This is a genomic window from uncultured Psychrobacillus sp., assembly GCF_938022135.1.
Classification (GTDB): domain Bacteria; phylum Bacillota; class Bacilli; order Bacillales_A; family Planococcaceae; genus Psychrobacillus.
In genome coordinates this window covers 1-57,168 of record NZ_CALIED010000055.1, presented here as the reverse complement: position 1 = coordinate 57,168, position 57,168 = coordinate 1, and the positions used below count along the sequence as shown (strand labels likewise).

The 57,168-nt window shown below is 37.2% G+C and carries 59 protein-coding genes; 48 read left to right on the top strand and 11 right to left on the bottom strand.

All coding sequences use genetic code 11. The features are described 5' to 3' along the window. The first annotated feature begins 135 nt into the window (after positions 1–135). The gene (gene yhbH, locus Q0371_RS11220; RefSeq protein WP_298471114.1) at positions 136–1,290 is read left to right on the top strand and encodes a sporulation protein YhbH; all 1,155 of its coding nucleotides are present in this window, start codon (positions 136–138) and stop codon (positions 1,288–1,290) included. Continuing rightward, on the top strand, positions 1,290–2,684 hold the full coding sequence (locus Q0371_RS11215) for a SpoVR family protein (RefSeq protein ID WP_169359104.1): 1,395 nt from the start codon (positions 1,290–1,292) through the stop codon (positions 2,682–2,684). Before yhbH ends, Q0371_RS11215 begins: the two co-directional genes overlap by 1 nt. A 68-nt stretch (positions 2,685–2,752) precedes the next feature. On the opposite strand, the gene Q0371_RS11210 is transcribed toward Q0371_RS11215, so the two are convergent. After that, the gene (locus Q0371_RS11210) at positions 2,753–3,628 is read right to left on the bottom strand and encodes an SDR family oxidoreductase (RefSeq protein ID WP_169359103.1); all 876 of its coding nucleotides are present in this window, start codon (positions 3,626–3,628) and stop codon (positions 2,753–2,755) included. A 147-nt stretch (positions 3,629–3,775) separates the two neighbouring features. Between Q0371_RS11210 and Q0371_RS11205 the strand changes: the two genes are divergently transcribed. The 8 genes from Q0371_RS11205 (at position 3,776) to Q0371_RS11170 (ending at position 10,265) form a co-directional block, all read left to right on the top strand. Then, complete coding sequence (locus Q0371_RS11205) at positions 3,776–4,495, top strand: gamma-glutamyl-gamma-aminobutyrate hydrolase family protein (protein WP_298471110.1); 720 nt, start codon at positions 3,776–3,778, stop codon at positions 4,493–4,495. A gap of 30 nt (positions 4,496–4,525) precedes the next feature. Next, entirely contained in the window at positions 4,526–4,669 is a 144-nt protein-coding gene (locus Q0371_RS11200) for a hypothetical protein (RefSeq protein ID WP_298471108.1), read from the top strand. A gap of 148 nt (positions 4,670–4,817) precedes the next feature. Then, on the top strand, positions 4,818–4,982 hold the full coding sequence (locus tag Q0371_RS11195; protein ID WP_169359100.1) for a hypothetical protein: 165 nt from the start codon (positions 4,818–4,820) through the stop codon (positions 4,980–4,982). A gap of 142 nt (positions 4,983–5,124) precedes the next feature. After that, entirely contained in the window at positions 5,125–5,997 is an 873-nt protein-coding gene (locus tag Q0371_RS11190) for a patatin-like phospholipase family protein (protein WP_298471106.1), read from the top strand. A 71-nt stretch (positions 5,998–6,068) separates the two neighbouring features. After that, on the top strand, positions 6,069–6,485 hold the full coding sequence (locus tag Q0371_RS11185) for a pyridoxamine 5'-phosphate oxidase family protein (RefSeq protein ID WP_298471104.1): 417 nt from the start codon (positions 6,069–6,071) through the stop codon (positions 6,483–6,485). 123 nt (positions 6,486–6,608) lie between these two features. After that, positions 6,609–8,081 (top strand): spore germination protein, encoded by a 1,473-nt coding sequence (locus Q0371_RS11180; RefSeq protein ID WP_298471102.1) that lies wholly within the window; start codon positions 6,609–6,611, stop codon positions 8,079–8,081. 14 nt (positions 8,082–8,095) lie between these two features. Continuing rightward, positions 8,096–9,175 carry a GerAB/ArcD/ProY family transporter gene (locus Q0371_RS11175; RefSeq protein WP_298471122.1) on the top strand — a complete coding sequence of 360 codons (1,080 nt, stop codon included), beginning with the start codon at positions 8,096–8,098 and terminating at the stop codon, positions 9,173–9,175. Further along, entirely contained in the window at positions 9,168–10,265 is a 1,098-nt protein-coding gene (locus Q0371_RS11170) for a Ger(x)C family spore germination protein (RefSeq protein ID WP_298471100.1), read from the top strand. Before Q0371_RS11175 ends, Q0371_RS11170 begins: the two co-directional genes overlap by 8 nt. 48 nt (positions 10,266–10,313) lie before the next feature. On the opposite strand, the gene Q0371_RS11165 is transcribed toward Q0371_RS11170, so the two are convergent. The 4 genes from Q0371_RS11165 to Q0371_RS11150 all read right to left on the bottom strand — a co-directional run bounded on the left by Q0371_RS11165 (position 10,314) and on the right by Q0371_RS11150 (position 13,659). After that, positions 10,314–10,463 (bottom strand): YfhD family protein, encoded by a 150-nt coding sequence (locus Q0371_RS11165; protein WP_169359095.1) that lies wholly within the window; start codon positions 10,461–10,463, stop codon positions 10,314–10,316. Positions 10,464–10,540: 77 nt separating this feature from the next. Next, positions 10,541–11,824: a HAMP domain-containing sensor histidine kinase gene (locus tag Q0371_RS11160; RefSeq protein WP_298471098.1), complete on the bottom strand. Its 1,284-nt coding sequence runs from the start codon at positions 11,822–11,824 to the stop codon at positions 10,541–10,543. A gap of 42 nt (positions 11,825–11,866) precedes the next feature. Continuing rightward, a complete protein-coding gene (locus tag Q0371_RS11155) occupies positions 11,867–12,844 on the bottom strand; it encodes a HAMP domain-containing sensor histidine kinase (protein ID WP_298471096.1) in 978 nt (325 codons plus the stop codon). 377 nt (positions 12,845–13,221) lie between these two features. Next, positions 13,222–13,659 (bottom strand): hypothetical protein, encoded by a 438-nt coding sequence (locus Q0371_RS11150; protein WP_298471094.1) that lies wholly within the window; start codon positions 13,657–13,659, stop codon positions 13,222–13,224. 329 nt (positions 13,660–13,988) lie between these two features. On the opposite strand from Q0371_RS11150, the gene Q0371_RS11145 reads away from it, so the two are divergent. Both Q0371_RS11145 and Q0371_RS11140 read left to right on the top strand, forming a co-directional pair. Beyond that, on the top strand, positions 13,989–14,513 hold the full coding sequence (locus Q0371_RS11145; protein ID WP_240949658.1) for a sigma-70 family RNA polymerase sigma factor: 525 nt from the start codon (positions 13,989–13,991) through the stop codon (positions 14,511–14,513). Continuing rightward, on the top strand, positions 14,506–15,891 hold the full coding sequence (locus tag Q0371_RS11140) for a DUF4179 domain-containing protein (RefSeq protein ID WP_298471091.1): 1,386 nt from the start codon (positions 14,506–14,508) through the stop codon (positions 15,889–15,891). Before Q0371_RS11145 ends, Q0371_RS11140 begins: the two co-directional genes overlap by 8 nt. Before the next feature lie 126 nt (positions 15,892–16,017). On the opposite strand, the gene Q0371_RS11135 is transcribed toward Q0371_RS11140, so the two are convergent. Continuing rightward, on the bottom strand, positions 16,018–16,923 hold the full coding sequence (locus Q0371_RS11135) for a DL-endopeptidase inhibitor IseA family protein (RefSeq protein WP_298471089.1): 906 nt from the start codon (positions 16,921–16,923) through the stop codon (positions 16,018–16,020). 111 nt (positions 16,924–17,034) lie between these two features. On the opposite strand from Q0371_RS11135, the gene Q0371_RS11130 reads away from it, so the two are divergent. Then, positions 17,035–17,835: a hypothetical protein gene (locus tag Q0371_RS11130; protein ID WP_298471087.1), complete on the top strand. Its 801-nt coding sequence runs from the start codon at positions 17,035–17,037 to the stop codon at positions 17,833–17,835. A gap of 307 nt (positions 17,836–18,142) precedes the next feature. On the opposite strand, the gene Q0371_RS11125 is transcribed toward Q0371_RS11130, so the two are convergent. After that, positions 18,143–18,472, bottom strand: a complete 330-nt coding sequence (locus Q0371_RS11125; RefSeq protein WP_298471120.1) for a MazG-like family protein — start codon at positions 18,470–18,472, stop codon at positions 18,143–18,145. Positions 18,473–18,604: 132 nt separating this feature from the next. Between Q0371_RS11125 and Q0371_RS11120 the strand changes: the two genes are divergently transcribed. The 7 genes from Q0371_RS11120 to Q0371_RS11090 all read left to right on the top strand — a co-directional run bounded on the left by Q0371_RS11120 (position 18,605) and on the right by Q0371_RS11090 (position 26,148). Next, positions 18,605–19,741: an MFS transporter gene (locus tag Q0371_RS11120; protein ID WP_298471085.1), complete on the top strand. Its 1,137-nt coding sequence runs from the start codon at positions 18,605–18,607 to the stop codon at positions 19,739–19,741. A 112-nt stretch (positions 19,742–19,853) separates the two neighbouring features. Beyond that, on the top strand, positions 19,854–20,846 hold the full coding sequence (locus tag Q0371_RS11115; RefSeq protein WP_298471083.1) for a LacI family DNA-binding transcriptional regulator: 993 nt from the start codon (positions 19,854–19,856) through the stop codon (positions 20,844–20,846). Between the two features lie 113 nt (positions 20,847–20,959). Then, positions 20,960–22,234 (top strand): histidinol dehydrogenase, encoded by a 1,275-nt coding sequence (hisD, locus tag Q0371_RS11110; protein ID WP_298471081.1) that lies wholly within the window; start codon positions 20,960–20,962, stop codon positions 22,232–22,234. A 30-nt stretch (positions 22,235–22,264) separates the two neighbouring features. Continuing rightward, positions 22,265–23,587 carry an SLC13 family permease gene (locus Q0371_RS11105; protein WP_298471079.1) on the top strand — a complete coding sequence of 441 codons (1,323 nt, stop codon included), beginning with the start codon at positions 22,265–22,267 and terminating at the stop codon, positions 23,585–23,587. Between the two features lie 75 nt (positions 23,588–23,662). Further along, positions 23,663–24,610: a 3-hydroxyacyl-CoA dehydrogenase NAD-binding domain-containing protein gene (locus tag Q0371_RS11100; protein WP_298471077.1), complete on the top strand. Its 948-nt coding sequence runs from the start codon at positions 23,663–23,665 to the stop codon at positions 24,608–24,610. Beyond that, positions 24,603–25,367 (top strand): 3-oxoacyl-ACP reductase family protein, encoded by a 765-nt coding sequence (locus tag Q0371_RS11095; RefSeq protein ID WP_298471076.1) that lies wholly within the window; start codon positions 24,603–24,605, stop codon positions 25,365–25,367. Before Q0371_RS11100 ends, Q0371_RS11095 begins: the two co-directional genes overlap by 8 nt. A 16-nt stretch (positions 25,368–25,383) precedes the next feature. Further along, positions 25,384–26,148, top strand: a complete 765-nt coding sequence (locus Q0371_RS11090) for a 3-hydroxybutyrate dehydrogenase (protein ID WP_298471074.1) — start codon at positions 25,384–25,386, stop codon at positions 26,146–26,148. A 47-nt stretch (positions 26,149–26,195) separates the two neighbouring features. On the opposite strand, the gene Q0371_RS11085 is transcribed toward Q0371_RS11090, so the two are convergent. Beyond that, positions 26,196–26,594 (bottom strand): hypothetical protein, encoded by a 399-nt coding sequence (locus tag Q0371_RS11085; RefSeq protein WP_169359081.1) that lies wholly within the window; start codon positions 26,592–26,594, stop codon positions 26,196–26,198. A 192-nt stretch (positions 26,595–26,786) separates the two neighbouring features. Between Q0371_RS11085 and Q0371_RS11080 the strand changes: the two genes are divergently transcribed. The 4 genes from Q0371_RS11080 to Q0371_RS11065 all read left to right on the top strand — a co-directional run bounded on the left by Q0371_RS11080 (position 26,787) and on the right by Q0371_RS11065 (position 32,443). Next, positions 26,787–28,889 carry an MMPL family transporter gene (locus Q0371_RS11080; protein WP_298471072.1) on the top strand — a complete coding sequence of 701 codons (2,103 nt, stop codon included), beginning with the start codon at positions 26,787–26,789 and terminating at the stop codon, positions 28,887–28,889. Between the two features lie 396 nt (positions 28,890–29,285). Next, complete coding sequence (locus tag Q0371_RS11075; RefSeq protein ID WP_298471070.1) at positions 29,286–29,960, top strand: response regulator transcription factor; 675 nt, start codon at positions 29,286–29,288, stop codon at positions 29,958–29,960. After that, positions 29,957–31,339, top strand: coding sequence for a HAMP domain-containing sensor histidine kinase (locus Q0371_RS11070; RefSeq protein ID WP_298471068.1), 1,383 nt, complete (start codon positions 29,957–29,959; stop codon positions 31,337–31,339). The genes Q0371_RS11075 and Q0371_RS11070 overlap by 4 nt, the downstream gene beginning before the upstream one ends. 114 nt (positions 31,340–31,453) lie before the next feature. Next, positions 31,454–32,443 carry an SEC-C metal-binding domain-containing protein gene (locus Q0371_RS11065; protein ID WP_298471066.1) on the top strand — a complete coding sequence of 330 codons (990 nt, stop codon included), beginning with the start codon at positions 31,454–31,456 and terminating at the stop codon, positions 32,441–32,443. Positions 32,444–32,942: 499 nt separating this feature from the next. Here the strand turns inward: Q0371_RS11065 and Q0371_RS11060 are convergent, their stop codons facing one another. Next, positions 32,943–33,482: a gamma carbonic anhydrase family protein gene (locus Q0371_RS11060; RefSeq protein WP_298471064.1), complete on the bottom strand. Its 540-nt coding sequence runs from the start codon at positions 33,480–33,482 to the stop codon at positions 32,943–32,945. An 81-nt stretch (positions 33,483–33,563) separates the two neighbouring features. Here Q0371_RS11060 and Q0371_RS11055 point away from each other — a divergent pair, with 81 nt between their 5' ends. After that, positions 33,564–34,532, top strand: a complete 969-nt coding sequence (locus Q0371_RS11055; protein WP_298471062.1) for a nitronate monooxygenase — start codon at positions 33,564–33,566, stop codon at positions 34,530–34,532. 28 nt (positions 34,533–34,560) lie between these two features. Here the strand turns inward: Q0371_RS11055 and Q0371_RS11050 are convergent, their stop codons facing one another. Then, on the bottom strand, positions 34,561–35,193 hold the full coding sequence (locus tag Q0371_RS11050) for a GntR family transcriptional regulator (protein WP_298471061.1): 633 nt from the start codon (positions 35,191–35,193) through the stop codon (positions 34,561–34,563). 379 nt (positions 35,194–35,572) lie between these two features. Between Q0371_RS11050 and Q0371_RS11045 the strand changes: the two genes are divergently transcribed. The 20 genes from Q0371_RS11045 to Q0371_RS10950 all read left to right on the top strand — a co-directional run bounded on the left by Q0371_RS11045 (position 35,573) and on the right by Q0371_RS10950 (position 55,496). Continuing rightward, positions 35,573–35,968 carry a thioesterase gene (locus Q0371_RS11045; protein ID WP_169358255.1) on the top strand — a complete coding sequence of 132 codons (396 nt, stop codon included), beginning with the start codon at positions 35,573–35,575 and terminating at the stop codon, positions 35,966–35,968. Positions 35,969–36,006: 38 nt separating this feature from the next. Next, positions 36,007–37,146 carry a Glu/Leu/Phe/Val dehydrogenase gene (locus Q0371_RS11040; protein ID WP_298471060.1) on the top strand — a complete coding sequence of 380 codons (1,140 nt, stop codon included), beginning with the start codon at positions 36,007–36,009 and terminating at the stop codon, positions 37,144–37,146. 20 nt (positions 37,147–37,166) lie between these two features. Then, positions 37,167–38,222, top strand: a complete 1,056-nt coding sequence (gene pdhA / locus Q0371_RS11035; protein ID WP_298471059.1) for a pyruvate dehydrogenase (acetyl-transferring) E1 component subunit alpha — start codon at positions 37,167–37,169, stop codon at positions 38,220–38,222. Positions 38,223–38,225: 3 nt separating this feature from the next. Continuing rightward, positions 38,226–39,242 carry an alpha-ketoacid dehydrogenase subunit beta gene (locus tag Q0371_RS11030; RefSeq protein ID WP_298471058.1) on the top strand — a complete coding sequence of 339 codons (1,017 nt, stop codon included), beginning with the start codon at positions 38,226–38,228 and terminating at the stop codon, positions 39,240–39,242. 12 nt (positions 39,243–39,254) lie between these two features. Then, positions 39,255–40,457 carry a dihydrolipoamide acetyltransferase family protein gene (locus tag Q0371_RS11025; protein ID WP_298471057.1) on the top strand — a complete coding sequence of 401 codons (1,203 nt, stop codon included), beginning with the start codon at positions 39,255–39,257 and terminating at the stop codon, positions 40,455–40,457. Next, positions 40,458–41,894 carry an FAD-dependent oxidoreductase gene (locus Q0371_RS11020; RefSeq protein WP_298471056.1) on the top strand — a complete coding sequence of 479 codons (1,437 nt, stop codon included), beginning with the start codon at positions 40,458–40,460 and terminating at the stop codon, positions 41,892–41,894. 68 nt (positions 41,895–41,962) lie between these two features. After that, a complete protein-coding gene (locus Q0371_RS11015) occupies positions 41,963–42,937 on the top strand; it encodes an ABC transporter substrate-binding protein (protein ID WP_298471055.1) in 975 nt (324 codons plus the stop codon). Positions 42,938–42,954: 17 nt separating this feature from the next. Continuing rightward, positions 42,955–44,004, top strand: a complete 1,050-nt coding sequence (locus Q0371_RS11010; protein ID WP_298471054.1) for an ABC transporter permease — start codon at positions 42,955–42,957, stop codon at positions 44,002–44,004. Further along, positions 43,982–44,779, top strand: coding sequence for an ABC transporter ATP-binding protein (locus Q0371_RS11005; protein WP_298471053.1), 798 nt, complete (start codon positions 43,982–43,984; stop codon positions 44,777–44,779). Before Q0371_RS11010 ends, Q0371_RS11005 begins: the two co-directional genes overlap by 23 nt. 12 nt (positions 44,780–44,791) lie before the next feature. Beyond that, positions 44,792–45,574 (top strand): fumarylacetoacetate hydrolase family protein, encoded by a 783-nt coding sequence (locus tag Q0371_RS11000; RefSeq protein ID WP_298471052.1) that lies wholly within the window; start codon positions 44,792–44,794, stop codon positions 45,572–45,574. Next, positions 45,571–46,329: a fumarylacetoacetate hydrolase family protein gene (locus Q0371_RS10995; protein WP_298471118.1), complete on the top strand. Its 759-nt coding sequence runs from the start codon at positions 45,571–45,573 to the stop codon at positions 46,327–46,329. The genes Q0371_RS11000 and Q0371_RS10995 overlap by 4 nt, the downstream gene beginning before the upstream one ends. A gap of 18 nt (positions 46,330–46,347) precedes the next feature. Further along, a complete protein-coding gene (locus tag Q0371_RS10990; RefSeq protein ID WP_298471051.1) occupies positions 46,348–46,728 on the top strand; it encodes a 5-carboxymethyl-2-hydroxymuconate Delta-isomerase in 381 nt (126 codons plus the stop codon). A gap of 84 nt (positions 46,729–46,812) precedes the next feature. Further along, positions 46,813–48,297 carry a 4-hydroxyphenylacetate 3-monooxygenase, oxygenase component gene (gene hpaB / locus Q0371_RS10985; protein ID WP_298471050.1) on the top strand — a complete coding sequence of 495 codons (1,485 nt, stop codon included), beginning with the start codon at positions 46,813–46,815 and terminating at the stop codon, positions 48,295–48,297. 48 nt (positions 48,298–48,345) lie between these two features. Continuing rightward, on the top strand, positions 48,346–48,807 hold the full coding sequence (locus Q0371_RS10980) for a flavin reductase family protein (RefSeq protein ID WP_298471116.1): 462 nt from the start codon (positions 48,346–48,348) through the stop codon (positions 48,805–48,807). Between the two features lie 40 nt (positions 48,808–48,847). Next, positions 48,848–49,774: a 2,4-dihydroxyhept-2-ene-1,7-dioic acid aldolase gene (gene hpaI / locus Q0371_RS10975; protein WP_298471049.1), complete on the top strand. Its 927-nt coding sequence runs from the start codon at positions 48,848–48,850 to the stop codon at positions 49,772–49,774. An 18-nt stretch (positions 49,775–49,792) separates the two neighbouring features. Then, a complete protein-coding gene (gene hpaE, locus Q0371_RS10970; protein WP_298471048.1) occupies positions 49,793–51,304 on the top strand; it encodes a 5-carboxymethyl-2-hydroxymuconate semialdehyde dehydrogenase in 1,512 nt (503 codons plus the stop codon). 17 nt (positions 51,305–51,321) lie between these two features. Further along, on the top strand, positions 51,322–52,305 hold the full coding sequence (gene hpaD / locus Q0371_RS10965) for a 3,4-dihydroxyphenylacetate 2,3-dioxygenase (RefSeq protein WP_298471047.1): 984 nt from the start codon (positions 51,322–51,324) through the stop codon (positions 52,303–52,305). Positions 52,306–52,612: 307 nt separating this feature from the next. After that, the gene (locus Q0371_RS10960; protein WP_298471046.1) at positions 52,613–53,014 is read left to right on the top strand and encodes a VOC family protein; all 402 of its coding nucleotides are present in this window, start codon (positions 52,613–52,615) and stop codon (positions 53,012–53,014) included. 150 nt (positions 53,015–53,164) lie between these two features. Continuing rightward, on the top strand, positions 53,165–54,784 hold the full coding sequence (locus Q0371_RS10955; protein WP_298471045.1) for a catalase: 1,620 nt from the start codon (positions 53,165–53,167) through the stop codon (positions 54,782–54,784). A gap of 67 nt (positions 54,785–54,851) precedes the next feature. Continuing rightward, positions 54,852–55,496 carry an SDR family oxidoreductase gene (locus Q0371_RS10950; protein WP_298471044.1) on the top strand — a complete coding sequence of 215 codons (645 nt, stop codon included), beginning with the start codon at positions 54,852–54,854 and terminating at the stop codon, positions 55,494–55,496. Between the two features lie 85 nt (positions 55,497–55,581). Here the strand turns inward: Q0371_RS10950 and Q0371_RS10945 are convergent, their stop codons facing one another. Continuing rightward, positions 55,582–55,710, bottom strand: coding sequence for a hypothetical protein (locus Q0371_RS10945; RefSeq protein ID WP_277347061.1), 129 nt, complete (start codon positions 55,708–55,710; stop codon positions 55,582–55,584). 662 nt (positions 55,711–56,372) lie between these two features. On the opposite strand from Q0371_RS10945, the gene Q0371_RS10940 reads away from it, so the two are divergent. The 3 genes from Q0371_RS10940 to Q0371_RS10930 are packed head-to-tail and all read left to right on the top strand — an operon-like array spanning position 56,373 to position 57,036. After that, positions 56,373–56,555 carry a hypothetical protein gene (locus tag Q0371_RS10940; RefSeq protein WP_298471043.1) on the top strand — a complete coding sequence of 61 codons (183 nt, stop codon included), beginning with the start codon at positions 56,373–56,375 and terminating at the stop codon, positions 56,553–56,555. Then, complete coding sequence (locus Q0371_RS10935; RefSeq protein ID WP_298471042.1) at positions 56,521–56,748, top strand: hypothetical protein; 228 nt, start codon at positions 56,521–56,523, stop codon at positions 56,746–56,748. Before Q0371_RS10940 ends, Q0371_RS10935 begins: the two co-directional genes overlap by 35 nt. Positions 56,749–56,802: 54 nt before the next feature. Further along, positions 56,803–57,036, top strand: coding sequence for a hypothetical protein (locus Q0371_RS10930; protein WP_298471041.1), 234 nt, complete (start codon positions 56,803–56,805; stop codon positions 57,034–57,036). The last annotated feature ends 132 nt before the right edge of the window (positions 57,037–57,168 follow it).

Here is a 57,168-nt window from a genome sequence, read left to right as displayed (position 1 = left end):
CGGTGGCTGAGGAGCTGCCTCCTCGCTTTTCTCCATTTGCCTGTCGGGGCAGAGATAGGCGCCTGCGCTTTTCTTGAAACTTTGGCAATAACTTTGTTGCACCGGCATATGATAAAAAATAGGTAGGTGTTGAGGTTGAATGAAAAAGAGAAAAATCCCTTCGTTATTTCACAAGAGAATTGGTCACTCCATCGCAAAGGACATCAAGATCAGCAACGCCACACGGAAAAGGTCAAGGAAGCAATAAGAAACAACTTACCAGACTTAATAAGTGATGAAAGTATTATCATGTCAAATGGACGAGACGTTATAAAAATCCCTATTAGATCCCTGGATGAATATAAAATAAGATATAACTACGACTCTTCTAAGCATGTTGGCCAAGGTAAAGGAGACAGTCAGATTGGTGATGTTGTTGCTAAGGGGCCTGGGGAAGGAAAGGCCACAGGAACTGGTAAGCAAGCTGGAGACAAGGCAGGGCAAGATTACTATGAGGCAGAGGTTTCCATGGAAGAGATTGAAAATGCTCTTTTTAGTGACATGGAGCTACCTAGTCTAGAGGATAAAGAAAAATCCGAAATAGTAACCGAGCATATTGAGTTTAATGATATTCGGAAAAAAGGTCTTATGGGTAATATTGATAAGAAAAGGACATTAATTACAGCTATTAAGAGAAATGCTCTTAAGGGAGAAGCGGCAATTGCACCTATTCATCAGGATGATTTGCGCTTTAAAACTTGGGATGAAGTTGTTAAGCGCGAATCAAAAGCAGTTGTTCTCGCTATGATGGATACAAGTGGTTCAATGGGAGTTTTTGAAAAGTATTGTGCACGTAGCTTCTTTTTTTGGATGGTTAGATTTTTACGAATGGAATACGAGGCATTAGATATTGAATTTATTGCTCATCATACAGAAGCAAAGGTAGTTACTGAGGAAGCGTTCTTTACAAAGGGGGAGAGTGGAGGTACCATATGTTCCTCTGCTTATCAGAAGGCATTAGAGTTAATACAGGAAAAGTATCCACCTTCTCGGTATAATATTTATCCAGTTCATTTTTCAGATGGAGAAAATATGACGAGTGATAATGAAAAATGTGTGAAACTAGTTAATGAATTAATGAAGGTATCTCAAATATTTGGGTATGGGGAAGTTAATGAACACAATCGTTATTCCACTTTGATGAACACATATAAGACAATAGAAAACCCAAAATTTAGACACCACGTAATTAGAAACAATAAAGATGTATATGCTGCGTTAAAAAGTATTTTTAAAAAGGGAGTAAAGTGATGGACACAAAACTACAATATGCAATTGCCGAAATAACTGAGATTGCATCTGGTTTTGGATTGGATACATTCCCTATGAGATACGAAATATGTCCTGCAGACATTATTTATACATTCGGCGCATATGGGATGCCAACTCGTTTCGCACACTGGAGCTTTGGGAAGCAATTTCATAAAATGAAGATGCAATACGATTTTGGGCTTAGCCAAATCTATGAGTTAGTGATCAATTCGAACCCTTGTTATGCATTTCTATTAGATACAAATAGCCTTATTCAGAACAAGCTAATTATTGCTCATGTACTTGCGCATTGTGATTTTTTCAAGAATAATGTTCGCTTCTCTAACACACGGAGAGATATGGTAGAAAGCATGACTGCCACTGCCGAGAGAATTGCACACTATGAAATGGTTCATGGAAAAGAAGAGGTAGAACAATTTTTAGACGCAGTATTAGCTATTCAAGAACATATTGATTCTTCGATTGTCCGTCCTAAGCTTCCTAGTTATGACTTAGAGGAAGAAGAAATAGAGGAAAAAAGAAAAAGTGAGTATGATGATTTATGGGATTTAGACGAAAAGAAAAAAAATAAGTTGGTTCAGCCTTATCGAAAAAAGTTCCCGCCCAGACCAGAAAAAGATTTGCTATTATTTATAGAGGAGTATAGTCGGGAGCTTGAAGATTGGCAACGTGATATCTTAACGATGATGCGGGAAGAGATGCTTTATTTTTGGCCGCAGCTCGAAACAAAAATTATGAATGAGGGATGGGCAACTTTTTGGCATCAGCGAATTCTCCGAGAAATGGATTTGACTTCAGATGAAACCATTGAATTTGCCAAGTTAAATGCAAATGTTGTGCAACCTTCCAAGACGTCCATAAATCCGTATTATTTAGGACTCAAAATTTTTGAGGATATAGAGAAAAGGTATGACTCCCCTACAGCTGAAATGAGAAGAATTGGAATTGAACCAGGGCTAGGGAGAGAAAAGTTGTTTGAAGTACGGGAAATAGAGTCTGATATTTCCTTTATCAGAAATTATTTGACAAAAGAGTTAGTTAAACAAGAGGACCTTTACTTATTTGAAAAGAAAAATGGGAACTATGAAATAACTGATAAGGATTATGAGAATGTCAGAGATGAAATAATAGCGAGCCGTGAAAATGGTGGCTACCCCTACATTGTAGTAGAAAATGGTGATTTCTCTAGAAACGGGGAGTTGCATCTAAAGCACAATTATGAAGGTGTGGAATTAGATGCGCATTATTTGGAGCATGTGCTTCCATATATCTACCAGCTGTGGGGGCGTTCTATTCATATGGAAACCTTTGTCGAGAAAAAACCAGTGCTCTATACTTATGATGGAAAAAAAGTTTCAAAGAGCCTTATGTAAATACTTTAATATGAAAAAGAGGATGATCGTGAATATAAACGATCATCCTCTTTAAATTTTATATAATTTTATGAACCTACGAAGTCTCCACCATCAACATGAATAGTTTGTCCTGTAATATACGTGGAGTCATTAGATGCTAAGAAGACATAGGCAGGTGCATTTTCTGATGGCTGACCTCTTCTGCCAGTTGGATTGCTTTCAGCATGATTTTCTACCTTCTCGGCATCAAAAGTTGCTGGAATAAGTGGGGTCCATATTGGCCCAGGTGCGACGGCATTTACACGTATACCTTTTTCAACTAGATTTAACGCTAAGGAGCGTGTGAAGGAAGTGATTGCTCCTTTTGTTGCCGAGTAATCGATTAACTCAGCAGAACCTCGGTATGCTGTCACTGATGATGTATTTACAATTGTGTCCCCCTTAGACATATGCGGAAGAGCAGCCTGTGTTAGATAGAACATAGAGTATATGTTAGTAGAGAAAGTTTCCTGTAATTGATCTGGAGTAATCTCTAAGAAATTCATCGTTGGGAACTGTTTTCCTGCGTTGTTTACTAAAACATTTAACTGGCCAAATTCCTCAATAACCTGCTCTATTAACTTTTCGCAGTTTTCGTCATCGCTAATATCTACAGCAAAACTTTTTGCTTTAACTCCATAGTTTTCAACTAGCTTTACTGTTTCTTTTGCATCCTCATGTTCATCTAAATACGCAATAGCGACGTTTGCACCTTCTTTTGCATAAGCAATTGCAACTGCTTTACCAATACCGCTATCTCCTCCTGTGATTAAAGCGACTTTTCCTTTTAGCTTTTCAGAACCTTTATAATTCTCATCATCATAAATAGGTTTTGGACTCATTTCATTTTCAAAACCTGGTTGACGATTCTGTGTTTGTCCTTTGATATTTTCTTCCATTTTTTCGAATTTGTCATTACTCATGTTGAGTCCTCCTTTATTGATCTCTAATAAATGTATTCCCAGATGAAATAAAGACAAACATTAGATAAAAAGACTGACACAAGTTTAGCAAGTACAAACAAGGGTATTAATATAGAGCATGAAATTTAAAAAAATGGGGAATCTAATATGAAACCAATAATAGGTATTACTGCTGAAGTTAAAGATGATAAAAGTTATTACTTGTCTTCAGTATATTCAGATACAGTTCTACAAGCAGGAGGTATTCCTTTACTTATACCACTCATTCCTGATAAAGATATAGACCAGTTATGTCAGCAAATAGACGGGTTGATTATAACTGGAGGAGAAGATATTGATCCTTCTTATTATGGTGAGTTGCCACATCTTCACTTGCAACGAATTACTCCACGACTTGATAAAATGGAATTTGCACTTGTGCAAAAATTTCTAGAGTTAGACAAGCCATATATTGGGACTTGTAGAGGCTTGCATATGCTTAATATAGTGATGGGTGGATCTTTACACCAGTCTATTCATGAGCAAAGAGAAGAATATACTTTACAGCATAGGCAAAATTCAATAAGAACGCACAGATCACATCCGGTTAAGCTAGATAGTAAAAGTAAGGTATATCAAATGTTACAAGAAGAGGAATTTAAGGTAAATTCATTTCATCATCAAGGCGTAAATAAGCTTGGAGATGGGTTGAAAGTAGTTGCTACTGCACCGGACGGTATAGTGGAGGCAGTAGAAAGTGAAAACCACACGTTTATTTATGGTTTTCAGTGGCATCCTGAAGAATTTGCGCTAAATGGTGATGAGCCTTCACAAAAGTTGTTTAGAAAATTTGTAGAAGCAGCAATTGAAAGAAAAACTAACAAATAGCATACCTATTAAAAATAGGAGGTGAAATTGGTGGGTAAAGATAAGAAGGATAATGATATGGAATACAATTCTAATTTGAATCCTGACGATTTTAAAGAGACAGATAAGAACAATGCGGATAAGAAAGATATTACCAAGCCAGGTGGGAAAGAAGAAAATAAAAATAATAAGTAGTTAATATCGTATATAGAAGGCTAAAAATACTAATAAAAGAAGGATTGTTATGGCGTATGTCACAACGGTCCTTCTTTTATTTTCTCAACTTATTTTAAGCATAATAACTATTTAATAGTACAACTTATTCTCATGGAGGTGAAATCTCATGAATGATAAAAAGAAAAATCATAAAAATAAGTTAGATCGTGAAGAGTATGGTTATGGATATGACATCAGTCCAAATGATATGGGTGTGATAGGGCAGAATACAGAAGCAAAAAAACACAATAACAGCCAACAAAAGGAAACAAAAAATAATTCAAACAAATAATTAATCACTTTATGGTAACCACCTCTATTCCATATATATACATATCAACATTTTTGTTCATCTTATTTGTCGATATATGTTCTAATTCGATTGCTTCTCTCTTAGAGTGATATAACAACTTTTTTAGAGAGAAGGGTGCAGTATGTATATAGATGGGATATTTTCAGGTGGTGGGATGAAGGGGATTGGCCTAGTTGGGGCATATCAAGTCTTAGAAGAAAAGGGATATCGTCTAAAGCGAGTAGCAGGAACTAGTGCTGGTGCAATACTTGCCTGCTTTATAGCAGCAGGCTATAACGGGAGAGAAATGGAAGAGCTAATGATGAGTCAGAACTTCCAAAAACTCTTGGATCCACGAAAGACAGTAATACCATTGCCGTTTATGAAATGGTTAAACTTGTATTGGGGTTTAGGTATTTACCAAGGAAAGGCATTGGAGGATTGGTTTTTAGAGAAATTGGCTTATAAAGGTATTTATACTTTTGGAGATCTACCTCCAGGCTCGTTAAAGCTAGTTGCCTCAGATTTAACTAATGGAAAGATGATTGTCCTACCAGATGACTTAAAAAATTATGGAATCGAACCAGATACTTTTTTAGTAAGTAGGGCCTTGCGGATGAGCTGTGGAATACCCTTTTTCTTTGAACCGATAAAATTAAAATCTAGTGTTGGGGACGTAGTAGTGGTTGATGGCGGTGTGCTGAGTAACTTCCCAATGTGGATATTTGAAAATGGGTTAAAAGAGAGACCAGTTTTAGGTATCCGACTTAGCGCAAATATTGAAGAGCCACAACCAAAACAAATAAAAAATGGACTCGACTTATTTGAAAGCTTATTTACAACAATGAAGGACGCTCATGATACAAGATATATATCACGAAAGATTGAACGAAATATAATATTTATACCGGCAGATGAATATAATGCTACCCAATTTGAATTAGATTATGATTCTAAGCTAGATTTATTGCAAAAGGGAAGAGAATCAACCACTCGATTTTTGAAAACCTGGTAATAGCATTTAAGAATGTTTAGTTTATTTACCAAAAAGGAATAATAAAGACAATAAGGGAAGGAGAGATTGATATGACTAATGCAAAAGAACAAGCACTAAAAATATTAAATAGTAATATGATTGGTACTATGGCGACAGTGCAGCAAAATAAACCGCATTCCCGATATATGACCTTCTTTAATGACGACTTTATCCTCTATACCGCAACAAGTAAGAAAACGCATAAAGTAGAAGAAATTGAACTTAACCCATACACACACATCCTCCTAGGGTACGATGGAAAAGGATTAGGTGATTCCTTCCTGGAAATTGAAGGGAAGGTCGAGGAATCGGATGACGAATCGATGAAAGAAAAGGTTTGGAATGATGCTTTAAAAGGATGGTTTAAAGGTCCAGATGATCCGGATTTAATCATTTTGAAAATTACTCCAACACAAGTTAGAGTTATGAATACAAAAGGCGAAGGTCCAGAAATAGTTGAATTTTAAACTCTAAAACACTCAAAACGACAAAGTTTTGAGTGTTTTTATATGCTAGTAAAGAATCCAATAGATTCACTTGCATACATAAAATATAAATGGACAAACTAATCAAATCTATAGGAAGGGCAAGTGATTCTTATAACAAAGATGAAATTAGTAAAAAAGCCGATGCTTGCATATTTTATGGATGGTACCACATCGACGAATGCTTTGGTTGAAAAAAGGATTAGGTATTATAAAGAGATTACTAAAGATAATAATGACGTTTTATATAAAAATATCCCAACTAACGAAGGCATTGTTACGATTATTTTTTCTCAATCCTTAACAGATAGCAAAACTTTAGAAATAATGGTTTTAATTCCTTTAGCAAATTATATTCACCAAATACATCAGGTGGCAGAACATATGAACCCCTCCAATATTGATGAGATTACACAAAAACTTGCTACTGGTGAAACGTTATTATACTTCCATGAGACAAACCGACTGTTAAGTATACATACGTATAGTGTAAAGGAGCGGGAAGTAACTACTTCAGAGATGGAGAGTACATTCATTGGCCCTCAAGATGTATTTACTGAATCCATACAGACAAATCTTTCGCTTGTTAAAAGACGAATAGTTAATCCCATGCTTAAAAATGAAGACTTAACAATAGGAAGCGTTTCTAATACGAAAATCACTATTATATATATAGATGATTTAGTAGATAAAACATCTCTCGAGCAATTAAAGAGTCGTTTAACCAAGCTTGATTATCCAAAGTTCTTTGATATTTCTACTCTTATGCAATTAATAGAAGATAATCCCTATTCACTATTTCCTCAATATTATATGACTGTAAAACCGGATACCACATCACATTACCTTGCAGATGGCAGAATAGTTATTTTAATGGATAACAGTCAAGCAGCTCTTGTATGCCCAACCTCCTTTTTAGAAATGTTCATTAGTGCGGAGGATTATTATAATCGCTGGCCATCTGCTAGCTTAGTTAGATCTCTTCGATTTTTTGGTTTTTTCTTAACCATTATGATTACTCCAACTTATATTTCCGCATTAACCTTTCACCAGGAGGTGCTTCCTTATGAGCTCCTTTTAAATCTTCAAGAATCTAGAATGAAAGTGCCTTTTTCTCCTCTCTTTGAGGTGTTATTTATTGAACTAATTGTAGAGGTATTAAAAGAAGCAGGAGCCAGGATGCCAGCGAAAATTGGCCAAACGATAGGGATTGTTGGAGGGATTGTTATTGGTACTGCAGCAGTTGAAGCTGGCCTTGTCAGTAATATTTTAATCGTTATTGTGGCTACTTCTGCTCTGTTGTCCTTCCTTCCACCGGTTTTCCATATGAGTAATACGAGCAGGACTATTCGTTATGTCTTTATACTTTCAGCTGGTATCTTTGGTTTGTTTGGTCAAATGCTCGCATTTGCATGGCTAATTGCCCACTTATTAAGAGTAAAATCCCTCGGTACGCCATTTATGTCACCCGTTATACCGAGAAGGGTGTCTGACTTGATGGATAGTGTTGTACGTTTTCCAATATCTTTCTTAAAGCGGAAAAGCGGCATTTCTCGTTCCAAAAAACGAAGTATATAGGTAGGTGAACATACCTGAGTGCTAATAAAGAGAGTTTAAAAGGCTATCATGTCATTTTTTTGGTACAGAGTATTATGTTTGGTACAGGAGTTCTGTCACTGCCTGAAAGATTGAGTAGTCTAGGATACAGCCAGGCTTTGATACCAATTCTATTTGGAGTAATTGCAAGTATATCTCTATGGCCAATGATCTGGATATGTTCAAAATATCATGCAAAAAACTTGTTTGAGATTAATGAAGAAATATTAGGTAAGTCTTTAGGGAAGTGTATTAACGCCTTTATAGTCATTCAGTTAATTTTACTTGCAACTGCAAAGGTCAGCAATTATGTACAGCTGATTCAAAGCACGGCTCTCCAAGAACAAACGACAAGCATACCTCTTATTTTAGTTTTGCTATTGGTATTGTATATCGTTAATGGTGGTATAAAAAATGTTGCTAGATTTTGTATAATGGCATTTTTTATTACAATACCGATGGTTTACTTTTTAAAATGGTCTATAAATAAAGGCGATATAAGCCATGTTTTCCCTTTGTTTAATCATAGTTGGAATGATTTTTTTGTGGCATTTGACCAAGGCTTTAATACTGTATTCGGATATGAGGTAATATTAATATTCTTTCCTTATATTATTAATAAACAAAAAGCGTTTAAGCATGCATTAATAGGTATTTGGATTAGTGTATCTTTGTTCTTCTTGACTACCCTGGTAAGTGTCATGTATTTTTCTGAATGGCAGCTAAGCAATGTTCAGTACTCTGTTTTACATCTATTTAAAGCAGGGGGATTTTCTTTTGTGGAGAGAATAGATATTTTTGGTATTACCTTGTGGGTATTTTTAGTGCTTTCATCTGTGTCAGGATATATCTGGGCTTCTATGAAAGGTGTAAATTCTATTATATCCAAAAGAAAAAGTTCCCACGTTTATATAATAGCTACCACCATTTTCGTAATCCTCACGCTACCGCTTTCTCATGAAAATTTAGAGAGGGCTTTTATTGTAAGTTATAGAATTGGTTATGGATTATTACTGTGGCCAATTATTTTAATTGCCCTTCACTTCATTAAAAAAAGCAGGTGGAATCATGAGTAAAAAAATCATTTTAATATTATTAATAGGAATGATTTTTTTGACGGGCTGCAATTTGAATGAAAAGAAGGTGCCGATTGAAGGTATTGATATGGTAGGAGTTCTCGGATTTGACTATGAGGGAGAAGGAACTTATAAACTAACTGCAGCCATTCCTCAAAAATCCAAGTATGCTAATGAAAGAACACAAATTTATACAACTACAACTGAATTAGTCACAACAGGAATGGTTGACATTGAGAAAAAAACAGAGAAAAAAGTAGTTCTAAATCAATTACGTGTCATTTTATTTAGTGAGGAATTTGCTACTAGTGGAAAGGTTGAAGAAGTAATCAAGCATTTATACCGAAACACACAAGTAGGCAATGAGGTTTTGCTAGCTATTGTAAAAGGTAGCGCTGAGGAGTTAATGCGACAGGACTATACGGACAAGGCAAGCGTCATAAACTATGTCACTGACCTGCTCCAGCCAAGTGTAAACTTAGCATTTAACCCAAATACTAATATACATGACTTGATGTATACACAAACTAATCCTAATATAGATTCAATTATGCCTGTAATTGAACTTAAAGGGAAAAAGTTGGAGTTAACTGGTGTCGCCTTATTTAAAGGGGATCATATGGAAAACGTACTTCACCCAGATGATGCTTTATATATTCAAGCAATACAGGGGAAGAAAAAATTATCTCCTTTTACCTTAAAGGTAGGGGGAGGAGATACACTCTTACTTGATTTCATTGATAACAGCGTAAAAATTATAAGTAATAAAAGCTTAGAATCCCCAAGATTAAAAATTATACTTAAGATAGAGGGAACGATGTCAGAGTATAAAGGTAAAAGTGCTTCCTTTAAAGACCCGGAAATCATGGAAAGATTAGAAAAAGATGCAGAGAAGGATTTAGAAAAAAAAATCAATGATTTCTTAGAAGAAATGCAAAAATTAGAGGTCGATCCCATTGGATTGACAGAAAACGTACGTCGACATCAGCGAGTTAAGTGGGATACCGAGCTTACCCGTAAAACTATAAGTAAAATGAAGTGGGATATTGAGGTTGATATGTCTATTTTAAGTACAGGTGTACTTCACTAGAAAATAATTTAAGGAGGACATGAATATCCAGTCCTCCTGCTTATCATACTATTTATTTTTTCTAGAGGAATGTCTTAGTTCTGCAAATTCTCGAGCAAATTCTTCTCGGACATCCTTAGGCTTAATCTTCATATTCTTTGGTGTCTGAGGTAAGGAACCAGTGTTATTACTACTTCCCTTTTTGTCGTCTCTACCCATGATGTGATACTCCCTTTCTAAAATTTTCTCTTTATTAAGATGAGAAGAAAAGGTAATTTTACTCCTGGGAATAAAACTTATTTAGAAATCATTTTTCCTTTTTCTTGTTCCACTACAGGTGGAATGTAAGCTAATGATGATCTAAAATTTAATTCGAATGTAGTTCCAACGCCTACCTCGGACTCTACATGAATATTTCCATTCATTGCACGGATAACACTAAAAACAACCAATATACCAAGACCAGTTCCTTGGTTCCCTTTTGTAGAGTAATACGGCTCTCCTAAACGACTTAATTGCTCATCAGTCATTCCTGAACCAGTATCTTTGATCGTGATGACGACGCTCGTAGGCGTAGCTTCTGTCCCCACAGTTAAAATTCCTCCTGAAGACATAGATTCTATTCCATTCTTCATAATATTAACTAAGCTTTGATGAAATTTTTGACTGTCACCCATAATTATGGATTCCTCTGCGAAATCTGTAATTATTTCAACAGACCTATTTTGTGCCAGTGGTATAAGCATTTGTATGACTTGATTTAATGCCTTGTTGATGAGAATAGTGTTTTCAGTTTCTGGATCAACTTTAGAAATTGTAAGATAATCTTGAATAACTCTTTCAGCTGACTGAAGCTCACTTTTAACGATAGATAAATACTGCCTTTTTGTGTCTGCTGAAATTGAGTCGTTATGTAAAAGTTGGACAAAACCTATAGCAGCAGTCAATGGATTGCGTATTTCATGAGAGATAGCTGCGCCCATCTTTTCTACAACTCCTTGCCTTTCTAAAGTTACAAGTTGCTGTCTGTAGATTGTAAATTTATCAACCTCCTCTAAAAAGTAGGTGATCATCCCTACTCCTAAAGGTTGTAAAAATAAAAATGCAAAACTTACATCAAGTATGTCATAACCATCTAACATAAAAAGTAAGGGAGTGGTTTGATAAATTCCTACGATATAAATAAAGCCTATTGCTATCCAAATTCGTTGTTCTCTATTTTTTCCCAAAAACCAAGGGTGTATCTTCCATAAAATAAGAGAGAAAATAGCATAATAAGATACTGTTACCCAAAATCCTAAATCTATTCCAAAAAAGGCTCTAATAATAATTGCTGTTAGACCTAGGTATGGACCTAGACCAATATAAAGCGCACCAATTACAAAAGGAATATTTCTTAAGTCCAATAAGATATTTTCAGATAAAGGATAGCTAAATCCGTAGCAAATTATGAGGCTGGCGAAACAATACAGCGTCGCAATGAATTGTACCTTTTTCGTATTTTCAAGCCAAATCAAGCTGAAAAAAAGTAATACTATTAAAAGAGATAGGTTGAAAAAAAAATGTAGCGTCAGCTCCATAGTATTACCTCTTTTCAGAAAGATTGAATGTGAATTAAAACTTTACCAGAATATATATGAAGTTTTTTGTTTGCGGAAGGTAAAGTAATAAGTAGTTTCCTGTTCGGTTCTCTTCGTTCGAACAGTACCTTTTATATTTCTTATAATACCGAAATCAATGGATGTGTCTAGTACTTTAGATTCCATTTGATTTTCTGTGGTAGGACTAGATATTGTAATAAGAATTTTGGTTTTAGTCTCCTTAGTTGTGATAGATATAACGCCTCCATCTGTTAAGGAAACTATATTATTTTTAATGATATTTATGAATGTGTGCTGGAACTTTGCACGATCTCCGTCTATTAAACTAGTAGACGATAAATCAGAGACAATCTTAACGGAATAATAGTTGGCTAATGGTTGTAAAAGCTTTAGAACAATAGGGAGTTCCTCTTGAATATTTAATTCTTTTGTATGTTCTGTTATAGGCTTAGAGTAAGTTAAATAATCTTGAATAATTTTCTCTGCCAAATCAAGTTCGTCTTTTAAAATAGCAAGGTATTGCTTGCTTTTTTCAGAATCTAGGGGTTCTCTAGTTAATAATTCGACAAATCCAATTGCTGAAGTTAAAGGATTTCTAATTTCATGTGATATAGCCGCGCCCATTTGTTCTACGGCTTCTTTTTTTTCTACTTTTATTAAAAGCTTCCTTTGGGTATTTATTTTTTCAAAGGCTTCAATAATATATGTAATGATGGCAATGCCAAGTGGGGGAATAACTATATATGCTATATATAAATCTAAAGTATGTGCGCTCCCACTAGTGTTTAGTACAACTAATAATATAAAAAGGCTCATTATAAGAGCTAAAAAGGAGGAACAAATTATACGATATTTAGATTTTAATCGCATAAAATAAGGAGATACTATCCATAATGCAATACTTAGTATGCCATTGATCGTAAGAGTCATATAGAAACCTAAATCTATTCCATGTAGACCTCTTAGTAAAATGACGATTGCGCACAAAATTGGACTCAACCTAAAATAGAGGCTTCCTATAAGTAAAGGGACCATTCGTAAATCTAACATTAATTCATCCGTTAAATGATAGGAAAACAAATAGCACAGAAGTAATGTAATAACAAAAAATATTAAAGAGGTTTTTTTTCTTTTAAGCAGGCTACCAGGTTTTCTTAAGTTAGTGAAACAAAGGAAAAACAAGATGATAATTAAGGATAAATTGAATAGAAAATTAACGGTAATAAGCTCCAATTTAATACCTCATCTCACCTTAAGATTATAAATTTATATTATCTTTAAATCGAAGGGTATTCAAGTTTTTATTTAATTATTTGGAAAATTTAATAAAATGAAAGTAAATAAAAACCAGATCTATAAGCTAGATCTGGTTTTTACTATAGGCTTTCTTTATTAAAAAAAGAAATTAGCTGCTTATTGGTAGGAGCTTGGATTTTAAACGTTAGCTCTCTATCACCGCTATTTTCAATACGTGGGATGATGGATTCTATTACATGGAACTTCCAAAAAGATGGCTTACTTTTCGTGCTTTTTTCGGTATCCGAAGTCATCATTTTACGTTGGAAGGGATGTAACTTACACATAAGGAATTTTTCTTTTAGACGTATGAGTAAATATCCATCATCTGTTTCAGGGTTAAACTTTTTCATAAGTGATTCACCTAGCTCAAACGTGTTTGATTTATTTTGAACCGATGGCGAAATGACGAATATATTTCCTTTACGAAACACGGAAGTATTAGAAACCTGTTGTAGACCTAACTCGTTAATTAAAAAATCGAGATTTACTTGTGATGCTTCACTAGCGACTGACATAAAGTAGTGCCTCCTTTACAAATCCACAAACTCATTACTATTAAGTATACCCCATTTTCTCATTAATATCTTAAGTTAAGCATAATAAAATTAATAATTTACTGATTTTTCGTAAAAAAAACCAAAAAAAATATAAAAATGGCCTTCCTACTAAGTATATTTTGAGTAGAAACACTTAATTCCTATAATGTAAAAATTTTTATAGAAGGACAAATTAAATGAAATTAATTTTACACAAAAACATATTAAAGTACGTTTACAATAAAAATGTAAAACTTTTTTTCAATTAGTCTGTCTAATTAATAGGGACGTAGAAATGGGGTGATGGGTTGAGTGAGCAACTGTTATTAGTAAAAAGAGCGATAAAGGGGAATGAGGAAGCTTTTTTGGACTTGATGCATGTACATCAGGAAGCATTGTATAGGACTGCTATATCCTTTTTAAAAAATGAAGAGGATGCATTGGAGGCTGTGCAAGAAGTTACCTATAGAGCCTTTAAACATATAAGAAAACTGAAAGAGCCAGCGTATTTCAAAACATGGATCATACGGATTATGATGAACTATTGCCAGGATGAAATTCGAAAAAGTAAGCGTGAATTAGTTGAGGATGACTTACTACACTTAATTGGAGTAGAGGAGAATTTTACCTTTCTAGAAATAGAAGAGGCACTTAAACATCTGACTGACTACGAAAGAGAGCTACTCCATCTCAAATACTTTGAAGACATCAAAATTAAAGATATTGCAATCATGTGGAAGACACCAGAAGGGACGATTAAAACTAGACTACATAAGGCACTCCGCTCATTACGACATCAATTTGAAGGGAAAGGGGAGATGAAGCGTGTTTGAAGAGGAAAAACAAAAATTGGAGACAAGAAAATATGTAATCAACCAGGTAGATGTTCCAGTGGATAGGGTACAAATGTCCGTTAGGAAGGGTTTTGAAAAAGCAAAACAAGAGAAAAAAAGGAAGAGAATGATTGCGAAGCGCAGTATATTGTCCATTGCTATGGCAGCCATTTTATTCATAGCATTTGTAACCTCGGTAAACGTTTCTCCAGCCTTTGCCAACAAAGTGTCAGCGATTCCTGGCTTGGATAGAGTAGTAGCTCTTATTCAAAATGACAAGGGTCTTGTAGCAGCAGTAGAACATGACATCTATCAACCGGTAAATGTATCCCAAACCGAACACGGAATTACGGTTACGTTGGATGGAGTGATTGTTGATGAGAAAGGGATGGTTATTTTTTATACCGTGGAATCGAAGGAAAAGGATTTGAGTGAATTAGGATATAAATATTGGCGAGTGAAGTCAAATAAAAGATCGCCATATGAATATAGTATGGAAATCCGTAATAGCTTTTATCCTTTAGCTACAGAAAAGGGATTGAAGGCTTTCAGCTCTAGTCATCGTATAGAATCTAGGTATAAGTCAAGTCTGCCTTCTGAAGGCCATAGATTAGAAATAGGAATTATCAATGGAGATAAAATTGAAAACTTTAAAATACCCTTTTCCTACGAGAAAATAAATAACTTGGAGAGCAAAACTTTTACCGTGAATAAGGAAGTAGAGATAGAAGGGCAAATAGTAGAAATAAAATTTATTGTAGTAGATCCGACGGGAATGAAATTATTTTTAGAGGCAAAACCAAGTAATACCAAAAAGCTTTTATATGGTGCATTTAATAATATCCGATTGGTAGATGAAAAAGGCAGAGAATGGTCCACGCACGCTGATAGCTATTATTGGGAGCAAAACAAATTTACGGTTTCCGTGCCTGATAGCTTTTATTTTTATAGCCCCAAAAAGTTGACATTAAAGTTTGGAAAAGTAGCAGCAATCGATAAAGACGAGGCTTATTTACTCATTGATACAAATTTATCTAAGTTTATAAAGCAGCCAAAGGATTCTATCTTCTCAGATTTAAAAATTGAAAACAATCAAGTTAGCTTTGTTATCGATGCAGATAGAAACAAAGAGTTCGTTTATTTTCCAAAAATAACAAATGAAAGGGAAGAGGAGTATACATTTAAGTATGACGACAGTCCCTATTATCCAAGCACTCAATATGTGACCAGCTCTTTTACAGATCTCCCAGGTGGGAAAACAAAATTTGAATTTCAAATTCCACCAAATAGTAAACAAGTTAGATTGGCCTTAGATTATTATCCTTCTTGGATTGAGGATGAAAACGTAAAGATTGAAATAGATTTGCAAGATAAATAAGGAAAGTGTAAGTTGCCAATGACTGATAGCGGGTCTCAGGGGTTGATAAAAGCTAAATAAGAATAAAGTAAAAAGACAGCAAATCAACTTTGATTTGCTGTCTTTTTAAAAGTAGGAAATATAATATCAATACATTTCTATTTGACCTACCTGATGAATTTTAAAATCCATATATCCATTGGGCTGAACAATAAAATACATTTTATTTTCCCCAGAAACTAGAGGTCCTTTGTAGTCCTTTTCAAGCTCTACAAAAATTGTAGCAATATACTCCACGTGGTGTGAGCCTCTATCTATTTCTTTAATCTTTGATAGATCTACTTTTTTGAGCCCTTTCTTAAACTCGTTTACTTCAAAATAAGAAGTCGGTAATAGTTGCTTTTGAGCAACTTGTGGGCTCGATAATAAATTGGTAAACAAAATATGAACAGGGTTTATTTTGTCTGGAATATCTAGGTCAACCACTGGTCTCTTACTAACACGCCAACCTATGTTTTCAACTAATTGATATTCTACGCTGTACATTATTTTTTCTGAAGGCTCACCAATAGGTACGGTTAATCGATATTGAACCTTATCCTTATCCTTTTTTATAACCTCTGCTGTAGCTTTTTTCCATTCCTCTAGAGAACCTATGTCAGCTTCTTTTTGAGCGAGCTTTCCTTTATGTTCTAAAATCTCTAAGTCATTTATAAAGTGTTCTGCTGCCTGCGATGTCATAACCTCAGTTAAATATTTCATGAGCTTTGCCTTGGTATTAATGTTACTTGATAGATAACGATAGGCTAAGTCATTATATAGAAAAGTATCATATTCTCTATTCTTATAGCCTCCTCCACTACTTACAAACAGATAGGCCTCCTCATATTTAGCAGCTAGGTCCACAGCTATTTTGTCTGTTAGCTGATCCTTTTGAATAACGGTTTGGTTACTCTTTATATTCCCTGTTGTGGCTGCCTCTGTTATTGGGATAAATGGGGTTTGTAATAGAGTTATTGTGGCTAATGCTAGTAAAACGTTTGTAGGTTTCATTTAAATTCCTCCAATTTGTGTTGTTTAATAGAGCAAAAACATTAGAAAAGGTATTTTGTTAAGTTTGGAGAATATATAGCTAATAAATATTATGTTGAGGGAGCACAGATTATGTCTGAAGAGTTAAAAGAAGTTTATGGAAAGTACCTGATCCCGAAAGAAATCTTACAACTCATTCAACTAGAGGAGAACCTTAACAAGGAAGATTTATCGTTAGATATGATCGGATTTAGACCAGCTACGGAACTTTCTCCATATTCCATCACACCGCCTGACTTAATACCCTTTGCGGAAACTGGAGGGGGTGGAATTCACTTCGGTTTTTTAACTGACTTTCAACAAATTGAAGATTTAATGAGAGCCTCTATTGTATGTGTTTCCCCTACTAACGATCCTCCTATTCGTTACTTGACGAACAGTTTCGAGGAATTTATAAATCTAGTATTTTCGGTTCCTCATGCTGAATTGATCGAACAATTAAGTCTGTATTCAACTAAAGAACAGGAAAAGGTAATAGTAAGTGAATATATGGACGAACTTCCAAGCTCATGGGAAATGAAACAAGAAAAAGTTTTCGCGAAGTTAAAAAGTATCTTTCCCATGGCTGAAAAGGTAGATGTTATATCAAATTTTTCTTCAGCGAAGCAGAAAAGGAAAAATAAAATAGTAATTGAAACTTATGATGGATTAGGGGTTATAGGGAAAAACGGTGGGGAAAGATATAGATTTTTGGATAGTCGGATAAGTGATACAGAAGAGTTATTAAGAATGCGTCGATTTATTCAAGATTCTTCCTTAGAAGAAAAACACGCTTTTATAAGGGATATACAGTATTGGTATGTAGTAGATCCGGATTATAACTATGAGATTTGGTCGCTAGTTCAAGAAATAATCGCAACATTTAACGAGTAGGATTATTTAAAAATGGAGGCTGGTACATAACTAGTCTATAAATTAAAAGAAGGTGAAATCAGCGACTTGATATCACCTTTTTATTTCTTATTAAAGTCAGCCGACTTTCTAATTCTTATTATTTGGAGAGGAGGCGGAGACTCAAAGGGGGGAGCGTACGTCAGCTGAAAGCTGTGCCCCTGTAAAACGTACGCCATAACAGAAAATTACTACAGAAAAAAATAATATAAGACCCTCAAAACTATACCAAATCGTAGAATTTTCAAGGCTATTTATTCTGAGGAGAGTTTATCCCACCCCCAATTCATTATTTGTTAGGTAAAGGATATTTTATAGCATTCTTTTTTATTTTCTTTTTTGCTGCTTCCTTTAAATCTATGTCTAATAGGTTTGCGAGTTGTAGGAGGTAGATTAGAACATCTGCCGCTTCTTCTTCAATGCCTTGTTTGTCGTTTGCTATAGCTTCTTCTGGGGTACGCCATTGAAAGTGCTCTAATAGTTCACTAGCTTCTAAAGATATAGAGATCGCGAGACTACGAGCATCAGTATTGCGAACCCAACCTCTTTTTTGGTTAAACTCCAAAATTTCTTCTGTTAATTCCTTCATATTCTTCTGCCCCTTTTGTAACCATAAAATGGTTTAAATGTATTGTATGTCTACCATTATTATAGCCAAGCTGATAAACAAATGGTCTATAATCTTTTAAACATAGCGGCTTATATATTGATATAATATTGAACTATACATAATGCGATTGAGGGGAGATATATGAATCTAAAAGGAGTTTTGCTATTAATATTCTTATTTCATACTGTAGTAAACGCAACTAGGCCAGTCATTACACTCTCAGCCGACGAGTATGGGGCATCTATTTGGATCATTGGTATTCTAACCTCTACATTTGCCTTTTTACCATTAATATTTTCAATTCATGCCGGCAAAATAATAGATAAAATAGGAGATAGGCTCCCTATTATTATCGGGTTTGTTAGCCTTATAGCCGGTATGATTGTTCCTGCTGCTTTTTCTACTATATGGTCTTTGTTTGCAAGTCAGTTACTGTTAGGGATAGGGAATATAAGTATACCTATTGCCTTACAAAATCAGTTAGGTCACCAAACGACTAAGAAAAACAGAGATTATTATTTCAGTATGTTCAGTTTGTGTGTTGCTTTTGGAGCTGTAGTAGGTCCTCTCATGGGTGGATACTTATCGGAACATATATCCTTTCAAATTGTTTATATAGTATGCGTGGGAATAGGATTAACTGCCATTATCTTCTCTTTAAAAATCCCTAAGGCAGAGCAACAAATACATAGAAAGCCAACTAAAATGATTGACTCTATCAAACTATTAGAAAGCCCGTTAATTAGACGGGCCTTGTTCTCCAGTGCCTTAGTTCTTTATTCAAAAGACATCTTTGTTGCCTATTTTCCGTTATTAGGAAAACAAATGGACTTGTCTACGTCTACAATAGGTTGGATCATAGCGCTCCAGGGATTAGCAACCATGTTTGTCCGTTTTGTGTTACCAAAGCTTTTAGAAATATATAAGAGGGAATTTATCTTATTCGTATCCATATTTGTCGCAGGGATTGCCTTTTTATTGTTGCCTTTGACAAGCTCCGTCCTTGTAATTGCTTTTCTCGCAATTATGATGGGGTTAGGCTTAGGGTGCGGACAGCCAATCTCCATGACAACGACCTATAATGCATCTCCACCAGAAAGGACAGGGGAAGTTTTAGGACTACGAATAACTATAAATCGCTTATTTCAGCTCATTGCACCAGCTTTTTTTGGTGTAATTGGAGGCTCTGTTGGAATGGCAGGCGTATTTCTTTTTAGTGGTGTATTTCTAGTTGGAGGATCTTTGTTGTTTAAGGGGAAGAAAGGTGAAGAAGATTAAAGCTGTTGATAAACACTAATCTTTTAGTAGAGATTAGTGTTTATTATTTCCAAAAAAACAATATTATTGTATAGTTTGAAATAATTAAAATTTTAAGAAGGTAGTGAGTAAGATGAATCAAGGAGTTACTGCTAAGGACGTGGCGAAGCTTGCTGGCGTTTCTCAATCTTCTGTCTCACGTGTTTATTTTAAAGGGGCGACTGTGTCTCAAAAAACTCGTGAGAAGGTATTGGCTGCTGCTAAGGAATTAGGTTATAGACCGAATGAATTTGCCCGTAGTTTAATTACAAATAGAACGAAAATAATTGGTTTAGTTATGAAGGGGGTCCAGAACCCTTTTTATCCACAGGTATTAAAGCAATTTACAACTGCATTTAAAAAGTTGGGCTACAGCATTTTATTTGTGTATACACATAACGATGAGATTCAACAAGAGGATATTGATACATTACTTAACTATAACGTTGCGGGTGTCATTATTACGGATGCCACGTTGTCTTTGCAGGCAAACGAGGATCTGTTTAATAACAGAATTCCTTTAGCTTTGTTTAATAGAAAGATTGATGGTAATAAGTTTTATTCGGTATGCTGTAACAATTTAGAGGCGAGTAAACAAATTGCACAGTACCTATTGGAGGTAGGTTGCTCTAATATGATTTATATTTCTGGCAATGAAAACACATCAACTAGTATAGAGAGAGAAAAAGGCTTTGTAACGGTATTAAAGGAAAATAAAGTAGAATATAAAAAATATATTTCTGATTTCACTTACGAGGGTGGGTATAAAACAATCGAGAAAGTAGTGTCTCAAGGAAAAGTACCCGAAGCAATATTCGTGGCGAATGATATTATGGCTCTAGGAGTGATGGATTCCTTAAAAAAACATCATATAGCTGTTCCGGATGAAGTGAAGGTGGTGGGATTCGACAATATTGAAATGTCCGCTTGGCCTTCTTATAGTTTAACTACTTGGGAGCAGCCAATAAATGAAATGGTAAACGTAACAGTAGACTATTTAACCGCGGAAATCAGCGAATACTCTGGTCAGGCCCAAAATATAGAGATTGATGGAAGACTAATTGTTCGTAATTCAACATATAAATAGTTGACTAATTAATGTTTTTAGAATAATCTTACTTGTATATATTTTTGCATACGTATGCAAAAAAGAATTGTGTTTTTATGAATGCGTTTTCAAACAAAGGGGAGGAATTACAAATGGTAAAAGTAATTAAGTATGGAAAGTCACAGGAAGAAGTAAGTGCTAATGATTTAAAGGTATCTCAAATAGTGTCAGAGGCCTTAAAGGATGTAGAAACAAGAGGAGATCAAGCAGTCTGTGAATTATCAGAAAAGTTCGATAAGTGGTCACCTGAATCATTCCGCTTATCAAGCAAGCAAATTGAAGAAATGGTAGCTCAAGTACCGTCAGAGGTAATTGAGGATATAAAATTTGCTCAAAAAAATATTCGAGAATTTGCAGAAGCACAGCTCGCATCCCTTCAGGATGTAGAAGTAGAAAATATTCCAGGAGTAATTTTAGGACATAAAAATATCCCAGTAAATAGCGTAGGCTGTTATATACCTGGTGGGCGGTACCCAATGGTTGCCTCAGCTCACATGAGCGTGTTAACTGCAAAAGTCGCTGGAGTAAAAAGAGTAATTGCATGCACTCCTCCGATTAATGGAGAAATTCCTTATGCTACTATTGCTGCTATGTCGTTGGCAGGGGCAGATGAAATCTATTTGCTAGGAGGTATTCAGGCAATGGGTGCAATGGCAATTGGGACTGAGACTATTCAACCGGTAGATATGATTGTTGGCCCTGGTAATGCATTTGTAGCAGAGGCAAAGCGTCAGCTCTATGGCCGCGTTGGTATTGACTTGTTTGCTGGTCCGACTGAAACCTTAGTTGTAGCGGACCATACAGCAGATGCAGAAATGGTTGCTACAGATATTCTAGGACAAGGAGAACATGGTCCAACTTCTCCAGGAGCTTTAATAACTACTTCAGAAAAATTGGCAGAGGAAACGTTAATAGAGATTGAGCGTCAATTACAAACTTTACCTACGGCCGATGTAGCGAGAGTCTCATGGGAAGATTATGGACAAATTCTATTAGTAGATTCTATTGAAGAAGCTAGAGTAGAGGCTGATCGTTTAGCATTTGAGCATGTGGAAATTTTGACGGAAGATCCTAATTACTTCTTAGAAAATATGACGAACTATGGCTGCCTTTTCTTAGGGCCAGAAACGAATGTTGCCTATGGAGATAAAGTTATTGGTACAAATCATACACTTCCAACTAAGGGTGCGGCAAGGTATACAGGCGGTTTATGGGTAGGCAAATTTATTAAAACAGTAACCTATCAAAAGGTAACACCGGAGGCAAGTGCCTATATTGGGGAATATGCAGCACGTTTATGTCAACTTGAAAACTTTGCTGGCCATGCTGAACAGGCGTTATTAAGAGTAAGACGATACGGTAAATAAATAGTTCTTAGGGGTTAAGGGGGAGAAAGAATGTTAGGTTTCATAGGATTATTTGGTGGTCTAGCTTTATTGATTTATTTAACTATGAAGGGGATGAACCTTCTAATTGCCGCACCACTCACAGCTCTGTTCGTTGGTGTATTGAATGGACTTCCATTGTTTCCGCAGCTTGTAGAAAAAGGTGCGGACAATTTCTTAACAAATTATATGGGAGGCTTTACTAGCTTCATAGCTTCTTGGTGGTTAATGTTCTTAGCAGGTGCCATTTTTGGTAAAGTCATGGAGGATAGTGGTGCAGCAGATAGCGTGTCCCAATGGATTGTTAGTAAAATTGGTATTAAGCGTGCAGCGCTAGCTGTTGTAATTGCCTGTGCAGTTTTAACTTATGGGGGAGTAAGTTTATTTGTAGTAGCCTTCTCGGTATATCCAATGGCTTTGAGTTTATTTAAGCAAGCAGATTTGCCAAGACGATTTATACCAGCTGCTCTTGGCTTTGGTTCTACAACCTTTACAATGACGTCAGCGGGCTCACCAGAAATTCAAAACTGGATTCCGATCCCATTCTTAAAAACATCTCCTTATGCAGGGTGGGAAGTCAGCATTATTGTAGCTGTCTTCATGATGGCATTTGGTTATTGGTGGCTGAAAAAGATGATTAAGAAAGCAATGGATAATGGTGAGAAGTTTGTAAGTAGGGAAACTGATGTAAAAGAGGTTTCTCGTAAAGAACTTCCGAACCCGCTACTAAGTATGATTCCGTTAGGTGTAGTACTTATCATTTCATTTGTCTTACATAAGGAATTGGAAACTTCGGCATTAATCCTTGCATTGACCGGTGGTATTATTGCTACCTATCTGATCAACAAAAAGTATTTTCAAAATTTCAGTGGCGCTGTTGCTGAGGGAGCAATGGGTGCTGTTATCGCCATTGCCAATACCGCTGCTGTTGTGGGCTTTGGTGGTGTAGTAAAGGTTACTCCCGCATTTGAATCAGCAGTTGATGTAATGACTGGTATACCAGGTAGTCCACTAATTGGTGGTGCGTTAGCGGTAGCTGTTATCGCGGGTTTAACCGGTTCATCTTCAGGTGGACAGGCTATCGCCTTGCCACTATTAGCACCACATTATTTAGATTTAGGTGTAAATGCAGAAGCACTTCACAGAACGGTTGCGATTTCTTCTGGTTCTCTAGACTCTTTACCTCAAGGGGGCTATGTAGTTACGACTATTCGTTCAATCTGTGGAGAAACACATAAGGATGCATATCCGGCCTTTGGGGCTTTAACAGTTGTTGTGCCGATTCTAGGTGTAATATTAGCTGTCATTCTTTTCTCTTTTGGTATAGGAATATAAACACAATACCCAACAAACAGAAGTACAGTCGTTTGTTGGGTATTAGTTATTAAAGAAAATTAGGGGTGTGAACAAATGGAAAATGTATCAATTTTAGGTTGTGGGACAATGGGACACTCCATTGCTTTATCAGCAGCCTGGGCAGGCTTACCTGTAAAAGTATATGGGATTAGCGACCAAGATCTGCAGATTGCTAAAAAAGGCCTTCAAAATAAAATAAAAGTAATGAAGGATAATGGATTGTTTGATGAAAAGGAAGCAACACGCATTATGGACCTCATTAAGTTATCTATATCTCTAGAAGAGGTTGTAAAAGAGACAACCTTTATTATTGAAGTAATACCTGAAGTACTAGAACTTAAAAAAAATATGTATAAAAAATTAGAGGCTCTAGTGGATAAGGATGTTATTATAGCAAGCAATACGTCTGGCTTTATGCCAAGTTTATTGGCAGAGGGAATGGATCACCCTAATCGTTTTGTTGTTACACACTTTTGGAATCCTGGTCATCTAATTCCTTTGGTTGAAGTAGTAAAGGGTGAAAAGACAGATAACGGTACGGTTCAGCGAGCTATGCAAGTACTACAGTATATGAAAAAGAAACCGGTTTTATTAAACAGAGAGATTCCAGGATTTATAGGGAATCGCTTACAGTACGCGTTATTTCGGGAAGCACAATCACTACTTGATGCAGGGGTAGCAACTAAAGAGGACATCGATGCAGCGGTAACATATAGTATTGGGCGTCGTCTTCCCGTAACAGGCCCTTTAATGACTGCGGATATGGGAGGTCTTGATGTTTTTTCTGCTATTTCAAATTATCTTTTTGAGGACTTGAGCACCGATCAAAAATCCGGTAGAGTGCTTACACAGTTAGTGGAAGAGAATAAGCTTGGAGACAAAAGTGGAGAAGGCTTCTATACATGGGACGAGCAATTTTCTCAGCTTAAAAATGTAGAACGTGAACAGATGTTAATTCATTTTCTTAAGGGAGACATGAATTTAGGAGGTAGCGATGAATAACTTCTTTTCTGAATTAGAGCATAAAACTGTAATTGTAACAGGGGGTAGCAAAGGAATAGGGAAAGATATAGCCCTTACATTTGCTAAGCTAAAAGCTAATGTGGTGATTTCCGGACGAGAAGGTATAGCATTAGAGGAAACGCTGAAAGAACTACAAGGCTATAACGATCGATGCATCTCTGTTCAAGGCGATTTAAGTAAGTTGGAGAACATTAATAATTTAATAGAGACGACAGTAAAAGAGTTTGGAACAATTGATGTACTTATCAATAATGCAGGAGTTAATATTGCAAAGCCTGCATTAGAAGTAACGGAGAATGACTGGGATACTGTCTTAGATTTAAATTTAAAGTCTGCATTCTTTACAAGCCAGGCAGCGGCTAAATTTATGAGTAAACAAAGAAATGGTAAAATTATAAATATAGCCTCTCAAATGGCCTTTGTAGGATATTACAATAGAGCAGCATATTGTTCTAGTAAAGGTGGTCTAGTTCAACTAACAAAGGCTTTGGCAGTTGAATGGGCTAAGCTTGGTATTAACGTTAACGCTGTGGCACCTACCTTTATAGAAACAGAGTTAACTGCCAAAATGTTTGAGGATGAAGATTTTAAAAGAGATGTCGAAAATAGAATTCTCTTAAAGGGACTTTCGCAGCCAAAGGACATTTCTGGAGCCGTGTTGTATTTAGCCTCTGATTTGGCGAATTTCGTGACTGGAGAAACTTTAAAGGTTGATGGTGGATGGACTGCAATTTAAGATTGGAGGAATTCAATTGAAGGGTAAAGTAGTATTTATAACTGGGGCTGCTAGAGGAATTGGCTATGATGTCGCTAAGGCATTTTTAGAGGCAGGAGCAAGCGTAGTTATTTCAGATTTGAATAAAGTAGCATTAGACGAGGCTGTCTCCACTCTAAATGGGCAAGTAAAGGGTATTGTCTGTGATGTAACGAAAGAAGAGGACATAAAGAACGCCATTGAATCTACAGTAGATTCCTTTGGAAGAATAGATATATTGATAAATAATGCAGGTATGCAGCATGTTTCATTAATAGAAGATTTCCCGACAGAAAAGTTCGAGCTATTAATAAAAATAATGCTAACAGCTCCTTTTGTAGCTATGAAATATGCATTACCACACATGAAAAAGCAACAATTTGGCCGAATCATTAATATGGCTTCTATAAACGGCTTGATAGGATTTGCAGGAAAAGCCGCCTATAATTCGGCTAAGCATGGGGTGATTGGGTTAACAAAGGTTGCCGCATTAGAGGCTGCAGCTGATGGAATTACAGTGAATGCAATATGTCCAGGCTATGTGGATACATTGCTTGTACGCAACCAATTTGAAGATTTAGCTAGAACGAGAAATATCAAAGTGGAACAGGTACTGGAAGAAGTATTGTATCCCCTAGTTCCCCAAAGAAGATTATTAGACGTTCAAGAAATTACAGACTTAGCTTTGTACGTGGCAAGTGAATCTGCTAAAGGAATGACAGGCCAGGCAATCGTTTTAGATGGTGGTTATACAGCCCAATAATAAAAGGCCCTTATTTTGTAAGGGCCTTTTCTATATAATAATCTAAATTATGCTTTACTTGATTTTTCGGTAAAGAAGGTGATAACTAAGAACATAAAGAATGCAAAAAGTAAAACAGTTCCCCCTACGATAAAGAAGACCATAACCAATGTTTCATTTAAGTCAAAGGGATTTAGATTATACATCCACATGCCCAATGTTAATCCTAATGCGCCTATCATGGCACTAATACTTTGTACAGTTACCATCCATTTATGTTTGACTGTAAATACTTGATAAAAAATCCCCCATGCAAAGACAGATAACCATCCTACTAAAAGTATGTGAGCGTGGATTGGTCTTAGTGAGTAGTCCATCTGACCCGCCATATGCGAACCAATATAAGTTCCAATCAGTCCAAATAATGCTGCAAAACGAATTAATCGTATACTCCAAGTTTTTTCCATTATTATCTCTCCTCTCAAAACCTCAGTTTAATGATTAAATATCTTTTCCACAAGTGGTAAATTTACTTTGACTTGAATATTTCAAATTTGATTAGAAAGAATATAAAAGTAAAAGGAAAGTTCATAGAGAGTTCATATACCTTCTGTAAACTAACTATTTGATAGAAATTTTGAAGGAGGAAAAACGCTCATATGAAAAAACTATTACACCCAATTACTGACTGGGTCTCAACTAAACGAGGCATGTGGATTACCATTATTGCTTGGTTAGTCCTCATGATTGGACTAAGTGCTGGGCCACAACTTGGAGAGTATAAGGTAACTAATTTTCAATCTTTACCTGACGATGCAGCTTCTATAATTGCCAGTGAAAAATTAGATAAATACTTCCCTAATGATCAAGGGACCCCTGGAATCCTAGTTTTTCATAACGAGGATGGAGAAGTAAATGTTGAAAGTGTAAAAAATATTCTTGAAGGTATTCAACAAGCAAATATTGATGGGATTGACACCATCGTTGATATTGCTTCATTACCAGAACAAGCACTAGTATCTTTTATCTCTGAGAACCGTTCAACTATGATTGTGCCTATGAATCTTGAGGCTGGATTAGGAAATGATCAATATGCCGAGATTAATGATGAGGCTTCAAAGATTGGAAATGACATAGCTAAAAGCACTGGGGATACACAATTCTATATTACTGGTCCTGCGGGTATTGCAGGAGATACTGTAAAGCTATTTGAACAGGCAGATATCCAATTGTTACTTGCTACTATAGTTATTATTTTAATATTATTAATAGTTATTTATAGATCACCATTGCTGGCATTTATCCCATTGTTAGCAACTGTTATCGTTTATCAGGTAGCAAACCAAACGATTGCTCTTTTGGGAGCAGGTGGGTTAGAAATTAATAACTCTACTACTTCGATTATGAGTATTTTATTGTTTGCAGCTGTAATTGATTATTCGTTATTCGTATTCTCACGTTATCGTGAAGAGTTGAATCATTATGAAAGTAAATATGAGGCAATGAAATATGCGATGCGTGCTACTGGTGAGCCAGTATTCTTCGCTGGAGGAACAGTCCTAGCTGCTATGCTTGTTCTATTCTTTGCTGATTTCCGTGATTATCAAAACTTTGCACCAATTTTTGGGACAGCTGTATTTATTATTATGATTGCTTCCATTACATTAGTGCCTGCCTTATTTACTTTGTTTGGTCGCAAAGCATTTTGGCCAAAAGTACCAAAGTATGGAGATCAAAAAGAAGTAAAACATGGCATATGGGGGCCAGTTGCTAAATTTGTTGTTAACAAACCATTTTTGACAGGTGGTCTTGTCTTTGTATTGATGGTTATCACTGCATTAAATATGTTTAATCTAAAATTTGAATTCGATACCGTTAAGTCATTCCCAGAAGACCTACCTTCTCGTGAGGGTTATGAAATAGTTGAATCTAACTTTGACAAAGGTGAGCTTGCTCCTACGTCTATTTTAGTAGAAAGTAATTCAAACCTTTCAGATGATCAAGTAGAAGACTTAAGAGTCTTACTTGAGGAGCAAGAGAATGTAGCTTCTGTGCGGTTAACTAACGCTAATGAAGAACAATCCTTAGTAAAATATAGTCTAGCATTTGATATCAATCCTTATTCGACTGAAGCAATTGATCATATGGGTGATATGCGCACAAGTGGTAAGGATATACTCAAGGCTGCACAAATTGATGGAGATATTCATTTTGCTGGCACTACAGCTAAGCTTGTAGACGAGCGGGAAACTAACAGCAGTGATATCTATAAGATAGTGTTATTGGAAACATTATTAATAGTAGTTCTATTATTTGTTTTGACTCGATCATGGAAAATGCCTCTATACATGATGGCAACTATTCTTCTTTCCTATTTATCAGCATTAGGATTAGGGATTTTCCTTGTAGATGTGTTATTTGGTTACGAGGCAATAAGCACGCGAGTTCCAGTTTATTCCTTCATCTTCTTAGTTGCACTTGGGATCGATTACAATATAATTTTAGTCTCCAGGTTCATAGAAGAACGTAAAAACTACAAGGTAAAAGATGCTCTGGAAATAGCGATCCGTAATACAGGTGGAGTAATTTCTTCAGCTGGTATCATTCTTGCGGCAACGTTTGCAGCACTGACAACAATGCCAATAGCAGATCTATTCGTCTTTGGCTTCATCGTATCAATAGGGATCATTATAGACACATTCCTAGTTCGCGGAATGCTTCTACCAGCTCTAATACTCCTATTCGAAAAAGATAAGAAGTAATATAGAAAAGCGCAAGCGCCTATGTCTGCCCCGACAGGCAAATGGAGAAAAGCGAGGAGGCAGTTCCTCAGCCACCGGAGCTATTATCCATTTGACCCCGAGGGGCAAGGCGCCGAAGCTAGACACCAAGAAAAGCGAAGGCGCCTATCTCTGCCCCGACAGGCAAATGGGAAAATACGAGGAGGCAGTTCCACAGCCACCGCAGTATTTTCCCATTTGACCCCGAGGGGCAAGGCGCCGGAGCTAGACACCAAGAAAAGCGAAGGCGCCTATCTCTGCCCCGACAGGCAAGTTGTAAGCTGTTATAATAACTTAAAACAATTAGAGGGTGTTTCGTAAGGTAACTTACAAAACACCCTCTTTTAAAACAGGCATTAAAGAAGGTGGCGTAGATCCATGAATATCCTGGTAGTAGATGATGATGTAAATATACAGACATTAGTTATGATTCATTTAAAGAGGGCAGGTTATGAAGTAATGACAGCTAAAAATGGAGAAGAGGCCCTCACTTTATTAAAGGAAGGTTGGGCAGATTTAGCTGTAGTAGATGTAATGATGCCGGGAATGGATGGCTTTGCTTTGACGAGAATTTTAAGTGAAGAATATGATATCCCGGTAATTTTATTGACTGCTAAAGGAGCATTAGAAGATAAGGAGCAAGGCTTTTTAGCAGGATCAGATGACTATTTAGTAAAACCTTTTGAGCCAAAGGAATTACTTTATAGAATTGCAGTTATCTTACGTAGACTGGATAAGACCTTTAAGCCAATTATGGTAATTGGTAACGTAACCATTAATCGCTCTACCCATGAGGTCACCGTAGGTAAACAAACCCTTCTACTGCCTTTAAAGGAGTTCGAGCTTTTAAGTGTATTATCCTCTAAGCCAGAACAAGTTTTCACAAGAACTAGTTTAATGGAAAAAGTGTGGGGCTACGATTATGAGGGAGACGACCAAACATTAAATACACATATTAAGCGTTTAAGACAACGATTAGAGAAAGCAAAGGCTCGGATAGAGATTCAGACAGTACGTGGTCTTGGTTATAAACTGGATGTGATAGAACCATGAGATCCTTGTATAGACAATATACTTTAGCCACTTTGTTTATTATTGGGATTAGTATTCTTGCTGGTTTTCTAATTGTAAGTATCATTTATAATATACAAATTAAAGAAAAGAATGATGAGAAAAACGTTGGAGTGGCTATAGAAATTACTTCCGTCTTAGAAAAAATGCATGGAGGGGGCTTCAATAACTATCTAGAATCCATCACTAAGCTGGGTTATCAGGCATATGTCATTAATGAAAATGAAGAAGAATATTCTTATGGTGAACCATTCCAAGATACTGAGCTACCAGAAGAAATTCGTTTGGAAGTCTTAAATGGAAATATTTATCATGGGATGCGTGATTATCAAGGTAAGTTTTTTATCTTTAATCATTATGCAAATAGTGTTAGAAATACTGTTGGTATTCCCTTCGAGCATGAAGGTATAGTTTACGGTTTATTTATTCGTCCAAATAACCAGCTATTGTTCTCTGATATGCATTTATTGCTGTTAGGCTTCCTACTCGCACTTGCAGTAATAATTCTTACTTCTATGCTATTACTGGCTAAGCAACTTGTTAAACCAATTAAACAATTGAATGACGCAACCAAACATGTAATGGTGGAGAATTATCGAGTGGAATTAGATATTACCCGTAACGATGAGCTTGGGCAGCTAGCTAGAAATTTCTCTAACATGGTTAAACAGCTTGAGCTTAACGATGAGGCAAGAAAGGCATTTATAAGTAATGTGTCCCATGACTTCCAATCGCCTCTTTTGAATATACAAGGGTACGCCGACCTTTTAAAATCAACCGACCTTAGTAAGGAAGAAAGAGAAAATTATATTCAGGTGATTGATCAGGAGGCAAAAAGATTATCCAATCTGACCAAGCAACTTTTGTTGTTAACCTCTCTGGATCAATCTGCAAGACCAGTAAGGAAATCTGATTTTAGATTAGACGAACAGCTTAAGAAGGTCATTTACAAGTATAGATGGCGAATAGAAGAGCAGAATATGGATCTTTCTTATGAGATGGAACCTGTTATGTATTATGGAGATATAGATTTGTTGGAAAACGTATGGGATAACGTGCTAACGAATGCTATTAAATATAATGTAGCAGAAGGTGAAATTTCTATTAAAGTGATAGACGGTAGTGACTATGTAAGGATTTCCTTCCAAGACAGCGGAATTGGTATGAAGGAAGAAGAGATAGATCAAATCTTTGAGAGATTCTACCGTATAGATTCATCTAGAACAAAGGAAGGCTCAGGTCTAGGTCTCGCGATTGTAAAAGAAATTGTTGAATTGCATAAAGGCAAAATAGAAGTGACAAGCAATATAAACGAGGGGACCTTATTTGTTATTTTGTTACCTAAACAAATAGCTTTTTAAACCGAGTTTAAACGTTCCATTTAACTATTTCATTGCTTATTGTGGGGAGAACTTAATTTAGGATGAAATTCGTGTTAAAATAAGCACTTAGCATATAAGAAGGAAGTGTTTTAAATGATAGGACGAAATGATCCTTGTCCATGTGGTAGTGGGAAAAAATATAAAAAATGCTGTGAGTCTAAACAGACTATTTCTATAGAGGAAGTTAAAACGGAAGAATTAGAACGTGTGCTACAGACGTTCTATGATGAATACCCAGAAAGAAAAGATTATACAGCTTTTGGAGATTATGCTGCAACGTGGATTAAATCCTTAAAAGGCTTTATGGAGCAGGAGATGATAGAAGCAATAGCAATGGATGAATTCTTCTTTCACCAACGTTTAGATATTTGGACAGGTTATTTAGAAAAGCAACATAAGAAAATAGCTCGCCCTTCGACGTTAAAGGTGATAGATAGCTGGAATGAGCCACGTGCTTTTGTTGGAGAGGTAACTGCTGTTGAGGCACAGTATTTAACAGTCAAACATATATTGACCAATGAAGTAATCTTGCTCAGAAGAGAAAATGATAAGCCGGTTCCGACTGGTATGCATATATATTGCTTTATATTGCCCGATGGCCAAGAAGACAACCATTACTTAGCTGTTTCAAGTCTTGTGTTCTTCCCTACGGATCATAAGATAGTATTTGAGGACTTTACGAAAGAATTTAAATCCCTCAATGATACGACAGACAAAGAGTTTCTTAAGGAAAATGGCTTAAAGCTCTGGATTGTTCTTGGTAAAAATGGCTATCAGGGTGGAGAGTATACCTTCTTTGAAGCAGGAGTGCTTCAACAGGCAATGGATTTTTTAGAAAAAAATAAGCGTGACTATACAAAATTGATAGAAGTGGTAGAAGATTATTTGTTTGAGCAACAACCCAATGCTAGAAAAGAAGTGGCAATAGCTGCAGGCGCCATTAGATTTGGACAAGATAAAGGTTTCTTTGAGCCATTAGACTTAACGGTTAAAGAAATTGCCGAGACATTTGAAGTTTCAACATCTTCTTTAAACAAATACTATAATGAGTTATTAGCGTATTACGAAGAAAAAATAGTATAAATATAGATTTTTCATTTACTTGGCTCGGGAAGCTATAGTGGTAATTGATGATATGAATGTCTATTGAATAGGAAAACAAAAAAAGCTCCGAAAATTTACGAACTGTAAATTTTCGGAGTTTTTTTGTTGTTTAGGAAACTGTAAAGTTCTAAACCTATGGATAAATTGATGTCTAGCTCCACCGCCTTGCCCCTCGAGGTCAAATGGATAAAAGCTCCGGTGGCTGAGGAACTGCCTCCTCGCTTTTTCCCATTTGCCTGTCGGGGCAGTGACAGGCGATTCCGCTTTTCTTGTTTGCAATAAATTTGTCGCTTTCAAGTTCGGGTGTCTATAAAAAATGGAAACCATTTTATTTAGAACACCATTTACATTTTAAACTGAAAATCCCTTCACTGATAAATGTAGACAAATATTTAATGATACACATAAAAAGAGCTGGGAACTGTATCTCCAAGCTCTTAGTGACTTTGATTATTTTTAACTAAGTCTTGTTCTTAGACTAATCTGCAGTTTTAACTGACAGGGTGTCTTCAAAAATTTCTCGGTAATCGTACCCTTTTTGTACATAAGTATCAATTGATAGTTGTATAAGCTCAAGATCCTTATCGTTAAGCTCCCTCACAACCTTTCCAGGGGAGCCGACGATTAATGAACGAGGAGGAAATTTTTTACCTGATGGTACTAGGGTGTTAGCTCCTACGATACATTCCTCACCAATCTCTGAATGGTCTAAAATAGTAGATCCCATTCCAATAATGGACCGTTTACCAATCCTGCAGCCATGTAGAATGACATTATGTCCTACAGTCACTTCATCTTCTATAATAACTGGAGCATTTTCATACAAGTGAATCGTTGAATTGTCCTGTATGCTACATCTATTACCAATCGTTATTGGTGCCTCATCACCACGTAAAACAGCGTTAAACCATATAGTGGATTCCTCACCCACTCGTACATCGCCAATAATCTTCGCTCCTGGAGCAACCATTGCGTTATCACTTATACTTGGTGACTTTCCTTTGAATGAAATAATCAAATAATTTCCTCCTTTTTAAATATTAGCAATTGTCATTCTACTAATTATAATATAACATATTTTTATAGGGGTGGATAAAAAATGATATACGTTTGTAAGTTGTTAGGTATTTCCTATCCAATCATTCAGGGAGGGATGGGAAACATAAGTAACGCTCAGCTTACAGCTGCAGTGTCTGAAGCTGGTGGTTTAGGTACAATTGGTTGTGGTACGATGACACCCAAAGAAGTGGAACAAATCATACTAGAAACAAAAGAGATAACCGAAAAAAGATTTGCTATTAATATTGCCATTAATGTTTCATCATTTGTAGAAGAACTGATAGAACTTGTTATAAAACACGAAGTACCGATTGTATCTTTATCGGCTGGAAACCCAGCACCCTATATTCCTATTTTACAAGCAAACGGGATTAAAGTGATGACGGTTGTCGCTTCTGTAAAACAGGCGCTAAAATCAGAACAAGCAGGGGCAGATATGATAGTTGGTGAAGGTTTTGAAGCAGCAGGTATTAATTCTAGTCTTGAATTGACCACTTTCACGTTAATTCCTCAGCTAGTAAAACATGTGAGGATACCTGTTATTGCGGCAGGAGGAATTGGTGATGGGAAAGGATTGGCGGCCGCACTATCCCTAGGTGCTAGTGGGGTGCAGCTAGGAACAAGGCTAGTGGCGACGAAAGATGCGCCCTTTCATGAAATGTATAAAAAAAGAGTAATTCAAGCTAGTGATTTAGATACGATATTGCTTGGGCGAAGTGTTGGTAGAATTCGGAGAGTGTTAAATACTCCTTATGCGAGTCGGTTGATTGACCGAGAAAAACAGGGGCTGACTATCGATGATTATTTAAAAAGTACGACGGAGGAGCACCATAAAAAAGGAGCGATAGAGGGAGACCTAGAAAGTGGTTTTTTAAACAGTGGCCAAATAGCTGGTTTGTTGGATGATCTACCTTCAGTAGATGATTTGTTCAAGAGAATGATGATCGAAGCAGAACAAAAACTTCATAATGATTTAATAGAAATTAGACAATTAAAAAAAGAAAGCTAAAAACGAAGACCACCTCCGGTCAGCGAATTTAACTTCTCATTTTAAAGGCATCAAGCGTTTTTAGTTTGTGATTTCTAGCATATTGCTCGATTGAAGAACTGCTCGCCTTATCCTCTAGTAATTGTATAAGGGTCTCATGCTCTTCAATGGATAGGGGGGTTCTCTTAGGATAAAACGTAAACCCAGCCTGTCTCACTATATCTAGTCGACCCCATGTTTCTTCAATATTTTTTATTAGTAATTCGTTTGGACAAAATGAGTAAATATGAAAATGGAATTCTCTATTAAGTGCTCCTAGTTTATCTAATTCATAGTTATCAAGCATAATTTTCATTTCTCGGTTAATTTCTTTTAACTTTGTAATACCATCAGCTGTAATGCTTGTGGCGCTAATAGCCGTAGCATAGCCCTCAAGTAAAGCGAGTACTTCCAATGATTCCTTATATAGTTGATTGTCAATTCCTTTGACGATTGCTCCGATATTAGGTTTAAATTCAAGAAGCTTTTCTGATTCGAGCTGATGAATTGCTTCCCTGACGGGAATATGACTAGAGCCGACCTCCTTTGCAATTTGATTGATAATGATTCGTTGACCAGGTGCGTAAGTACCATCTACTATTCTTGTACGAATAACTTTGTAAGCATATTGGCGTTTATTCATATTAGTATTCATAATAATCGAATTGTATATCATTTAATATATGAAATCAATAAATAGATAGATTATTTAAAAATTACTGAAACAATTTATACAGTTATTTTGTCAAGATACGAACTAAATATAGAAAATAGTGAGATTTATATGCTTCCTATTAGTAGAGTAGAACATAATATCAAAAATATATTCTGATAATAAAATAAATTCTGATAAAACATTGTAATAATATATAAAATGATATATGATATTTGTAAATATTTAACGAAATTTCTCCTGCTTGCTCGATAAAAGAAAGGAGTAATTCATTTCATCTACTTGTAAGCGCTTCCAATAGTGTGATGTGTGTTCTTTAAAAACTAAATGATTAAAGTAGGTGAGTTATATGTTAGAAGGCTTAGAGATTGGGAGTAAAGAGACCATTCAAATCACAGTTACAGAATTGATGTTTGCTGCATTTGAAGGAGAAGTAGTACACCCTGTCTATTCGACGGTGAGTATGACATATCATATGGAATGGGTTTCTAGGAAAATAATTTTACCTTTTTTAAGCGCTGAACAAGAGGGAATGGGAGCTGCAGTTAAGATCAAGCATGTTTCACCCGCTCCTTATGGAAGTCTGGTTACTTTAACTGCTACTGTTACAGAGCTTCGAGACAATAAAGTAATAACAAAAGTGGTAGCTGAGAGTCAAGCTGGAGTTATCGGTCTGGGTGAGGTAACTCAGGTTATTTTGCCAAAGGCTACAATAAAAACAAAATGGAACGAGGCTACAGCGTAAGAATGTACACTGAAATTGCCTAAGGAGGAATTGATCTAATGCTAGCTGAAAGATTATCAATGACAAAAGAATTTGAGCTTTTCGATCGAATGGCTTCTCATGAGCAGGTTGTATTTTGTAATGATCCCACTACTGGCCTACGAGCGATTATCGCTATCCATAATACGACCCTTGGTCCAGCTCTCGGTGGATGTCGAATGCAACCTTATAATAGTGTGGAAGATGCGCTCGAGGATGTTCTAAGGCTTTCAAAAGGTATGACGTATAAGTGTGCAGCAGCAGATGTGGACTTTGGGGGAGGAAAAGCAGTCATTATTGGTGATCCTAAAAAGGATAAATCACCGGAGCTATTCAGAGCATTTGGTCAATTTGTCAATTCACTTGGCGGCCGTTTTTACACAGGTACAGACATGGGCACGACGATGGAAGATTTCATACATGCGATGAAGGAAACTAATTTCATTAATGGACTACCTGAGGCTTATGGTGGTGGAGGGGATTCATCGATCCCAACAGCAGCTGGAGTTATAAATGGATTAAAAGCTACAAATCAAACACTGTTTGGAGATGAAGAACTTGGAACGAAAAGCTATGCAATTCAAGGACTAGGAAAAGTAGGATATAAAGTTGCTGTTAGTTTACTAGAAGCTGGCGCGAACCTTTTTGTAGCTGATATAAATGATGAAAGCCTTCATTCCATTCAGCAGATTTCAGCAAATTTAAAGGGAAACGTAAAGATTGTATCGAATGATGAAATTTACTCTACTGATGCCGACGTTTTTATTCCTTGTGCACATGGAGGAATTATAAATGATATGACGATTCCTAAGTTGAGAGTAAAGGCTATAGTAGGTTCTGCCAACAATCAATTACTAGCAGATCGACATGGAAGAATGCTCAGAGAAAAAGGAATACTATACGCACCGGACTATATCGTCAATGCAGGCGGTCTGATTCAAGTAGCTGATGAGCTATATGGCTTTAACCATGAGCGAGTTCTAGCTAAAACGAAGCAGATATATCATACCTTATTAGAGGTATATAAGGAGGCTTCCCTAACCGGAAATACAACGGAAGAAGCAGCAAATACGATGTGTGAAAAGCGTATTAAGAACAGAAAAGCTCGCAATAACTTCTATTCAGCACCATTAAAGCCAAAGTGGAGTATTCGCAAATAAGTCGTTTGGAGGGAAGCTAAGTGAAGCATAATTATCCTTTAAAAAGAATAATGGATGATGAAGGGACACTACTAGATGAACAATTCAAAGAACAAATTGAGGAAAGCTTAGTCAAAGAACTTTACTTTCACATGCTCCGCATTCGAACGTTCGACCGGAAGGCTATCAACCTACAAAGACAAGGTCGATTAGGAACCTATGCACCATTCGAGGGGCAAGAAGCATCTCAGGTTGGTAGTGCGCTTGCATTAATGGAAGATGACTGGGTTTTTCCGACCTATCGTGATCATGGAGCTACTTTAACGTTTGGTAAGAGCATGGCGAGAACCTTTTTATACTGGAACGGAAGAATAGAGGGATGTTCATCCCCGAAGAATAGAAACATATTCCCTCCCGCTGTGCCAATCGCAACTCAGCTTCCCCATGCTGCAGGAGCAGCCTGGGCAGAAAAAAGAAAGGGCACAAAAAATATAGCAATCGCTTATTTTGGTGATGGTGCTACATCCGAGGGAGATTTCCATGAGGGATTAAACTTTGCTAGCGTCTTTAAAGTACCTGCTATCTTTTTCAATCAAAACAATGGCTTTGCAATTTCTGTTCCTACTGAAAAGCAGATGAATTCAGAAACCATTGCACAAAAAGCAGTGGCTTATGGAATGGCTGGTGTTAGAGTAGATGGAAATGATAGCCTTGCTGTATATTTTGAAACGCTTAAAGCAGTAGAGAAAGCAAGAGCAGGGGATGGACCTACCTTAATAGAGGCTGTCACATGGAGAAAAGGGGCTCATACGACTGCAGATGACCCATCCAAATATAGAGATGCTACCATGGGAGACCATATCGTGGATCCCCTTCTAAGACTGGAGTTATTTATGAAAAATTACGGTTACTGGAATGAAGAATGGTTGCAAGCTACTACTGAGGAGATTAGTAATGAAATAGATGCAGCTGTAGAAGAAATGGAAAATTTCCCACCTCCTAACGTAGAGGATGTTTTCAATCATGTATTTGCTGAAATGCCTGCTCAGCTAACCGAACAAAAAGATGCGTATCTTGCATATTTAGGGAGGCAATGATCAATGACCCAGTTAAAACAATCAAGTGTGATACAAGAGACAACAAAGCAAATGACATTAATCCAGGCGATAAACGATGGGATGCGTGTTCTACTAGAGGAGGACGAATCTACACTTGTGCTTGGTGAAGACGTGGGTAAAAATGGTGGGGTTTTTCGAGCTACTGAGGGACTCCAAGAAAGGTTCGGTGCTGATCGAGTAATCGACACTCCTCTTTCTGAATCAGGAATAATAGGTACTTCTATTGGATTAGCTGTAAATGGATTTAGACCAATAGCTGAAATTCAGTTTTTAGGGTTTATTTATCCAGCATATGAGCAAATCATGACACATGCTTCGAGAATTCGGATGAGGTCTATGTCTCGTTTTACAGTGCCAATGGTTATTCGTGCACCTTATGGAGCAGGCATACGTGCACCGGAAATACATTCGGACAGCACCGAAATCTTATTTACTCATATGCCTGGTATTAAAGTGGTCTGTCCTTCCAGTCCATATGATGCAAAGGGATTGTTAATAGCTGCAATGGAAGATCCTGACCCAGTTCTTGTTTTAGAGCCTATGAAGAACTATCGATCGGTGAGAGAGGATGTACCAATAAATAAATATAAAGTGGAAATTGGAAAGGCGAAGGTTGTCCAGGAAGGGGCAGATGTAACCCTTATTGCTTGGGGAGCAATGGTTTCAATTGCTCAAAAAGCTGCAGAGCTTGCAGGAAAAAAAGGAATACATTGCGAAATAATAGATTTACGTACGCTTTATCCATTAGATAGGGAAACAATCGCCAAATCTGTGCAAAAAACAACTAGAGCAGTAATCATTCATGAAGCTCATCCTACAGGTGGGTTAGGTAATGACATCGTATCTATTATTAACGATACCTCATTCTTATATTTGCGAGCACCTGTTGAGCGAATTACAGGTTTTGATGTTCCTGTTCCATTCTTTACTTTAGAAGAGCATTATCTACCTACTCCCGCTAGAGTGATGGAGGGGATTGATAAAGTAATTCATTTTTAAGGAGGGTTTTGAATGATTGATGTGAAATTACATGATATAGGAGAAGGAATGACTGAAGGAGAGGTTATCCACTATTTAGTTAAAGTGGGTGATAGGGTGCAAACGGACCAGCCTTTAGTTGAAGTCCAAACAGATAAAATGGTTGCTGAACTTACCTCTCCTTGTACTGGTATTGTCAAAGAGATTCGAATTGCTGCAGGAGAAATGGTAAAAGTAGGTACCAGTCTTCTTTCCTTAGAAAGTGAGGGCGGAGGGGGTTCCTCAACCGAGCAGTCGTCAAAGGATATATCAGTAGAGACTAGCAGTAACCAGCCCTTAAAAGAAGATAAATCCTTAGAGTTTACTTATAAGAGAATACTAGCTACGCCTTACACAAGAAAAATAGCTAGGGAACATAACATCAATTTAGAGGATGTGACCCCTTCAGATCCTTCAGGAAGAATTACAGAAGAGGACGTTATGAGGTTTATAGATAATAAAACAGAGAAGAAGATTATACCTGAGAAGATTGTTGCTCAAACGCAACCAGATGAAATACCTTATAAAGGAATTAGAAAAAAGATTGCTGAAAATATGAAGAAATCACTCTTTACCATCCCACATGTAACCCATTTTGACGAAGTGAATATGACTAATCTATTAGAAATGAAGGCACAGATGAAAGCCACTGGTCATTCCATAAGTATTCCAGCCTTTCTCTTGAAAGCACTTGTCATTTCCTTAAAGGATTTTCCGATATTCAATGCCGAGCTTGACGAAGAAAATAGTCGGATACTCCTCAAGAAAAGCTATCACATAGGCATAGCCACCAACACAGAAAACGGACTGATTGTCCCTGTACTCCACGATACCGATAAAAAATCTCTCATACAAATAAATCAAGAAATAAAAGAATTAACACAAAAGGCCATAGCAGGAAAGCTTCAACCATCAGAAATGCAAAACAGCACATTTACAGTTAGTAATGTAGGACCTTTAGGCAGCATAGCCGCCACTCCTATTATCAATTATCCAGAGACTGCATTAATCGCTTTTCATAAAACTAAAAAACAGCCAATCGTTAATGCGCAGGATGAGATTGTTATTGGACACATCATGAATCTATCCATGTCATTTGATCACCGCGTAGCAGACGGTGCAACTGCAATTGCATTCACGAATCGTTTTTCAAGTTTAATCGAACATCCACATAAACTAATTTTGGAGATGATTTAAATGGTTGTAGGAGAAATAAGCCATAAACGAAATCTGATCATTATTGGGGGTGGACCTGGAGGATACAGCGCAGCTATACGAGGTGCTCAGCTTGGCCTTTCCGTTACTTTAATTGAGCAAAAAAAACTAGGAGGTGTGTGCTTAAACGAAGGCTGTATACCTTCAAAGGTTTATTCTTTTGCAAGCTCGAAACGTTCCGAGTTGGATCAGCTAGCTAAGATTGGTATTGATGCGGCTGGAAGAGATATAGATATCCAGAGATTACTTGAATATCAAAAGGAAGTAATCGGACAGCTGAAGTCAGGTGTAGAGAAACTTTGCCAGGCCAATAAGGTCGAAATCGTTCAAGGGAAAGCTACGTTTATAGCAAAGCATAAAATTGGTGTGGAAAATGGTCACCAATTCGATATGTATGAGTTTGACCAAGTAATTATCGCTACAGGTAGTAAAAATATACTTCCTAGCTATATAACATCTAAGAGTCCTCATGTGCTATATCCGTTTGAACTGTTTCAACTAAGCAAGCTGCCTGAAGATGTAATCATTGATGGTCAAGATTATATTGCCCTAGAAGCGGCCTCAAGCTTGGCAACACTTGGCACACAAGTAACCTTATTAATAGAATCCGATACTGGGCTACCTTTTGATGAATCGGTCAATAAGGAGTTATTAAGAATATTTAAAAAGAGAAAAATAAAAGTAGTAGAGAAAAAAGAAATTATTGGGACTTATGAGGATTTAAACGGTGTCTCTGTTACGGTGTTAACCAATCAGCATAAAGAAATGAAAATGGGGGCTTCTTGTTTAGTGGTTCCTGAGCTTAGGGTCTCAAACGTAGAAGAGCTTGGGTTGAAGCGTCTGGGCATGGAGTTAGGTGGAAATGGATTTATCCAAGTAAATAATCGTTTAGAAACTTCAATCCCTAACATATATGCAGTTGGAGATGTAACAGGTGGTCCCCTGCTTGCTTGGAAGGCTATCAAACAAGGAAAAGCGGCAGTATCTTTCATTGCTGGAGAAAGACCAGAGGTGGACATAACGATCGCACCCACTTGTGCTCATACAATCCCTCCGGTAGTAACTGTTGGTTTAACGGAACAACAGGCAAATAACCTAGGACTTTCTGTACGTATAAGTAAATTTCCGCTTGGCAGTAATGGTTATTCCACAATTACTGGGAAAAGAGATGGATTTATAAAGGTAATCTCTGATTCTACGACCGAAGTAATTCAAGGAATTCATATGATTGGCGATGGCGCTATCGAATTGTCAGGCTCCTTTTTACAACTATTAGAGATGGCTGCGAAGGAGGAGGATATAAAATTTCCAAATTACGTGCACCCAGGCATAAATGAGGCACTACTGGAATCTGTGGAAGGATTGCTTGGACAAGCGATTCATCTAGCTCCAGTAAAGAAGGAAGTGGTAATTGGTTAAATTACGGCTGTAAACTATTTTACCAGAAGCTTGTTAAATAACTAAAAGAGTCGGAGGGGGAAATAAACGTGAAGAAGAGATGGAAGAGTCTTTTAACTGTATTAGCTAGTGCATCCTTGTTACTTGCTGCCTGTGGAGATGAGGGTGAGAAAGCTTCTTCGTCCAAAACCTATAATATTGGAGTTACTCAAATTGCGGAGCATCCATCCTTAAATGCAGCTTATGACGGCTTTAAAAAGGCTTTAGAGGATGCAGGGATCGAAGCAGAATATGATTACCAAATTGCGCAAGGAGACAATAGTATTAACACCACTATAGCTACAAACCTAGTTAGCGCCAACGTCGATTTGATCTTTGCAAACTCAACAGGAAGTGCTCAAGCTGCACTTAGTGCAACGCAGGACATTCCGATTGTATTTACATCTGTTACAGATGCAGTTGGTGCAGAGCTAGTCGAATCGATGGAAAAGCCAGGTGGTAATGTCACGGGTACTATTGATTCCCACCCGGACGCTATTGCTAATACTATGAAATTTTTAAAAGAAGAGCTTGGTGCAACGAAAGTAGGAATGGTATTTAACTCCGGAGAACAAAATTCACGCTCTCAAGTAGATTCCGTAAAGGAGTTATTGGAAGACATGGATATGACAGTTATAGAAGCATCTGTAGCTACAACAGCTGACGTTAAGCAAGCAACGGAATCACTTATAGGGAAAGTCGATTCTATGTATATCATTACAGATAACACAGTTGTTTCCGCTCTGGAGTCGGTAATCTCGGTAGCAAATGAAAATAAAATTCCAGTTATGGTAGGAGAATTTGATTCGGTTAAACGTGGTGGCTTAGGAGCTTATGGATTTGAATACTTTGATATTGGTTATGAGGCTGGTCAGATGGCAGTCAAAATATTAAAAGGGGAAAGTAAGCCTGCTGATATCCCAGTACAGGTGCCTCAAAAGCTAAAACTAATTATGAACAAAGAAACTGCAGATACAATTGATGTGGATATTAAAGACGAGTGGAAAGCTGAAATGAGCGAATAACGAGGAGGTGATTCTTTATGTTTTCAGCAGTATTCGGCTCAATGGAACAAGGAATCATTTATGCAATTATGGCACTTGGAGTGTATATCTCATTCCGAGTGCTAGATTTTCCTGATCTTACGGTTGACGGTAGCTTTGTAACAGGGGCAGGGACTGCCGCTACGATGATTATACTTGGGTATCATCCCGTATTGGCAACAAGTATTGCTATATTAGCAGGCTTTGTAGCAGGCTGTATGACTGGGTTGCTACATACGAAGGGAAAGATAAATCCCCTTCTATCTGGGATATTAATGATGATTGCACTGTACTCGATTAATTTAAGAATTATGGGACTCACCTCTGAAAACTCTATAGGTCGTCCTAATATTCCCCTGTTGAATGCTGAAACTCTTTTTGTTCAGTTCCAATCATTTTGGAGTGGGCTTGGCATAGATTCCGCACTCAATAGCCTTTTGCAAATGCTTGGAGTAGAAAGAGTTCCATCTACATGGGGAACATTTTTTCTAATGGCTTTAGTAGTCATCCTTATTAAAATCATAGTAGATTGGTTTTTAAAGACCGAGATAGGCTTAGCGATCAGAGCAACTGGTGACAATAAGAAAATGATCCGCAGTCTATCAGCCAATACAGATACTTTAATCATTATAGGTCTTGGTTTTTCAAATGCACTAGTTGCTTTCTCAGGGGCCTTAATCGCTCAGTATGCTAAATTTGCGGATATTGGCCTTGGGATTGGGATGATTGTAATTGGTCTTGCTTCTGTGATTATTGGTGAAGCTATTTTTGGAACAAAAACGATTGTCCGTACAACATTAGCCGTAATAGCTGGAGCGATAATTTATCGTATCGTGCTTGCACTGGCTCTCCGTTTAAACTTTTTGGATACAGGTGATATGAAGCTTATCACCGCGGTAATTGTTATAGGAGCACTTGTGCTACCACAGTTTTTAGAAAAGAAACGGGAAAAAAATAGAAAGGCAAAGCGACATTCTGAAAGACTTCGAGAAAACCAATCCTTACTGATGAAGGAGGGGCCAGCTATTGTTAAAACTCAATCAGATTAATAAGCTTTTTAATGAAGCAACACCAGATGAAAAGGTAGCATTAGACCAAATTAACCTTGAGCTCCGTTCGGGTGACTTTATGACAGTCATTGGCAGTAACGGAGCAGGTAAATCAACCATGCTTAATATGATATCGGGCGCTCTATCTCCAGATTTCGGAACAATAGAGATTGAAAAAAAAGATGTTACTAAGATGCCTGAATATAAACGCTCTCAAATGATTGGTCGAGTTTTTCAGGACCCGATGGCTGGTACCGCTCCGACGATGACTATTGAGGAAAATCTTGCGATGGCCTATTCAAGAAATAAAAAAAGAAGTCTCAAAATTGGTGTCGATAAGAAAAGGCGTGAATTTTTTCGGTCCTCTCTTGAAACGTTACATCTCAACTTAGAAAATCGACTAAATGCAAAAGTCGGGTTGCTGTCTGGTGGAGAAAGGCAGGCACTTTCCTTATTAATGGCAACCTTTACAAAGCCGGCCATTTTACTTTTAGATGAGCATACAGCAGCACTCGATCCTTCCAGGGCAGAACTCATTACGAGTTTAACAAAGGAACTGGTGGAAAAGGATAAGTTGACGACGTTGATGATTACGCATAATATGCAGCAGGCTTTAGATTTAGGCAATCGATTAATAATGATGGATAAAGGTCAAATCATTTTACAAATAGATGCCGAGGAGAAAAGAACTTTAACAATTAATAAGCTTATGGATGAATTCCAACGAATCCGGGGAGAGAAGTTAACAAGCGATAAAGCATTGTTATCGGTCTAAGGAGGTATACAGATGAGTTCAGCAAGCATAAAGCTTCGTCATCTAAACGCGTTAAAAACAGTTGAGGTGGATCCTCTCACTAATTCGTTTTACTTAAATGGACAAAGAAATGGGCTAAAGGATTACCCTGTTGCTTCTCCCGTTTGTGGGACAGTGTACGGAACTATACTTAACTATAAAGAAGATCTCACAGCCATAGAAGAGCAGCTTCATCAAAAACCTTATGCTGCTCCTCCTAACGCACCTATCTTGTATATAAAACCGGCAAATACAATCAATTTTCATGGTGCTCCTATTCCTATGCCAAAGGGGGTCTCTACACTAGAAGTTGGAGCATCGTTAGGAGTAGTTATTGGTAAGAAGGCAATTGCTATAAAAGAAGAGGATGCATTTTCTTATATTGCTGGTTACACAATTGTAAATGATGTCAGTATTCCACACGATAGTATTTTCCGACCAGCGGTGCCATACAAGGCAAGGGATGGTTTTTGTGCCATTGGACCTTGGATCATAGATGCCAAAAATATTATGGATCCAAATTCCTTTACGATAAAGGTCTATATAAACAATGAACTCCGGTTAGAAAAAAACACGTCTACTCTAGTGCGCCCAATTGCTAGATTGCTAGAAGAAATAACGGAGTTTATGACGTTAGACGTTGGGGACCTCCTACTGGTCGGAATTCCTACAGCTTCTCCTAAAGTACACGTAGGAGATCAGATCAGAATTGATATAAGCGAAATAGGATCATTAGAAAACTATATGATGGATGAGGAAGAGGGGTGTTTCCTATAAAAAGAGCTAGAGTTGCATATGGTGGTGCTATTTATAATGCAAGTGAATATGACGCTAGTCTTCAGCTTGAGGATGGTAGGATTGTGAACCAGGATGAGGTTACATGGTTAACACCCCTTAACCCGCGAACAACGTTTGCTTTAGGTCTTAACTATGCCGATCATGCTGCAGAATTAGCTTTTGATGCCCCTTCTGAACCTCTTATCTTTCTAAAGGGACCTAATACATTTGTAGGTCATAACGGGTTTACCAGACGACCATCAGATATAACTTACATGCATTACGAATGCGAGCTTGCTGTTGTAATCGGTAAAAAAGGCAGATATGTAAAAAAAGAAGACGCTTACGACTATGTGAAAGGCTATAGTATAGCAAATGATTATGCATTTAGAGATTATCTTGAGAACTATTACCGACCAAATCTTCGTGTGAAAAATAGGGATGGCTGTACTCCGCTTGGACCATGGTTAGTGGATAAGGAGGACATTTCAGATCCAATGAATCTTCCATTATATACGTATGTTAATGACAAGCTCGTTCAAAAGGGTAATACGAAGGATATGATATTTGATATTCCAACACTTATTGAATATATTAGTAGCTTTATGACCTTAAGTGAAAATGATGTCATTTTAACCGGGACACCTAAAGGCTCGGTGGATACTAAAGTGGGCGATCATATTGTGACCGAAATTGAAGGAATTGGTCGCCTAGCAAATACTATTATAGGTGATGAGACATTCATGAAGAGTTAATACGGGAGGGGAATTGATTTGCCTCATTTTATTGTAGAGTACACAGACAACTTAAAGGAAGACATTAACGTGGATCAGCTATTAAAAGATGTTCATCAAATACTTATAGCTAGAAATGATACATTCCCAATTGGAGGAATAAGGTCGAGAGCAATTGAGCTAACAAACTATCGAGTGGCTGATGGGTTAGAGGATGATGCATTTGTACATGCCACATTAAAGATTGCTGCAGGTAGGTCTGAAGAAATCAAGGCAGAAGTATGTGACGCTATATTCGAGGTTATTAAAGCTCACTTCGATGAAACGATGAATAAAAGATATTTAGCACTGTCTATGGAATTGGTTGAATTTAGTGATTCAGGAACATACAAGCAGAACAATATTCATTCTCGTTTTTAAATATCGTCATGCTTTAAATCATATATTATTTCATATATTTTCGTTTATTTTATTCAGAAAATTCGGATTTAGGAGGTAGTAATTATGGGTGCTCGAACAGGGAAGGAATACATCCAAGGTGTGAAGGATCGTCAAACAGAGGTGTGGATTCACGGAGAAAAAGTAGAGGATGTGACTACCCATCCAGCTTTTAAAAACGTGGTAGAAAGTGTAGCGGGTTTATATGATCTCCAGCATGAAAAACCAGAGAAAATGTTATACAAATCACCAACTACCGGAGATAAGGTGGGGCTTTCCTTTATCGCACCGAAAACAAAGGAAGATTTGTTTAAAAGAAGAGAAATGCATAGTGAATGGGCAGCTTTTTCGGGTGGAATGATGGGTCGTTCACCTGACTATTTAAACACGAGCATTATGGCGTTTGGAACAGCAAGTAAGTTCTTTGCACAGGAGGGCGGCGGAAGTAAGCAATTTGCTAAAAATGCAGAAGATTATTATGAATATGCGAGAGAGAACGACATCAGTCTTACGCATACACTTATTCATCCGCAGGTGAACCGATCCATGCTGACACAATCGGAACAAAAGGACCCTTTCTTATCTGCCCGTATTACTAAAAAGACGACAGATGGAATTATCATAAACGGTTGTCGCCTTCTAGCTACCTTAGGGGGAATAACGGATGAATTAGTCGTCTTTCCATCTACTATAAATCGAACTTCTGGTACAGTGGACGATCCATTTGCCTTTGCATTTGCTATTCCGAACAACACGCCAGGCTTAAAATTTCTCTCTCGCGAATCTTTTGATTATGGAAAGAGTAAATGGGACCATCCACTAGGTGCCAGATTTGATGAAAGTGATGCGATTATATCGTTCGAGGATGTGTTAGTGCCTTGGGAGAGAGTCTTTGTTTGTGAAAGCACTGATATTTGTAATCGTACGTATGCAGAAACGAATGCCGTTATCCATATGACGCATCAAGTAATCTCTAAAAACGTTGTGAAAACTGAATTTATCCTAGGTGTAGTTATTAGCATGATGGAGGCCATTGGTATCGATAAGTTCATGCATGTAAAGGAAAAGGCCAGTGAAATCATGGTGATTCTAGAGGTGATGCGCTCTCATTTATACCGAGCAGAGCATAATGCAAAGATAGACCAATATGGCAATATGACTCCAGACTTTGAGCCATTAAATGCAGCAAGAAACTGGTTTCCTAAAATGTACCAGCGTATGAATGAAATTATCAAAATTTTAGGTGCCTCTGGATTAATGGCATTGCCAACTGAAGCAGACTTTAGCAATGATGATGTAGGTTCTTTAGTACATCGCTATACTCAGGGTGCAAATATAAACGGGGAAGAACGTGTGCAGCTGTTCCGTTTAGGCTGGGATATATCCATCAGTGCATTTGGAAATCGGCAAGCTCTATATGAATATTATTTCTTTGGAGATCCGGTTCGTATGTCCAATGCTTATTATGATAGCTTCAATAAGCAACCGTATAAGGATATGGTGACTAGCTTTTTAAATAGAGCGAAAAAGGAAGCAGGCATACTTTCATAGTAAAGATTTTCATAAAGGAGTGTATCCATGCAACAGCTTAAAAATGAAATAGATAATCAGTTATTCCGAACGATAATGGGCAGCTTTGCAACTGGAGTTACGGTCATTACTACAAAAGTAGAGAACGAAGTTTATGGCATGACAGCGAATGCATTCATGTCAGTTTCTCTAGAGCCTAAGCTAGTGGCTATAAGCATAGGAGACCAAGCTAAAATGCATTCTTATATAAACTCATCTAAACGATTTGCCATCAATATTTTGGCTGCTAACCAACTGGAGCTTTCGAAGCAGTTTGCTGGGCAGTTGAATTCGAACCTGGAGGTAGCATTTGATTACTATCAGGAGCACCCTATTTTAAAGAACTCGCTTGCAGTTATCACATGTGAGTTGTTTAACCAAATAGACGCAGGCGATCATACTATTTTCATCGGAAAAGTAATAGGGGTAAAGCACGAACCAAGTGAGCCTCTCTTGTTTTTTGGAGGTAAATACCAAGAGTTAAACAAATAGCTGGAGGAAGAAAATAAAGAGTTGAAAGGAGTAGGATAAAATGGCGTATGAAGAAGAAAAGAAGAAGCTAAGAGGTTCTATTTGTCCTGTAGTTACTCCATTTACAGAAAATGGAGAAATAGATGAGGAATCCTTTAAGAACCTTATCCATTGGCAAATAGAAAGTGGGAGTCACGGTATATCTGTGACAGGTACAAGTGGGGAACCAAGCTCGTTAACGATTAATGAACGTAAAAGAGTAATGAAGCTAGCCAGTGAAACAATTGCTGGGCGAGTATTTTTTGCACCTGGTACAGGGTCAACCAACCACGAAGAAACAATGGAGCTTACTAAGTATGCAGAGGAACTAGGCGCTGATGCTGCTATGGTAATTGTTCCCTACTATAATAAACCAAATCAGGAAGCCTTATATACACACTTCAAAGTAGTTGCAGACTCTGTAAAAATCCCAATTATTATCTATAACATTCCAGGCAGATCTGCAGTAAATATGGAAGTCGGTACGATGAAGAGACTAGTTGAAGCTTGTCCAAACATTGTTGGTGTAAAGGAGGCCAATAAGGATTTTGAGCATGTCAATCGTGTCCTACTTAATTGTGGAAGAGATTTTCTTCTTTATTCAGGAATAGAGCTTCTATGTTACCCAATGCTGGCTATTGGCGGTGCAGGCTTTATTAGCGCGACGGCTAATGTAGAACCTGCTAAAGTAGCGGAGCTTTACAATGCTTGGACAGCTGGAGATGTGGAGAGGGCTCAGGATCTACATTTCGAACTAATGCCTTTGAATGATGCGTTATTTAGAGATACGAATCCTGCTCCGGCAAAGGTAGCACTTGGAATGATGGGGAAGATAAACCCTAAACTGCGACTTCCATTAGGTCCACCATCACAAGCGGTAAAGGATGAAGTGCGACAGACTTTAATAGAATTAGATATTCTGCCGAAAGAAACTGCCCAACAATTTTAATGAAAGAAGGTGATGAACATGGTGTCTTCTCATGAGTTAATGTCACTCAAGCATGAAACCCAACAAAGCATTTCCCTCTATATAAACGGTGAATTTACGTCTGCAGCTAGTGGTGCCACCTTCATCAACATGAATCCTTTTACGAACGAGCAAATCAATACAGTCTCGGAAGGCCAAAAGGAAGACATAGATAAAGCTGTTGCAGCAGCTCGTGATGCTTTTGACAATGGTCCATGGAAAACGATGAAGTTAAGTAAAAGGTTGTCTTATATTTATCGTATTGCAGACCTTATTGACGAGGAAGTAGAACGAATCGCATATTTAGAGGCTTTAGACACCGGTTTGCCAATAAGCCAAACAAGAAAAATGGTAAACCGTGCCTCTGAAAACTTTCGCTTTTATGCAAGGATGGTTGAAAGTCGTCTAGTAGGTGATGTCTATCAGGTGGACGACGAATTTGTCAATTATACGATTCATACCCCTGTAGGTGTAGCCGGCTTAATAACTCCATGGAATGCACCTTTCATGCTTGAGACATGGAAGATTGCTCCAGCCCTTGCTACAGGAAATACAGTAGTCCTAAAGCCAGCAGAGCTTTCTCCTCTATCTGCAAATCTATTAGCAGAGGTGATTCATAAGGCAGATCTACCAAAAGGAGTCTTTAATGTGGTTCACGGTATGGGAGAAGTAGCTGGTGATGCTTTAGTTAAGCACCCAGATGTACAGCTCATTTCTTTTACCGGGGAGACTACAACTGGCTCTACTATTATAAAAAATAGTGCAGACACCTTGAAGAGCTGTTCCATGGAGCTAGGCGGTAAATCTCCAATAATTGTTTTTGAGGATGCTGATTTCGAGCGAGCACTAGACGCCTGTGTATGGGGTATCTTTTCCTTTAATGGGGAACGCTGTACAGCTAATTCCCGGCTATTCGTCCAAGAAAGCATTAAAGACAGGTTTATAGATGCATTAAAGACGAGAGTTGCAAATATCAAAGTGGGAGACCCTTTAAATGACCTGACGGAGGTTGGCCCTCTAATTGACCGGGGTCACTATAACAAGGTACGTGGCTATATAGACATAGCACATAAAGAAGGTACTGAGGTAATCTCAGGACATATTCCAGCTGAATTTTCCAAAGGAAATTTTGTGCCACCAACATTAATTTTAAATGCTCATAACCAAATGCGGGTTGCTAAAGAAGAAATATTCGGCCCTGTTCTAATTGTTATGTCGTTCCAAGATGAAGAGGAAGTCATTAAGCTTGCGAATGACACTGTTTATGGGTTGGCAGGTTATGTGTGGACGAACGATATTAAACGTGGACATCGTGTAGCGCATAAAGTGGATGCAGGAATGCTATGGGTAAATGCTCAAAACGTTCGAGATCTTAGAACTCCTTTTGGAGGGACGAAGTATTCTGGTATAGGCAGAGAAGGTGGGCATTACAGCTTTGATTTTTATACGGAGCATAAAATTATTCACGTATCCATTGAGAATCATCATATCCAGCAATTTGGAAAACAATAGAAAGGGGGAGAAGGCTATTGGATTTTTCCATTATACGTATCGCTCGCACAGTACTACATGTTAAGGATTTAGAGCTATCTCGTAAATTCTATGTAGATGGATTGGGGATGATAGAAACCGAGAGAGATGATAGGCATGTCTATCTAAGGGGACTAGAAGAACATTGTCATCACAGTCTATTACTAAAAAAAGCCGAGAAATCAGTTGTGGAAGTGCTAAGTTACAAGGTGATGAAGGAAGAAGATTTAGAGCACATTGAAAAATTATTTATTGCTAAAGGACTTAAAACGAAGTGGAGTCCTAAAGGAAATCAGTATGCTATCGGTAGAACGCTTAGAGTTCACGACATTTCGGGTATTCCGCTAGAATTTTTTGCAGAAATGCCTACCGTGGATCGGATGCTTCAAAAATACGATCTATATCGCGGAGCAAAAATTCAGCGAATAGACCACGTCAATTGTGCTGTACCAAATGTGCAAAAAGCCTATGATTTTTATGTAAACAGTTTAGGATTTTCTTGTTCCGAATACACAGAAACGGAAGAAGGTGACTTATGGGCTGCCTGGTTATTCCGAAAGCCTACAGTTCATGATCAAGCGTTCATGAGTGGGCCAGGACCTAAGCTCCATCATTTTGCGTATACTTTATCTGACCGGCTGAGCGTGCTCGACTGCTGTGATGTGTTGGCTAGTATGGGTTATGCGGATTGTATCGAGCGCGGACCAGGTCGACATGGATTATCTAACGCATTCTTTCTATATTTAAGAGATCCAGATGGTCATCGTATAGAATTATATACCGGAGACTATTTGACTTGCGACCCAGATATGAAGCCTAAGCGTTGGGATTTAAATGATCCTCTACGTCAAACATTCTGGGGGCATCAGGCACCAGACAAATGGTTCAATGAAACTAGCACATTTATTGATATTGAGACCGGCGAAGAAATAAATAGCGAAGAGCCAAAGCTTGAGCAACGAAAACCGAAAATTTTAGTATAAATATGGATTCATCTGAGATTAGTGCAGATGTGAATTTTTAGACTGTAGACAGACACCCTGAATATTGGTGTTTGCCTATAGTCTATTTTCTATTAAAATAAAGATAAAGTTAGAAATGTTGAATTTCACTGCAAACGGACCCTTACCGTGGGAAGCTTCAATCGCTGCGAATAGTTCAAGGTCTTTAGCTCCGGCTATTTGCGTTGGAGATGCTTACCATAAGAGTTGGTTCCAAAAGACTTTCTGGTCACGCAAACGGGATGCAGTGTTAATCTCACATTTATTTGAGTAAGGAGGGAGAAAGGCTTTGAATGAGAAATTAATAAGAGTTGGAACTATTTATATCCCAGTTTCAAATGTTTCTCTCGCTAGCGATTGGTACCAGCAGCAACTCGGCGCTGTCGAGAATTATAAGGACGAGGAAAAGGCGATTTTGGACCTAGCCAATCAAAGTGTCTTTTTGATTAAAAGTAAAAAAGAAGAAAGTCTGAACTTTAAAGATTTCCATGGGAGAGAGCATTTTGTTTTAACATTTGAAGTAGATGGGATAGATAATCTTCTATTATTACACAAAGAATTCAAAGAAAAAGGATTGCGGGTAGGGGAAATAGAAGATAGAGGACATGCTGGTAGAAATTTTGTATTTCAGGATCTTGATGAAAACAAATTTGATGTATGGAGCGAATTAAGCCCTTCTTTTAAAAAATAATAGGAACTGATAATTAAGAGACTACCTATGTCTCTTTTTTATTTTGTTTAACTGGTTTATTTTTCGATAAACAAGTGATAAATAGGTTTTAAGGTGATATATCAGGGAATTACAAATAAGGAATGCACTATTTCGAAGGAGGATTTCATAATGGCAGAAGAAAAAGAAATGAGAAATGGTTCAACCGAAAGTAACCAAGGAAAAGAGACGCTTACAACTCGACAAGGTCATCCTGTAACGGATAACCAAAATATTCGAACTGTAGGAAATCGCGGTCCTGCTACTCTTGAAAACTATCATTTCATTGAAAAAATTTCACACTTTGACCGAGAAGAAGTTCCTGAGCGAGTAGTTCATGCTCGTGGAGCTGGTGCTTTTGGCTATTTTGAAACTTACGGAAAAGTAGGGGACGAGCCCGTAGAAAAGTATACTCGTGCAAAAGTATTTTCAGGTGCTGGAAAACAAACACCTTTGATGGTGCGCTTTTCAACAGTTGCAGGTTCTAAGGATTCTCCAGAGACTGCTCGTGATCCACGAGGTTTTGCAGTTAAAATGTATACGGAAGATGGTAACTGGGACTTAGTAGGAAACAACTTAAAAATATTTTTTATTCGTGATGCGATGAAATTTCCAGATATGATTCATGCATTTAAGGCAGACCCTGCTTCTAATATCCCTAACCCAGAGCGTATGTTTGACTTTGTTTCTAAATCACCTGAAGCGACACATATGATTACTTTCCTATTCTCCCCATGGGGAATTCCGGCTACATATCGCCATATGCAGGGATCTGGTGTAAATACGTATAAGTGGGTAAATGATAAAGGCGAAGCAGTATTAGTAAAATATCATTGGGAACCAAAGCAAGGTATTCGCAACCTAACTCAAGATGAAGCTGATGCCATTCAGGCAAAAAATGTTGCTCATGCCACACAGGACTTATATGAATCCATTGAGCGAGGAGAATATCCAGAGTGGGAGTTATTTGTTCAAATTATGAGCGATGATGAGCATCCTGAGTTAGATTTTGACCCATTAGACGATACAAAGCTATGGCCACCTGAACAATTCCCGTTCCTACCAGTAGGTAAGATGGTATTAAACCGTAATCCGGTCGATTACCACGCTGAAATAGAGCAGGCTGCATTTGGTACAGGCGTATTAGTAGATGGATTAGACTTTTCAGATGATAAAATGCTTCAAGGTCGTACTTTTTCTTATTCTGATACACAACGTTACCGCGTAGGAGCAAACTATTTGAAGCTTCCAGTTAATGCGCCTAAGGTTCCTGTAAGAACAAATCAGCATCGTGGTCAAATGGATGTGCATAGACCAGAGGAAGCTGGTGGAAATCCACATATCAATTATGAACCATCCATGATAGGTGGATTGCAGGAAGCAGAAAAAACGGAACGAATTAAGCACGAGCCACAATATAATGCTAAGGCTACAAGTGCACCAATAGATCGAGAGAATAACTATGGACAAGCAGGCGAGACTTATCGTAGCTTTGAAGATTGGGAGCGCGATGAATTGATAAACAACCTGTCTACCGCACTTTCGATTTGTGATCCTCGTATCCAAGAGGCTATGGTCTACCACTTTACACAGGCAGACGAAGATTATGGTCGTCGTGTAAAAGAAGGTATCGAGATGAAGATGAAAGAAATGGAAGACTTAAAAAAACAACAAAAACAAGAGAGCTCTCCGGGTGCTAATGCTGCTGCGGATAAAGCAGAAGATGTTGGTCGAGAATCTAAACCTTACTAAGAATTTCAAACCCCTTCACTTAAATGAAGGGGTTCTTTATTTCAATTATCAAAAGGAGTGTATATAAATGAAAGTAATAGTAGTAGGAGCGAATGGTCAGATTGGTAAACAGGTCGTGGAAAAATTACAAGATCATAGTGATCATACGGTGACAGCAGTAGTTCGAAAACAGGAGCAGGTTAATGATTTTAAAGAAAAAGGGATAGAAGCAGTATTACTTGATTTAGAGGGTAAGGTAGACTTATTAACCGAAGCATTTACTGGAGCTGATGCAATCATTTTCGCAGCAGGCTCAGGAGGACATACAGGTCCTGATAAGACATTACTGATTGACTTAGACGGAGCAGTAAAAACAATGGAGGCTGCTGAAGATGCAGGTGTAGAACGTTATATCCTGGTAAGTGCTTATGACGCTGACAAACGAGAAAACTGGAATGCTGAAATGAGACCTTATTATGTTGCTAAGCACTATGCAGATCGAATGCTCGAGCAAAGTAAACTAAACTATACAATCGTCCGACCTGGCGGCTTAATAAATGAAAAAGCATTAGGAAAAGTGACAGTTGGGGTAGATGCAGAGCCGAGTACAATTACTCGCGAGGATGTAGCGGAGATACTGGTAGCATCTTTAGAAGAATCAGGCACCTATCAAAAAAGTTTTAATGTCGTGAATGGGACACGATCCATTAAAGAAGCTATTAAGAATATATAGTAATAATATATATATTAAACGGACTCCATATTGTGGAGTCTTTTTTTATAGGACTTTTCTTATTCTCTTAAGTTATTAATTAAAACTACTCGGTAAGGCAAACAGCCTTAGTTAATAACTGTATATCATAGAGAATTTCTTGTTTAAAAGCGTCATTTTCACATCTATAGTAATCATCCACTAGTCTAACTAGTTCTATATAAATGAGGTTCATTATAAAAGCCTCCTTCTTCATTAGTCAAAAGTATCTATTCTATTATACCTACTTTTAAGTGGTCATAAACATTTATTTTTGAATATTTACAAGGGAAGAAAAGAAATCATTGACTAACCACTTAAATGAATCATAAAGCTGTCGGACGTTTGGGGAAAAATGCATACTTTAGTGATTGCCTGCACTTTAAAAATGGAATTAAACGGTTTTATTTACAGTCCTCTTACTAGTTTAGAATAAACCGTTATTAACATATCCATTAATTGATTGAAGTTCGAAAGGTTATTGTATAAGGTCGTATAAATACTGTATACGTTCATCGGACGAGTACCATCTCATCTTGTAAAGAAGGGGAGTTAATATATCATATATTATTAATACCTGCATTGAAATAAAAGGGATATAATGTTAAATTATAATAGTGTGAATATTTTGTATTTTAGGGGGTTGATTTTATGAATGAAGATTGTTTTAAAGGTGAAGGGGAAAAAGGGTTGTCTAGTAGGTCTTAATTGTTTCCCCATACCTGTTTTTCTTAAAGAAGAATAAGCATTCTCTATCAAGTAAGGCAAAACACAAGACCACTATTGATAAGGGAACATTACTGGCAAAGAGAAAGTGAAGGTCAAAACCTGACGTATTAACTAATAAGGAGAAAAACCATGAATATAGAGAGTTTCCACACTGTGCTGATTAAGCACTTAGATTTAATGCAAAATAAAGATATTATTCCTTTTCTACAAACTATTTCTGAACAAGAAGATATAAGTGTAATAATGCCTAACGGTCGCTTGATTAGCGGGTATAAAGATGTCGCTGAATTTAATAAAGATTGGTTTGGATAGCGACTGGAGTTTAAGTTATCAAATTATTAAAGAAGAATGTACAGACGAGATGGGCTACGCTGTTGTGGAGATTGAGTATAAGGACGTGGATCAGAATGGGAATCCATATGACAAAATTTATTACCTTACATTAATATTTAAAAAAAATAATGAAAAATGGTTACTAGTACATGATCAGAATACATTTACTTGAAATATTAATTGCTTAAGAAGAAGCTGTTTTATACGAAAGCAAAGAGGTGAATCTTTGGATAGAATTGATAAACGGAATCGATTGAGCGAGGAAGTCTTTACGTATAGAATTACGAAAGATAAAAAAGTATTTATCTCTTTTCAAGGAAGACATGTTACCACGCTCGTAGGAAAAGCTAGCGAAAAATTTTTGAGCAAGATCCATTCTGCAGACTTCAAGGAAGCACAATTGCTAATGGCCAAAGCGACAGGAAATTTTAAGCATGGAAATGAAAAGGATAACAAATAATTTAAGTTCAGTTGATAATAAACAGCTTATTGATTTTAAAATCATAAGCTCAGACTGTAGACAAACTCCAAAAATTTTGGAGTTTGCCTACAGTCTTTTTTCTTTTAAAATAGAAGTAACGCGAGGAAGAGT

Coding starts and splice junctions, on each gene's coding strand:
- Q0371_RS11130 (WP_298471087.1), top strand. CDS start 17,035: ATGTCTGAAGAGTTAAAAGAAGTTTATGGAAAGTACCTGATCCCGAAA.
- Q0371_RS11100 (WP_298471077.1), top strand. CDS start 23,663: ATGGAAAATGTATCAATTTTAGGTTGTGGGACAATGGGACACTCCATT.
- Q0371_RS11160 (WP_298471098.1), bottom strand. CDS start 11,824: ATGGAGCTGACGCTACATTTTTTTTTCAACCTATCTCTTTTAATAGTA.
- Q0371_RS11185 (WP_298471104.1), top strand. CDS start 6,069: ATGACTAATGCAAAAGAACAAGCACTAAAAATATTAAATAGTAATATG.
- Q0371_RS11055 (WP_298471062.1), top strand. CDS start 33,564: ATGATATACGTTTGTAAGTTGTTAGGTATTTCCTATCCAATCATTCAG.
- Q0371_RS11045 (WP_169358255.1), top strand. CDS start 35,573: ATGTTAGAAGGCTTAGAGATTGGGAGTAAAGAGACCATTCAAATCACA.
- Q0371_RS11065 (WP_298471066.1), top strand. CDS start 31,454: ATGATAGGACGAAATGATCCTTGTCCATGTGGTAGTGGGAAAAAATAT.
- Q0371_RS11080 (WP_298471072.1), top strand. CDS start 26,787: ATGAAAAAACTATTACACCCAATTACTGACTGGGTCTCAACTAAACGA.
- Q0371_RS11075 (WP_298471070.1), top strand. CDS start 29,286: ATGAATATCCTGGTAGTAGATGATGATGTAAATATACAGACATTAGTT.
- Q0371_RS11095 (WP_298471076.1), top strand. CDS start 24,603: ATGAATAACTTCTTTTCTGAATTAGAGCATAAAACTGTAATTGTAACA.
- Q0371_RS10955 (WP_298471045.1), top strand. CDS start 53,165: ATGGCAGAAGAAAAAGAAATGAGAAATGGTTCAACCGAAAGTAACCAA.
- Q0371_RS11085 (WP_169359081.1), bottom strand. CDS start 26,594: ATGGAAAAAACTTGGAGTATACGATTAATTCGTTTTGCAGCATTATTT.
- hpaE (WP_298471048.1), top strand. CDS start 49,793: ATGGTGTCTTCTCATGAGTTAATGTCACTCAAGCATGAAACCCAACAA.
- hpaB (WP_298471050.1), top strand. CDS start 46,813: ATGGGTGCTCGAACAGGGAAGGAATACATCCAAGGTGTGAAGGATCGT.
- Q0371_RS10935 (WP_298471042.1), top strand. CDS start 56,521: ATGTCGCTGAATTTAATAAAGATTGGTTTGGATAGCGACTGGAGTTTA.
- Q0371_RS11205 (WP_298471110.1), top strand. CDS start 3,776: ATGAAACCAATAATAGGTATTACTGCTGAAGTTAAAGATGATAAAAGT.
- Q0371_RS11040 (WP_298471060.1), top strand. CDS start 36,007: ATGCTAGCTGAAAGATTATCAATGACAAAAGAATTTGAGCTTTTCGAT.
- Q0371_RS11190 (WP_298471106.1), top strand. CDS start 5,125: ATGTATATAGATGGGATATTTTCAGGTGGTGGGATGAAGGGGATTGGC.
- hisD (WP_298471081.1), top strand. CDS start 20,960: ATGGTAAAAGTAATTAAGTATGGAAAGTCACAGGAAGAAGTAAGTGCT.
- Q0371_RS11030 (WP_298471058.1), top strand. CDS start 38,226: ATGACCCAGTTAAAACAATCAAGTGTGATACAAGAGACAACAAAGCAA.
- Q0371_RS11000 (WP_298471052.1), top strand. CDS start 44,792: ATGAGTTCAGCAAGCATAAAGCTTCGTCATCTAAACGCGTTAAAAACA.
- Q0371_RS11195 (WP_169359100.1), top strand. CDS start 4,818: ATGAATGATAAAAAGAAAAATCATAAAAATAAGTTAGATCGTGAAGAG.
- Q0371_RS11010 (WP_298471054.1), top strand. CDS start 42,955: ATGTTTTCAGCAGTATTCGGCTCAATGGAACAAGGAATCATTTATGCA.
- Q0371_RS11070 (WP_298471068.1), top strand. CDS start 29,957: ATGAGATCCTTGTATAGACAATATACTTTAGCCACTTTGTTTATTATT.
- Q0371_RS10950 (WP_298471044.1), top strand. CDS start 54,852: ATGAAAGTAATAGTAGTAGGAGCGAATGGTCAGATTGGTAAACAGGTC.
- Q0371_RS11170 (WP_298471100.1), top strand. CDS start 9,168: ATGAGTAAAAAAATCATTTTAATATTATTAATAGGAATGATTTTTTTG.
- hpaI (WP_298471049.1), top strand. CDS start 48,848: ATGGCGTATGAAGAAGAAAAGAAGAAGCTAAGAGGTTCTATTTGTCCT.
- Q0371_RS11020 (WP_298471056.1), top strand. CDS start 40,458: ATGGTTGTAGGAGAAATAAGCCATAAACGAAATCTGATCATTATTGGG.
- Q0371_RS10940 (WP_298471043.1), top strand. CDS start 56,373: ATGAATATAGAGAGTTTCCACACTGTGCTGATTAAGCACTTAGATTTA.
- Q0371_RS11135 (WP_298471089.1), bottom strand. CDS start 16,923: ATGAAACCTACAAACGTTTTACTAGCATTAGCCACAATAACTCTATTA.
- Q0371_RS11120 (WP_298471085.1), top strand. CDS start 18,605: ATGAATCTAAAAGGAGTTTTGCTATTAATATTCTTATTTCATACTGTA.
- Q0371_RS11105 (WP_298471079.1), top strand. CDS start 22,265: ATGTTAGGTTTCATAGGATTATTTGGTGGTCTAGCTTTATTGATTTAT.
- Q0371_RS11150 (WP_298471094.1), bottom strand. CDS start 13,659: ATGTCAGTCGCTAGTGAAGCATCACAAGTAAATCTCGATTTTTTAATT.
- Q0371_RS11215 (WP_169359104.1), top strand. CDS start 1,290: ATGGACACAAAACTACAATATGCAATTGCCGAAATAACTGAGATTGCA.
- Q0371_RS11050 (WP_298471061.1), bottom strand. CDS start 35,193: ATGAATAAACGCCAATATGCTTACAAAGTTATTCGTACAAGAATAGTA.
- Q0371_RS11025 (WP_298471057.1), top strand. CDS start 39,255: ATGATTGATGTGAAATTACATGATATAGGAGAAGGAATGACTGAAGGA.
- Q0371_RS11115 (WP_298471083.1), top strand. CDS start 19,854: ATGAATCAAGGAGTTACTGCTAAGGACGTGGCGAAGCTTGCTGGCGTT.
- Q0371_RS10945 (WP_277347061.1), bottom strand. CDS start 55,710: ATGAACCTCATTTATATAGAACTAGTTAGACTAGTGGATGATTACTAT.
- Q0371_RS11165 (WP_169359095.1), bottom strand. CDS start 10,463: ATGGGTAGAGACGACAAAAAGGGAAGTAGTAATAACACTGGTTCCTTA.
- Q0371_RS11210 (WP_169359103.1), bottom strand. CDS start 3,628: ATGAGTAATGACAAATTCGAAAAAATGGAAGAAAATATCAAAGGACAA.